The sequence below is a fragment of the Streptomyces sp. NPDC020747 genome, from assembly GCF_044334695.1.
In the GTDB taxonomy this organism is placed as follows: Bacteria; Actinomycetota; Actinomycetes; order Streptomycetales; family Streptomycetaceae; genus Streptomyces.
On record NZ_JBIRTJ010000013.1, the window covers coordinates 113,990 to 169,063 of the forward strand.

Below are 55,074 nucleotides of genomic sequence, written 5' to 3' on the forward strand. Positions count from 1 at the left end.
CGACAGGCGGGCCTGGCACGATGTCGGTGTGACCGCACCGCTGACTCCGCCTCCACAGCCGAACCACCAGCCTCCGCACCACGTCTGGCAGGCGCCGCCCCCCGGGTACGCGCCCGGTCATGAGGAGGACGGCCCCGGGATGAAGGCCGAACTGCGCGAGGCCGCCCTCATCACGGTCGCGACGGCGATCGGCGGCGTGCTGCTCGGACTGCTGTGGTGCTGGCTGGCGCCGCGGGTGCCGCTGGTCTCGGACGGCGCGGCGGTCTACCCCAAGGACATCGAGGGGGAGCAGGTCATCGGCGTGGACGGCACCTTCTCCCTGCTCGCGGTCGGCTTCGGCCTGGTCACCGCGGTGGTCGTCTTCCTGCTGCGGCGCCGTGGCGGCATCCCGCAGATCGTCGCGCTCACCGTCGGAGGCATCCTCGCCTCCCTGCTCGCCTGGCGCCTGGGGATCTGGCTCGGCCCCACCCAGGACGTGATCGCCCACGCCAAGGAGGCGGGCAAGGGCGTCACCTTCGACGCCCCCCTCGTCCTCAACGCCAAGGGCGCCCTGCTCGCCTGGTCCGTCTCGGCCCTCCTGGTCCACCTGGGCCTGACGGCTCTGTTCGCCCCGAGGGATCCGGACCCGTACGACCAGCCCCAGTTCCCTCCGCAGGCCTGACGGCCCCGGGCGACGAACGGTCCTACGCCGGCCGATGCCCGTGGTTGGAGCGACCCTTCTTGACCCGCCACTTCCGCTTACGCGTCTTCTTCGACATGTCCTCGGTACTTAACCGAGGACAGGCCGCCCGTGAAGGGGTCACGCACGCCCGACGGCGGCAACCACCGCATCCGTGAGCTTGGCGAGGTCCCCCGGAGCAAGCTCCACTTCGAGCCCCCGCCGCCCCGCCGACACACAGACGGTGGCGTGGGCGGTGGCCGACGCGTCCAGCACCGTACGCAGCCGCTTGCGCTGCCCGAGCGGTGAGATGCCCCCGCGCACGTACCCGCTGGAACGCTCCGCGGCGGCCGGATCGGCCATCGCGGCCCGCTTGCCGCCCACCGCCGAGGCCAGCGCCTTCAGGTCGAGCGAGCCGGCCACCGGCACGACGGCGACCGTGAGCTCCCCGTCGACGTCCGCGACCAGCGTCTTGAAGACCCGGTCGGGGGAGACGCCCATCGCCTCGGCCGCCTCCTCCCCGTACGAGGGGTGCGAGGGGTCGTGCTCGTAGGCGTGGACCGTGAACTCGACGCCCGCCGCGGTGAGCGCCACGGTCGCGGGCGTCCCTCCCGGCTGCTGCTGCTTCTTCGACTTCTTGGCCACGACCCGTGCCCTTCGCCCTTACTGGTCCGCTTGCCCTTGATGGTCCAGGTCAGTTGAGGCTCGTCGGGCCCCGCGTCAGCTCCGACGCGGGCAGCGACGGCAGGTTGCGGATGATCGCGGTCTCCGCCCGCAGCAGCGTCAGCTCCTCCCGGAGCCGGGACGCCGTGTCCGGGGCCGCGAGCAGCCGCTGCTTCGCCGGTACGTCGAGCATCGCCGCGGCGGCGACCAGGTACGAGACGACGGCCGGCTCGTCCGGAAGCTCGGCCCCGGTCGCCAGGGACCGCTCCCGGGCCCCCGCGAGCCGCTTCTGATACTGCCTGAAGGCCCGCAGTACCCCTTGAGCCAGCGCGCCGGCCTCGTCGCCGAGGTCTTCCTCCAGCTCCTCCAGTTCGGCCGTCAGAAAGGCACCGGAGGCGTCCACGGAGAGCAGCCGCACCCGGGTCGTACCGGTGGCCAGCACCTCGAAGCTGCCGTCGGCCCGTTCCCGGATGGTCGCCGCGTCCGCGACGCAGCCCACCTCGTGGAAGGCCTTCGCCGGGTCGTCGCCGAAGCCCGCCGCGGGCCCGCGCTGGGGTACGGCGGTCTGGTCCGGCATGCCGGGCGCGGTGGACGCGACCTCGTGGCCGTCGCGGATGGCGACGACGACGAACCGGCGCGGATCGTCCTCGGGGGTCTTCAGGAGCTCGCGCATCATCGCGCGATACCGCTCCTCGAAGACGTTCAGGGGCAGCACGAGCCCGGGGAACAGCACCGAGTTCAGGGGGAAGAGGGGGAGCCGGACGGTGGTCACGACGGGAAAGCCTAATGGTCACCGGAGCGCGCACGTCCGCCGTGCTCACTCCGTGGATACGGAAGATCCCCGTTGCGTAGTTTCAGAGGCATGCCCGAGGCCACCTCGATCCGTATTCCGTCGCGCAGTTCGAGGAACTGGCCGAGCGGGTCGTCCGAGACGCGGTCCCAGGGGAACGAGGTGGCGTACGGCCCGATCCGGTGCAGCTCCGCCAGCGCGTCCTGCCAGCGTTCCAGGCGGATCAGCACGTAGACGAGCAGGTTGCGGACCTCCGCGGGCCAGGGGTCGGCGGCCGCGTACTCCCCGGAGACGGCGATCGCGAGGTCGGCCGCCTTGTCGAGACGCGCACGCGGCACGGCCGCCCCGCCGCCCTCGGTCAGATACGCGAAGGCCGCGCGCACCGGCAGGGCCTGGACGAGGGAGCCGGGCAGTGCGTCCTGCGCGGCCCGCTCGGCGAAGTCGAAGCACTCGCGGTGCGAGCCGTACCAGGCCGCGGACAGGTACTGGAGGGCGGCCGCATGGCAGCCGTAGTGGTGTGGGGAGCGGCGTACGGCCTCTCCCCACAGCCGCTCGAACGCGGTGTGCGGGGTGTTCGTGCCCCGGGCGTGGTCGAGTGCGATGCGCCACGGCACCGGGTCGCGCGGGTCGCCCTCGGCGGCAGCGGTGATCAGCGGCGCTACCTGGCGCAGCAGCTCGGCGCGGGCAGGCGACTCCCAGCTCCGGCACACCGCGAGCTCGGCCTTGACCAGCAGTGCGTCCGGGTCGTGCGGGGCGTCGGAGCACCAGTCGTCGAACCACTCCGGCCGGGAGCGCGCGAAGGCGGCGAGCCGTGTCGCGTACCGGTCCCGGTTCTCCCACTCGGCGGCCTCCCGGGTGGTGGACATCAGCTTCGCCGCGGTCCCGTACTCGCCGCGGCCCGCGGCGACGAGCGCGGGTCCGAGCCGCTCGTCGGGCGCGTCGAGCAGTACCTCGTCGTCGGCGGGCAGGCCGGCGGCGAGGCGCGAAGTGTTCCGCGCCATCCGTGCCGTACGGAGGAGCGCGCGCAGCAGTGCCATGGTGGTGCCCATTGAAAACCCGCAGGTCGGACGGGTGCCAGGGGGTGCGCGGTGACGCTTTTGTAACCGTATTTTGGTTGCGTGCGGAATGGTCAAGGCCAGGTAAAAGGTGACTGTTGTTCATGTGTCCGACGGCTGTGCGCGACCAGGGAGAGAAACCTGTTCAGCCCCTGCTCAGCCCCTGCGCAGCAGCCGTGTCGCGCCCGCGGCCACCGTCGTGGCGAGGACCCAGCCCAGCAGGATCACCACCGCGGACAGCCACTGCCAGCCGCCGCGCAGCTGCCAGTAGCCGACCTGGCCGAGATCGATGACCGGCAGCAGCAGGTCCAGCGCGAACAGCGAGGGGTTCCACGGCGGATGTTCGCCGCCTTTGAGCGGTGGATGGTCGGCGTGTGCGAAGGCTATGGAGGTCGCCGCCCACAGCACGGCCATCCACAGGGCCGCCCGCCCCGGCCGGTACCCGTAGGCGACCGTCCAGTCCTGCACGTACCCCCAGAGCTTGGCGGCGATCGGCAGGTTCTCGCGTCGGTGGCGCTGCTTGGCGAGCAGCACCTCGCGGGCGTCCTGGTCCTCGCCGCCGTTGCGCAGCACGGTCGCCAGCCGCTCGTACGGCTCCGGGTTGTACTCCGGAGTCGCCGCGGCCACCCACTCCAGACGCCGGGCCAGCGGGAACGGGCCGCGCGGCACGAGGTACTCGTACTGGAAGCCGCCCATCTGCAGCTGGCCCGCGCCCGGCCAGCTGGTCGCCCGGTCCATCAGGTTGACCACCTTCGCGCCGTTCAGCACGACCCGACCGCGTTGTGGCCGCTCGCCGAGGAAGCGCAGCTCGGGTACCTGGACGCGGCGCAGCGAGACCTCCTGGCCGTCCCGCAGGATCAGGCGGGCCTGCTCGAAGTCGACAGCGTCCCCGAACCGGCCGTCGTCGAGCCGGATCCCGCCCTCGCACTCGAACCGCTGGACGCGGGTGCCGCGCGCCGGGGTGCGGCCACTGGTGTGGAGGGGGTCGCCGACGCTCGCCGGGGTCAGGTACAGCGTGCGCTCGACGGTCAGCTGCGGTGCGTTCAGCGCGCGGCGGCTCCCGTACGGGTTGGCCAGCCGGCTGCCGCGCAGACTGAGCGAGACGCCGACCTTCGCGCCGCGCAGGCTCAGCTCGCCGTGCGACTCCAGCATCTCGGCCTGGAGGTCCTGCCCGACGGTCATCCCGTCGCCCGTGAGGGAGCGCCCGCGCCGGTCCCGGTAGACGATCGCCTGGTTGAGCAGCAGGTCCGTGCCGATGTGCGCGTCGGTGAGGCGTACGCCGTTGTGGAAACGGCAGCGCGGCAGATGCAGATCGCCCTCGGTGTGCACCCGGGCCGCCTCCAGCCGGGGCACCGCGCAGTCCACCAGGCGCACGGTCGTGAACCGGGCCTCCGGCAGCAGGACCTCCTTCTCGAACCGGCAGCCCTTGATCTCGACGTACGGCTCGACCGTGCCGCCCGCGAGGTCGAGGACGTCGACGATCTGGACGCCGGTCAGCTTGAGGGAGGCGACGCGGCCGTCGAGCGCGGGCGGTCCGTCCAGCAGCAGCCAGGCCACTATCCGGGCCCGCACACAGCGCTCGGGGCCCCATGGATGGCCGCCGTGCGGATCGTCCACGGTTGGGTCCCCGGCGCGCAGGTCGTACACGCTGCCGTTGCGGAACGCCTGCCACATCCCGGCTTCGGCGGCGGTCAGGTCATCGGGCAGTTCTCCGGCGCGGACGCCGGCCCCCTGGGTCACGGTCTTCCCTTTCTCCCCCGCTACTCGCGGGTTTCGTACAGTCGTTCCTGTGATGCCCGCTGGGTGACTGCCTGAACGCCGCTAGTGAAGGTGATCTTCCGGAACCCGTGCCAGGCACGAAATCGGGCCACGTGCCGCTCGGTGATCCACAGCCCGTATCAGCGATTGATACAGCAGTCCGGCGCCGGATCCCCGTCTGAGAGAATTGACCCCGTGATCTCCCGAATCGATCTGCGCGGCGACGCCCTCCCCGAGGGCTCCGCCCTGCGCGACCTGCTGCCCCGAGCCGACTTCGACGTTTCGGCCGCACTGGAGAAGGTGCGTCCGATCTGCGAGGCCGTGCATCATCGGGGAGACGCGGCGCTGATCGACTACGCGGAGAAGTTCGACGGCGTACGCCTGGAGTCCGTCCGCGTCCCGGCGCGGGCGCTCGCGGAGGCGCTGGAGCAGCTCGATCCGGCCGTCCGCGCGGCCCTGGAGGAGTCGATCCGCCGCACCCGTGCCGTCCACCGCGAGCAGCGCCGCACCACCCACACCACCCAGGTCGTGCCCGGCGGCTCGGTCACCGAGAAGTGGGTGCCGGTCGACCGGGTCGGGCTGTACGCGCCCGGCGGCAGGTCCGTCTACCCGTCGTCCGTGATCATGAACGTGGTCCCGGCCCAGGAGGCGGGCGTCGAGTCGATCGCCCTCGCGTCGCCCGCCCAGTCCGAGTTCGGCGGCCTGCCGCACCCGACGATCCTGGCCGCCTGCGCGCTGCTCGGGATCGACGAGGTGTACGCGGCCGGTGGCGCTACCGCCGTCGCGATGTTCGCGTACGGCACCGAGTCCTGCCCGCCCGCCAACATGGTCACGGGCCCGGGCAACATCTGGGTCGTCGCCGCCAAGCGGTACTTCACGGGGAAGATCGGCATCGACTCCGAGGCCGGTCCGACCGAGATCGCGATCCTCGCCGACGAGAGCGCCGACCCGGTGCACGTCGCGTCCGACCTGATCAGCCAGGCCGAGCACGACCCGCTGGCCGCCGCCGTCCTCGTCACAGACTCGGTCGCGCTGGCCGACGCGGTGGCCAAGGAGCTGGAGCCGCAGGTCGCGGCCACCAAGCACATCGAGGACCGGATCCTCCCGGCGCTCGCCGGCCGCCAGTCCGCGATCGTGCTGGTCGACGGCGTGGACGAGGGCCTGCGGGTCGTCAACGCGTACGGCGCCGAGCACCTGGAGATCCAGACGGCGGACGCGGCTGCCGTCGCCGACCGGGTCCGCAACGCCGGTGCGGTCTTCGTCGGACCCTGGGCGCCCGTCTCGTTGGGCGACTACGCGGCCGGCTCCAACCACGTCCTGCCGACCGGCGGCTGCGCCTGCCACTCCTCGGGTCTGTCGGTCCAGTCCTTCCTGCGCGGGATCCACATCGTCGACTACACGCGCGACGCCCTCGCGGAGGTGGCGCACCACGTGGTGGCGCTCGCCGAGGCCGAGGACCTCCCTGCCCACGGTGCCGCCGTCAAGGCAAGGTTCGACTGGAAGGTACCCAGCAAGTGACCGGCATCGACGACCTCCCCGTACGCGACGAGCTGCGCGGCAAGTCCCCGTACGGGGCGCCCCAACTCGATGTCCCCGTACGGCTGAACACGAACGAGAATCCTTACCCGCTGCCCGAGCCGCTCGTCGAGCGGATCGCCGAGCGGGTGCGGGAGGCCGCGCGGAACCTCAACCGCTATCCCGACCGGGACGCGGTCGAGCTGCGCACCGAGCTGGCCAAGTACCTGACGAAGACCGGCAAGCACGCGGTCGGCGTCCAGAACGTCTGGGCGGCCAACGGCTCGAACGAGGTCATCCAGCAGCTGCTGCAGACCTTCGGCGGGCCCGGCCGCACGGCGATCGGCTTCGAGCCCTCGTACTCGATGCACGGCCTGATCTCGCGCGGCACCGGCACCGGATGGATCTCGGGCCCTCGCAACGAGGACTTCACGATCGACGTCGCGGCTGCCGTACAGGCGATCGCCGAGAACAAGCCCGACGTCGTCTTCATCACCACCCCCAACAACCCCACGGGCAACGCGGTTCCGCCCGAGACGGTCCTCGCGCTGTACGAGGCGGCGCAGGCGGCGAAGCCGTCCATGGTGGTGGTCGACGAGGCGTACATCGAGTTCAGCCACGGCGACTCGCTGCTGCCGCTGCTCGAAGATCGGCCGAATCTCGTCGTCTCGCGGACCATGTCGAAGGCGTTCGGCGCGGCCGGGCTGCGCCTCGGCTATCTCGCCGCGCACCCGGCGGTCGTGGACGCCGTCCAGCTCGTACGGCTGCCGTACCACCTGTCGGCCGTCACACAGGCGACCGCGCTGGCCGCCCTGGAGCACACCGACACCCTGCTCGGATACGTCGAGCAGCTGAAGAGCGAGCGGGACCGGCTGGTCCTCGAACTGCGGGCGATCGGCTTCGACGTGACCGAGTCCGACGCGAACTTCGTGCAGTTCGGGCGGTTCGACGGCGAGAACGGGTCGCACATCGCCTGGCAGAAGATCCTCGACCGGGGCGTCCTGGTCCGGGACAACGGCGTACCCGGATGGCTGCGGGTCTCTGCCGGAACCCCCGCCGAAAACGACGCGTTCCTCGACGCGGTACGTGAACTGAAGAAGGAGCAGAGCGCATGAGCCGCGACGGGCGTGTTGGAAGAGTCGAGCGAGTGACGAAGGAGACGTCGGTCCTCGTCGAGATCGATCTCGACGGATCCGGCAAGGTCGATGTGTCGACAGGCGTCGGCTTCTACGACCACATGCTCGACCAGCTCGGCCGCCACGGTCTGTTCGACCTGACCGTGAAGACCGAGGGCGACCTGCACATCGACTCGCACCACACCATCGAGGACTCCGCCCTCGCGCTCGGCGCCGCCTTCAAGCAGGCGCTCGGCGACAAGGTGGGCATCTACCGCTTCGGCAACTGCACGGTCCCGCTGGACGAGTCGCTCGCCCAGGTGACCGTCGACCTCTCCGGCCGCCCGTACCTCGTGCACACCGAGCCCGAGAAGATGGCGCCGATGATCGGCGAGTACGACACGACGATGACCCGGCACATCTTCGAGTCGTTCGTCGCGCAGGCCCAGATCGCCCTGCACGTCCACGTGCCGTACGGGCGCAACGCGCACCACATCGTGGAGTGCCAGTTCAAGGCGCTCGCCCGGGCCCTGCGGTACGCCTCCGAGCGCGACCCGCGCGCCGCCGGAATCCTTCCCTCCACGAAGGGCGCGCTGTAAAGCCATGACAGGCCTCAACACCATCCTCATCGTCGTCGGGCTCTTCCTGCTCGGCGGTGTCTACTCCTTCGTCAAGCAGCAGATGCCGAAGGGTCTCATCGTGCTGCTGTCGATCGGCGCCGGCATGTGTCTGGTCGCGGGCGTCCTGAGGCTGGAGGTGTGGAATTGAGCTCCCCTTCCAAACGAGTAGTCGTCTTTGACTACGGCTTCGGGAACGTGCGCTCGGCGGAACGCGCCCTCGCGCGCGCGGGTGCCGAGGTCGAGATAACGCGTGACTTCGACAAGGCCATGAACGCGGACGGCCTGCTGGTGCCGGGCGTCGGCGCCTTCGCCGCCTGTATGCAGGGGCTGAAGGAGGCGCGCGGCGACTGGATCGTCGGCCGCCGTCTCGCCGGTGGCCGGCCGGTCATGGGCATCTGCGTCGGTATGCAGATCCTCTTCGCGCGCGGCATCGAGCACGGCGTCGAGACCGAGGGCCTCGACGAGTGGCCCGGCTCGGTCGAGCCGCTGCAGGCCGACATCGTGCCCCACATGGGCTGGAACACCGTCGAGGCACCGGCGGGCTCCCGGCTCTTCGCCGGCCTGGACACGGACGCGCGCTTCTACTTCGTGCACTCGTACGCCGTCCACGACTGGAACCTCGAAGTCGCCAACCCGGCGATGCGCGCACCGCTCGTCACCTGGTCGACGCACGGCAAGCCCTTCGTCGCGGCCGTCGAGAACGGCGCTCTGTGGGCCACGCAGTTCCACCCCGAGAAGTCCGGCGACGCCGGAGCGCAGCTGCTCACCAACTGGATCGGAACCCTGTAGACCATGGCCAAGCTCGAACTCCTCCCCGCCGTCGACGTCCGCGACGGCCAGGCGGTCCGCCTCGTCCACGGCGAGTCCGGTACGGAGACCTCGTACGGCTCGCCCCTGGAGGCGGCCCTCGCCTGGCAGCGGGCGGGCGCCGAGTGGCTGCATCTCGTGGACCTGGACGCCGCGTTCGGCACGGGCGACAACCGTGCCCTGATCGGCGAGGTCGCGGAACGCATGAAGGAACTGCACATCAAGGTGGAGCTGTCCGGCGGCATCCGCGACGACGCCACGCTCGCCGCGGCCCTCGCCACCGGCTGTACCCGGGTGAACCTCGGCACGGCGGCCCTGGAGACCCCCGAGTGGGTCGCCAAGGTCATCGCCGAGCACGGCGACAAGATCGCGGTCGGCCTCGACGTACGCGGCACGACCCTGCGTGGCCGCGGCTGGACCCGGGACGGCGGTGACCTCTACGAGACGCTGGAGCGGCTCGACAAGGAGGGCTGCGCGCGGTACGTCGTCACGGACATCGCGAAGGACGGCACGCTCCAGGGCCCGAACCTGGAGCTCCTGAAGAACGTGTGCGCGGCGACCGACCGCCCGGTGGTGGCGTCCGGCGGGGTCTCGTCGCTGGACGACCTGCGTGCCATCGCCGAGCTCGTACCCCTCGGTGTCGAGGGCTCGATCGTCGGCAAGGCCCTGTACGCGAAGGCGTTCACCCTGGAAGAGGCCCTGGAGGCGGTGGCCAAGTGAGTGATCTACGACGCGTCTCGACCGGAGCCCCCTGGGAGGACGCCTTCGGGTACTCCCGCGCGGTGGAGCTGCCGAACGGGCTGGTGCTGGTCTCCGGCTGCACGTCGATAGTGGACGGCGAGATCGCCGGAGGCGGTCCGTACGAGCAGGCGGTCAACGCGTTCAACGTCGCGCTGGCGGCGCTGAAGCAGCTGGATCTGGGCCGCGAGGACGTCGTACGGACGCGCATGTACCTGACCCACGCCCGCGACGTGGAGGACGTCGGACGCGCCCACAAGGAGCTGTTCGACTCCGTCCGGCCCGCCGCATCCATGATCATCGTCTCCGGTCTCGTGGACCCCAGTCTGGTGGTCGAGGTCGAGGTGGAGGCGTACCGAGAGGCGCCCGCGTCATGACCCTGGCCGTACGAGTCATCCCCTGCCTGGACGTCGACAACGGCCGGGTCGTCAAGGGCGTCAACTTCCAGAACCTGCGCGACGCGGGCGACCCCGTCGAGATGGCCAAGGTGTACGACGCCGAGGGCGCCGACGAGTTGACCTTCCTGGACATCACCGCGTCCTCGGGCAACCGCGAGACCACGTACGACGTGGTGCGGCGCACCGCCGAGCAGGTCTTCATCCCGCTCACCGTGGGCGGCGGTGTCCGCACCGCGGAGGACGTGGACAAGCTGCTGCGGGCGGGCGCGGACAAGGTCGGCGTCAACACGGCCGCCATCGCCCGCCCCGACCTGATCCGGGAGATCGCCGAGCGGTTCGGGCGGCAGGTGCTGGTCCTGTCGGTGGACGCGCGCCGGACCCCCGAGGGCACCTTCGAGGTCACCACCCACGGCGGACGCAAGGGCACCGGCCTTGACGCCGTCGAGTGGGCGCACCGGGCCGCCGAGCTGGGCGCGGGCGAGATCCTGCTCAACTCGATGGACGCCGACGGCACGAAGGACGGCTACGACATCGAGATGATCGAGGCCGTACGGAAGCACGTCACGGTGCCGGTGATCGCCTCCGGCGGCGCGGGCCGGCTGGCCGACTTCCCGCCGGCCGTCGCCGCGGGCGCGGACGCCGTGCTCGCCGCGTCCGTCTTCCACTTCGGCGACCTGCGGATCGGCGAGGTGAAGCAGGCGTTGCGGGAGGCGGGGCATCCGGTGCGGTGACGCCCCGGAGCCTCGTTCACGCACTCGTTCACGCACAGGAGAGGTTCGGTAAGCCCCGGTCACCTGGTGGCCGGGGCTTACTCGTGGCGAGAAGAGAAAGAAAAGTTGCGCAATTTATATTGCGCAACTTTTCTTTCGTATCTACGGTGATGGCATGAGCGGTACGGAGAACCTCCCGATCACGGACCTGGGCACCCTCAAGGCCCTGGCCCACCCTCTGCGGATGCGGCTGTACCGAGGGCTGTGCGTGGCCCGCACCGCCACCGCGTCCCAGCTCGCCGAGCAGGTCGACGAAGCGGTCTCACTGGTCAGCTACCACCTGCGCAAGCTCGCCGAGCACGGGCTGATCGAGGCCGCCGAGCCGCAGAGCGGGGACGCCCGCGAGCGCTGGTGGCAGCCCTCCTCGCAGGGCGTGAGTATCCGGGACAAGGACTTTCGGGACGCACCCGAGAGGGCCTCCGCGCATCTGGCGGCCACCAGGCTCTTCCACGAGCAGCGGGCCGACATGTACCGCCGCTACCTCGACGAACGCCCCACCTGGGGCTCCGAGTGGAACTCCGCCGCGCCGGACAACGAGTCGCTGCTGCGGCTGACCTCCGCCGAACTGGCCGAGCTCAGTGAGGAGTTGCTCGCCCTCGCCAGGAAGTACGACGAGAAGGGCCGCGCCGCCGAGGTCGCCGGCGCGACCGAGGGGCGCGAGAACGTCGCGCTGCACGTGTACGGATTCCCGTTCCGCACCTGAGAGTTCGCCCGCGCCCGCGCGCCCGAGAGAGGCCGTCGTCGTGACCGTCACCCCCGCGATATCCGCACCGCTCGCCGCCGAGCGCCCCGCCCATCGCGACCCGAACGTCCTGCGCTGGCTCGGCGCCTACACCGCGTCCATGGTCGGCGACAACATCTACTACCTCGCGCTGACCTGGGCCGCCGTCCAGGCGGGCACGCCCGCGCAGGCGGGGCTCGTGGCGGCCGTGAGCGCCGTGCCGCGCGCCCTGCTGATGCTCGGCGGGGGAGTGCTGGCCGACCGGTTCGGGCCCCGGAAGGTCGTCATCGGCAGTGACGCCGTGCGGTGCGCGGCCGTGCTCGCGGTGGCAGCGCTGCTCTTCGCCACGACCCCCGGGCTGTGGCCGCTGGCGCTGCTCGCCCTCGTCTTCGGCACGGTCGACGCCGTCTTCCTGCCCGCGGTGGGCGCCCTGCCGGCCCGTATCACCGGCCGCGACCAGCTCACCCGCGTCCAGGGCATGCGCGGCCTCTCCATCCGCTTCGCCAACGTCGTGGGCGCACCGCTCGGCGGCCTGGGCATCGCACTCGGCGGGCCGGCCGCGGCCTTCGGACTGGCCGGGCTGCTGATCGCCGTGTCGGTGCCCCTGCTGGTCACCCTGCGGGTCGCCGACCTCCCCGGGGACGACAGGGCCACCGAGCGCCCCACCGCCTGGAGCGACCTCCGCGACGGGCTGCGCTACATCCGCCGCCACCGTGTCCTCGCCCCGCTGCTCGTCGCCATCGCCCTCGGGGACCTCGGCTTCGTCGGCCCGCTCAACGTGGGGCTGACCCTGCTCGCCGACGAGCGCGGCTGGGGAGCCGCGGGGGTGGGCTGGGTGCTCGCCGGGTTCGGCGTCGGCGCGGGCGCCGCCGCGCTGCTGCTCGCCGTACGCGGGGGGCTTCCGCACGCCGGACGCGTCATGGCGGTGACGATCCTGGCGGGCTCGGTCGCGATCGGCGCCCTGGCCCACGTGCCGAACGTCTTCGCGGCCGCGGGCGTCGCCGTCCTCATCGGCCTGCTCACGGGCCTCAGCGGCGCCCTGTGCGGCGCGCTGCTGCAGACCCGGACCGACCCCGCCTACCTGGGCAGGGTCAGCTCGGTGTCCGGCATCGTCAGCCTCGGCCTCGCCCCGCTCAGCATGCCGGTGTCCGCCGCCGCGATCGGCGCGTGGGGCACGGGCCCGGTCTTCGTCGTCAGCGCGGCCGTGTGCGGCCTCGGCGGGGTGCTCGCGCTGTGCGTACGCGACCTCCGCCGGGCCGAACTCCCGAAGTAGCCGGACCCCCGAAGCGGATGTTCAGATGCCCAGCTGCTTCGCCTCGTGCAGCTTGGCGATCGCGTCCTTGTCGCCCTCCAGTTCCACGTCCGCGGCGTTCTGGCGGCCGTGCACGAACATGACGAGTTCGGACGGCTCGCCCGTGACCGTGACGACCGGCGTGCCCCGGTGGGCGACCGCCGTCTGGCCGTCCGGGCGGCGGAGCACCAGGCCGGTGGGGGCGCCGCGGCCCATGAGGCGGGCCCCGCGCTCCAGACGGGACCACAGGGCGTCCTGGAAGACGGAGTCGAGCTCGCGCGGAACCCAGTCGGGCTGGGCACGGCGTACGTCCTCGGTGTGGACGTAGAACTCGATCGCGTTGGACGCCTCGTCGATCTGCTTGAGGGAGAAGGGCGAGAAGCGCGGCGGCCCCGTACGGATGAGCTGGATCAGCTCCTCGTACGGCTTCTCGGTGAACTCGGCCATCACCCGGTCGAGGCGTGCGGCGAGCTGCTTGATCAGGATGCCGCCCGCGGCATCCGGGCGGCGCTCGCGCACGACCACGTGCGCGGCGAGATCACGGGTGTTCCAGCCCTCGCACAGAGTGGGGGCGTCCGGGCCCTCCGTCTCCAACAGATCGGCGAGGAGAAGTCGTTCACGCTTGGCATGGGTCGACATGTCAGCAAGCCTACGACTGCCCGCGGGGTCCGCCCAGTGGACAAGGGCACAGGAGTGTCGGACCGGCGCGGCACAATGGTCGTCATGACCAGCACGCCCCAGTCCAGCAGGCCCAGCAGCCTGGATCCCGAGATCGCCGCACGCCTCAGGCGCAGCGCCGACGGGCTCGTCCCCGCCATCGCCCAGCAGTACGACACCGGAGAGGTGCTGATGCTCGGCTGGATGGACGACGAGGCACTGCATCGCACGCTGACGACCGGCCGGTGCACCTACTGGTCGCGCAGCCGCCGGGAGTACTGGGTCAAGGGCGACACCTCCGGTCACTTCCAGTGGGTCAGGTCCGTCGCCCTCGACTGCGACGCGGACACCGTGCTCGTCAAGGTCGACCAGGTGGGCGCCGCCTGCCACACCGGCGACCGCACCTGCTTCGACGCCGACGTGCTCCTCAAGGACGCCGAGGACGCCATCGGCACCGAGGGCGCTGCCGACACCGAGGGCGCCGATTCCGGCGTACCGGCCGTGGATCAGTAAGGTCAGCCGCCATGGACCTCGAGACCTTCCGCAAGCTGGCCACCGACCGGCGTGTCATCCCCGTCAGCCGCAAGCTCCTCGCGGACGGCGACACGCCCGTCGCGCTCTACCGCAAGCTCGCCGCCGAGCGCCCCGGCACCTTCCTCCTGGAGTCCGCGGAGAACGGCCGCTCGTGGTCCCGCTACTCCTTCGTGGGCGTCCGCTCCGCCGCCACCCTCACCGAGCGCGACGGTCAGGCCCACTGGCTGGGCACGCCGCCCGTGGGCGTCCCGGCCGACGGCGACCCCCTCGCCGCCCTGCGCGCCACCATCGAGGCCCTCCACACGCCCCACGACCTCGCCCACGACCAGGGACTGCCGCCCTTCACCGGCGGCATGGTCGGCTACCTCGGGTACGACATCGTCCGCCGCCTGGAGAAGATCGGCCCCGGCGAGCGCGACGACCTGAAACTGCCCGAGCTCACCATGCTGCTCACCAGCGACCTCGCGGTCATGGACCACTGGGACGGCTCGGTCCTGCTGATCGCCAACGCGATCAACCACAACGACCTCGACACGGGCGTCGACGAGGCGTACGTGGACGCGGTGGCCCGTCTCGACGCCATGGAGGCCGACCTCTCGCGGTTCGTCTCACAGCCGCCGGCCGCGCTCCCGCCGTCCGAGCTTCCCGAGTACACCGCGCTGTGGGGCGGCCCCGACTACCAGGTCGCCGTCGAGGACATCAAGGAGCGCATCCGGGCCGGCGAGGCCTTCCAGGTCGTCCCCTCCCAGCGCTTCGAAACACCGTGCACGGCAAGCGCGTTGGACGTGTACCGGGTGCTGCGGGCCACCAACCCGTCCCCGTACATGTATCTCTTCCGCTTCGACGGCTTCGACGTCGTGGGCTCCTCCCCGGAGGCCCTGGTCAAGGTCGAGGACGGGCAGGCGATGGTGCACCCCATCGCGGGCACCCGGCCGCGCGGCGCCACCGTCCAGGAGGACCAGGCCCTCGCCGACGAGCTGATCGCCGACCCCAAGGAGCGCGCCGAGCACCTGATGCTCGTCGACCTGGGGCGCAACGACCTGGGGCGGGTCTGCGAGCCCGGCTCCGTCGAGGTCGTCGACTTCATGTCCATCGAGCGGTACTCGCACGTCATGCACATCGTGTCCACGGTCACGGGCCGGGTGGCCGAGGGGCGTACGGCCTTCGACGTACTCACCGCCTGCTTCCCCGCGGGCACCCTCTCCGGAGCCCCCAAGCCCCGCGCGATGCAGATCATCGACGAACTGGAGCCCTCGCGGCGCGGGCTGTACGGCGGCTGCGTCGGCTACCTCGACTTCGCGGGCGACTCCGACACCGCCATCGCCATCCGGACGGCCCTGCTCCGCGAAGGCACGGCGTATGTGCAGGCCGGCGCCGGAGTCGTCGCCGACTCGGACCCCGTCGCCGAGGACACCGAGTGCCGCAACAAGGCGGCGGCGGTCCTGCGCGCGGTCCACACGGCGAACCGGCTCGGACGACCGTAGGGCGCACATCGTCCCGGACCGCGGGAAACGGCCGTACAGCCGGACGTACGCGGACGACGTACGCGGACAGTGGGACGTGAGTCACGTGAACCCCGGGTGACGGTTCGCCCGGGGTTCAGGCGATAGTGGAGTACGTGACTGCTGTTCCGCACCCCCGATCCGAAGCCCCCGGACCCGCCAGGTCCGGCCGCCGAAGCCTCGCCCTCGCCCTGCTGTTCGGCGCGCTCGGCGCGGTCGTCGCGCTGCTCGCCTCACGGCAGGGCTGGTCGGAGGGCACCGCGACGGTGGCCGGCGGCGACTTCCCGCTGAGCGCCAAGGGCGGCGATGTGACGGGCGTGCCCGCGTCCCTCGCCATAGTGGGCCTCGCCGCTCTCGTCGCCGTCTTCGCCGTCCGCCGCGCCGGCCGTTTCCTGGTCGCCGGGCTCCTCGCGCTCTCCGGCGCGGGCACCGTCGTCTCGGCGCTCCTCGGCGCCTCCGACACGTCCGCGCTCGACGAGAAGGCGGCGCAGGCCTCCGGCGACAGCGGGGCGACCGTGGACGCCATGACCCACACCGCCTGGCCGTACGTGGCCGCGGCGGGAGGCCTACTGCTGCTGCTCGCCGGGCTCCTCGCCCTGCGGTACGGGCGGCTGTGGCCGGCCATGTCGGGGCGGTACGAGCGTGACGGCACCCCCCGGCCGCGCAAGACCCGGGTCCCGGCCGCCCCCGACCGGCCCGAGGAGATCTGGAAGGCGCTGGACCGGGGCGAGGACCCCACGGGCGCCTAGTACTCCGTGGGTCAACGGGCGCGGCACCCCCGCGCAGGCCGCACGCGCGCGTGCGGGACAATGGTCGGTGAGCGTCCGACTCACACACGCACAGAGCAACACAGATCATGAGGAGCTAAGTCATGGCGGGCACCAACCACGGTCACACTCCGGCCGCCTGGACCGGCGTCATCATCGCCGTCATCGGTTTCTGCGTCTCCGGTGCCTTCATGGTGATGGCCAACCCGCTGGGCTTCTGGGCCGGCATGGTCGTCGTGGCCCTCGGTGGCGTGGTCGGTATGGCCATGCGCGCGGCGGGCCTGGGCAAGCAGAAGGCCGCCCCCCGGACCCACCAGGTGGCGTCCGCGTCCGCCGAGAGCTGATCCTTCACGTGTGCTGAGAGGCGGGGCCGGCCTCGATCGCCGGGCCCGCCTCTTTCACGTACGGACGCGCTCCCTCGCGTACGGGCATATGTGCGGTGTGCGCCCCGGCGCGGCAGAATGCGTGGGGTGAACGCCGAAACCCAGAGGGTGACGCCCGCTCCCGGATCCGTACCGCAGGGGTCCGTGGCGCGGCGGCTCCTCGTGCCCGGCGGGATCCTCGCGGCCGTGGCCGGCGCCTTCGCGTACGTGGGGGCCGTCGATCCGAACGAACCGGGGCACTACCCCGCCTGTCCGCTGCTCCAGTACGCCGGCGTGTACTGCCCCGGCTGCGGCGGACTGCGCAGCGCGCACGCCGTCGCGCACGGGGACCTCGTGGCGGCGCTCGGGGCCAACGCGGTCGCCGTCGTGGGGTATCTGGTGTTCGCCGTCGTGTGGACCGTCTGGGTGATCCGTACGGTCCGGGGGCGGCCGCTGCGCATCGATCCCAGGCCGTCCGTCCTGTGGGGCCTGGGCGCGTTGCTGCTGGTCTTCACGGTTGTCCGGAACCTGCCGTTCGGTGGCTGGCTGCACCCTTGATCAATCGGGGAACGTCCAGGTAGTGGGACCGGCGTCAACCGGATGTGAGGCCTAAGCCCTCCTCCGGATACCATCGCAGTGACCACCGGTTTCATCCGCTGCGACGAAACCCGGGTCAACCGCAGAACCGCTTCAACCGTTCACCGTCAGGGAAGGGGGCCGCTCGCGTGAGTGTGCTCGACGAGATCATCGACGGAGTCCGTGCCGACCTCGCGGAGCGGCAGGCGCGCGTCAGCCTCGACGAGCTCAAGGAGCGCGCCGCGACGGCCCCGGCTGCCAAGGACGGTGTCGCGGCCCTGCGCGGTGACGGCGTCAAGGTCATCTGCGAGGTCAAGCGCTCCAGCCCGTCCAAGGGCGCGCTCGCCGCGATCGCCGACCCCGCCGCACTCGCCGCCGACTACGAGGCGGGCGGCGCGGCCGTCATCTCCGTCCTCACGGAGCAGCGCCGCTTCGGCGGTTCGCTGGCCGACCTGGAGGCCGTCCGCGCCCGGGTCGACATCCCGGTGCTGCGCAAGGACTTCATCGTCACCTCCTACCAGCTGTGGGAGGCCCGGGCGTACGGCGCGGACCTCGCGCTGCTCATCGTGGCCGCCCTCGACCAGCCCGCCCTGGAGTCCCTCATCGAGCGCGCCGAGTCCATCGGGCTCACCCCGCTCGTCGAGGTGCACGACGAGGACGAGGTCGAGCGGGCGGTGGACGCCGGAGCGAAGGTCATCGGCGTCAACGCGCGCAACCTCAAGGACCTCAAGGTCGACCGCGGCACCTTCGAGCGCGTCGCACCCGAGATCCCCGCGCACATCGTGAAGATCGCCGAGTCCGGCGTCCGCGGCCCGCACGACCTCATCGCGTACGCCAACGCGGGCGCCGACGCCGTGCTGGTCGGCGAGTCCCTGGTCACCGGCCGGGACCCGAAGACGGCCGTCTCCGACCTGGTTGCCGCGGGAGCCCATCCCGCGCTGCGGCACGGACGGGGCTGACGCTCCCGATGTACGCCGGCCGTTCCCTCGCCGCCACGACCACCCGTCCGGGCCCCGGCCCCGACGGCGGTCCGGCGAGCGTACGGTCGGCCGCCGCGGGCCCTTCGGTGGCCCGTGGCCCCTACGCCCGGCTTGCCCGCGGCTGCCGTCCGCGCGGCTGCCGGGCGCCCGCACGCCGCGTGCACGGACGCCGGGTCCGGTACGTCATCGGTGACGAGCCCGGCCAGGTCAACGGCATGCGATGGCGCCGGCGCGCACGCGCCACCGCCGACAGTGGGCTCCGCCCCGTCTCCTGACGGGGGCACGGCCCGGTCCGGCACCGCCGATCACCACCGATGACCGACGTGGGGCCTCGCGCCGTCGCGGCGGGGGGTGGTACGCCTCCACATGAGCGAACCGTCGGCGGCCGTGGCGCACACGGGACCGTCCATCCGACCTGTTGACCGGGGCTTTCGCCCCTGCGAGGTAACCGCATGCCCAGTGAGTTCTTCATTCCCGACCCCGAGGGTCAAATCCCCAGCGCCGAGGGGTACTTCGGCGCCTTCGGCGGGAAATTCATCCCGGAGGCGCTGGTCGCCGCCGTGGACGAGGTCGCCGTGGAGTACGACAAGGCGAAGTCCGACCCCGAGTTCGCCCGGGAACTGGACGACCTGCTCGTCCACTACACCGGCCGCCCCAGCTCCCTCACCGAGGTGCGGCGCTTCGCCGAACACGCCGGTGGCGCCCGGGTGTTCCTCAAGCGCGAGGACCTGAACCACACCGGCTCCCACAAGATCAACAACGTGCTCGGGCAGGCCCTGCTCACCCGGCGCATGGGCAAGACCCGGGTCATCGCCGAGACCGGCGCGGGCCAGCACGGCGTCGCCACGGCCACCGCCTGCGCGCTGTTCGGCCTCGAATGCACCATCTACATGGGCGAGATCGACACCCAGCGCCAGGCCCTGAACGTGGCCCGGATGCGCATGCTCGGCGCCGAGGTCATCGCCGTGAAGTCCGGCAGCCGCACGCTGAAGGACGCCATCAACGAGGCCTTCCGCGACTGGGTCGCCAACGTCGACCGCACCCACTACCTCTTCGGGACCGTCGCCGGACCCCACCCCTTCCCGGCCATGGTCCGCGACTTCCACCGCGTCATCGGCGTCGAGGCCAGGCGGCAGATCCTGGAGCGCGCGGGCCGTCTCCCCGACGCGGCCGTCGCCTGTGTCGGCGGCGGCTCGAACGCCATCGGCCTCTTCCACGCCTTCATCCCGGACGCGGACGTACGCCTCATCGGCTGCGAGCCCGCCGGACACGGCATCGAGAGCGGCGAGCACGCGGCCACCCTCACCGCGGGCGAGCCCGGCATCCTGCACGGCTCGCGCTCGTACGTCCTCCAGGACGAGGAGGGCCAGATCACCGAGCCGTACTCGATCTCGGCCGGACTCGACTACCCGGGTATCGGCCCCGAGCACGCGTACCTCAAGGACAGCGGCCGTGGCGAGTACCGCGCCGTCACCGACGACGCGGCGATGCAGGCCCTGCGCCTGCTCTCCCGTACCGAGGGCATCATCCCGGCCATCGAGAGCGCGCACGCGCTGGCGGGCGCCCTGGAGGTCGGCAAGGAGCTCGGGCCCGACGGGCTGATCGTCGTCAACCTCTCCGGGCGCGGCGACAAGGACATGGACACGGCCGCGCGTTACTTCGGCCTGTACGACGAGGGCGCCGACGCCGTCGTCGAGGCGGACGCCGACAGCGACGGCGCGGAGATCGAGGGGGACGCCAAGTGAGCGGCAACATCCAGCTGTTGAGCGACACCCTCGCCGGTGCGAAGGCGGAGGGGCGGTCCGCGCTCATCGCGTACCTGCCGGCCGGCTTCCCGACCGTCGACGGCGGGATCGCGGCCATCAAGGCCGTCTTCGAGGGCGGCGCGGACATCGTCGAGGTCGGGCTGCCGCACAGCGACCCCGTCCTCGACGGACCGGTCATCCAGACCGCCGACGACATCGCCCTGCGCGGCGGCGTCAAGATCGCGGACGTCATGCGCACGGTCCGCGAGGCGTACGAGGCGACCGGCAGGCCCGTCCTCGTGATGACGTACTGGAACCCCATCGACCGCTACGGCGTCGAGCGCTTCACCGCGGAACTGGCCGAGGCGGGCGGGGCGGGCTGCATCCTGCCCGACCTGCCCGTGCAGGAGTCCGCGCTGTGGAGGGAGCACGCCGAGAAGCACGGCCTCGCGACCGTCTTCGTCGTCGCGCCCAGCAGCAAGGACGCCCGGCTCGCCGAGATCACGAAGGCGGGCTCCGGCTTCGTCTACGCGGCCTCGCTGATGGGCGTCACCGGGACGCGTGAGTCCGTGGGCGCGCAGGCCCAGGACCTGGTGCGGCGCACCAAGGCCACCACCGACATCCCCGTCTGTGTCGGCCTCGGCGTCTCGAACGCCGTGCAGGCCTCCGAGGTCGCCGGCTTCGCCGACGGCGTCATCGTCGGCTCGGCCTTCGTGAAGCGGATGCTGGACGCCCCGGACGAGGCCGCGGGCCTGGACGCCGTACGCGCCCTCGCCGCCGACCTCGCGAAGGGTGTGCGCGGCACGGCCTGACGAGCGGCACCGCGTGACGAACAGCCGTTCACGTACCAGTCGTGCATGTACCAGCCCTACGTGTACGTAACGGACAATCCGCTCACTCGAACGGGTGGACCTGGGGCCGGGGAGGCGCGGTGCGCCTCCCCGGTTCGTTCTGCGGGATGTGAGCGAGAAGAACCGTGACGGAAAGCGCACCGCCCGCGAGCGGCTGGCGGAAGAGCGAGCGAAGCAGAAGACGGCGGAGAAGCGCCGGCGCGTGCTGATCGTGGGCGGTGCCGTCGTCTGCGTGCTGGCACTGGCCGCGGTCGGCGGTGTCCTGGCCGCGAACGCGGGCAACGACAAGACCGACACGGCGGGCCCGGTGACGGCCCCGTCGGGGGCGAACGGCGACGACAGCCTCGCCATCCCCGTCGGCAAGGAGAGCGCCAAGTCCACTCTCACCGTGTGGGAGGACTTCCGCTGCCCGGCCTGCAAGAGCTTCGAGGACGCCTACCGCTCGACGATCCACGAGCTGACGGACGCCGGACAGCTCAAGGTCGAGTACCACCTCGCGACCCTGATCGACGGCAACATGGGCGGCAGCGGTTCCCTGCGCGCGGCCAACGCCGCGGCGTGTGCCCAGGACGCCGGGAAGTTCCCCGCGTACCACGACGTGCTCTTCGAGAACCAGCCCGCCGAAACGGACGACGCGTACGCGAAGAACAGCAAGCTGACCGAGCTGGCCGGCAAGGTCGACGGGCTGGACACCGGCCCGTTCAAGAAGTGCGTCGACGACGGCGCGCACGACAGCTGGGTCGCCAAGTCCCACCAGGCGTTCCAGGGCGGCGGCTTCAGCGGCACGCCGACGGTGCTGCTGAACGGCAAGAACATCTACCAGGACCAGTCGATGACCCCGGCGAAGCTGAAGCAGCTGGTGCGGCAGGCCGACAAGGCGTGAGTCGCAGATCATGAGGCCGGTGGGCCGTGCGGCGCTTCGCGGGTGTCACATTCGCCCCGGGGGCCCCGCGGGTTCCGTCGGTCTCGTTATGGAGCCGTAGCCCGGGCGGGTTGCCGTACGTGCCGCCCGGCAAGGTAGCGTCGACCCTGCCATGGAATTTGCCTATATCCCCAGCCCGTCGCGCGGTGTGCTGCACCTCGGCCCCATTCCGCTGCGCGGCTACGCGTTCTGCATCATCATCGGCGTCTTCGTAGCCGTCTGGCTCGGCAACAGGCGATGGATCGCGCGCGGGGGCCGACCAGGCACCGTGGCGGACATCGCCGTGTGGGCCGTGCCGTTCGGCCTCGTCGGCGGGCGGCTGTACCACGTCATCACCGACTACCAGCTGTACTTCAGCGAGGGTCAGGACTGGGTAGACGCCTTCAAGATCTGGGAGGGCGGCCTCGGTATCTGGGGCGCCATCGCGTTCGGCGCGGTGGGTGCCTGGATCGGCTGCCGCAGCCGTGGGGTCCCACTGCCCGCGTGGGCCGACGCCCTCGCGCCCGGCATCGCCCTCGCGCAGGCCATCGGCCGCTGGGGCAACTGGTTCAACCAGGAGCTGTACGGGCGGGAGACGGACCTCCCCTGGGCGCTGCACATCACGTCCTCGACGGACGGCCGGGTGCCGGGCTACTACCACCCGACCTTCCTGTACGAGTCGCTGTGGTGCATCGGTGTCGCGGTTCTCGTCATCTGGGCCGACCGACGCTTCAAGCTCGGCCACGGCCGCGCCTTCGCCCTGTACGTGGCCGCGTACTGCGCGGGCCGCTTCTGGATCGAGGCCATGCGGGTCGACGAGGCCCACCACTTCCTGGGGATGCGCCTCAACGAGTGGACCTCGATCGTGGTCTTCCTCCTCGCCGTCCTCTACATCGTGCTGTCGGCCCGGCTCCGTCCGGGACGCGAAGAGGTCGTCGAACCGGGTGCCTCCGACGGGGACACCGACGACGACGGCGCCGCGGTGAAGCTGGACAAGGACTCCGAGGACACGGACTCCAAGGACAAGGACTCCGAGGGCAAGAAGTCCGAGGGCAAGAAGTCCGACGGCGACTCCGAGTCCAAGAAGTCCGACGCTGAGAAGGCCGAGGCCGAGAACAAGGACGAGAACAAGGACAAGGACGAGAACAAGGACGAGAAGGAGACGGCCGAGGCCGAGGCGAAGGACGAAGCCGGGTCGGCGAACAAGGCCTGACGTCAGTTCGTACGTGGAGGGGGCGCACCGAGTGATCGGGGCGCCCCCTCCACGCGTGTGCGCACGACTAGCGGCGGCGGGCCAGTGCCAGGGTGCGGTGGGCCGCCGCCACCACCGCCGCGTCGATGAAGCGGCCGTCCGGGAGGGCCTGGGCGCCGGGGTGGGTGGCCGCGGCCTTGACGACCGACTCGGCCGATTCGATGTCCTCCGGGGTCGGGAGGTAGGCCGTCTCGATCACCGGGAGCTGGCGGGGATGGATGGCGGCGCGGCCGAGGAAGCCCAGCTCGCGGCCGTGGGCACAGGACGCGGCCAGACCGGTGAGGTCGCGCACGTCGGGGTGGACGGACTGGGGCGGCGGGGCAAGGTTCGCCGCCCGGGCGGCCAGGACCACTCGGGAGCGGGGCCAGTCGAGGCCCGTGTCGTCGCGTACGCCGAGGTCGGCCCGGAGGTCGGCCTCACCGAGCGAGATGCCGCGCAGGGCGGGGTGGGCGGTGGCGATCGCGTAGGCGTGCTCGACGGCGAGGGCCGATTCCAGGAGGGCGTACAGGGGGATGTGCGGGGCCCTGTCCGCCGTACGTACGACCTGGGCGGGGGCCGTGACCTTGGGCAGGCGGATGCCCGAGAGGTTCGACAGGGCCGGGAGCGTGGCGAGGGTCCGGAGGTCGGTGGCGGACTCCGGGCTGTCCGGGGCGTTGACACGGACGTGCACCGGAACGGGGAGCGGGGACCGCTCGGACAGGAGGTCGGCGGTGGCGGCGCGGGCGTACTCCTTGCGGTCGGGGGCGACCGCGTCCTCCAGGTCGACGACGACCACGTCGGCGCCGGCGACCAGGGCCTTCGCCACCACTTCCGGGCGGTCGCCGGGGACGTACAGCCAGGTGAGAGGGAACGCGTCGGTTGCTCCTGGGACTCCGGTGGCCTCCGTGGTCACAGGGCGCCCTCCGCTCTCAGTGTGGTGATCTCGGCCTCCGTCAGGCCGAGTTCGGCGAGGACGGTGTCCGTGTCGGCGCCGTGCGGGCGGCCCGCCCAGCGGATTCCGCCGGGGGTGTCGGTGAGGCGGAAGAGGACGTTCTGCATGCGCAGCGGGCCCAGTTCGGGGTCGTCGACGGTGGTTACCGTGTCGAGGGCGGCGTACTGAGGGTCCGTCATGACGTCGCGTACGTCCTGGATGGGGGCCACCGCCGCCTCCGCCTTCTCGAACTCCGCGATGACCTCCTCGCGGGTGTGGCGGGCGATCCACGATCCGACCGCCTCGTCGAGGACGTCCGTGTGGCGGGCCCGTTCCGCGCCGGTGGTGAACCACGGTTCGGCGGTCAGGTCCGGGCGGCCGACCAGGCGCATCACGCGTTCGGCGACCGACTGGGCCGAGGTCGATACGGCGACCCAACTGCCGTCCGCGGTGCGGTAGGTGTTGCGGGGCGCGTTGTTCTGGGAGCGGTTGCCCGTGCGGGGCTGTACGTGGCCCAACTGGTCGTACCAGAGCGGCTGCGGGCCCAGCACCGTGAGGATCGGCTCGATGATCGCCATGTCGACGACCTGCCCGCGGCCCGTGCGGTCGCGGGCGGCGAGGGCCGTCATCACCGCGTACGCCGTGGCCAGGCCCGCGATCGAGTCGGCGAGGCCGAAGGGCGGGAGGGTCGGCGGGGCGTCCGGTTCGCCGGTGATCGCGGCGAAACCGCTCATCGCCTCGGCGAGCGTGCCGAAGCCGGGGCGGTGCGCGTACGGGCCGAACTGGCCGAAGCCGGTGACGCGGGCCAGGACCAGACGGGGGTTCACCGCCGACAGTTCCTCCCAGCCGAGGTCCCACTTCTCCAGGGTTCCGGGGCGGAAGTTCTCGACGATCACGTCGGTGGAGGCGGCCAGGCGGAGGAGGGTGTCCCGGCCGCCGTTCGTGGAGAGGTCCAGCGTCATCGTGCGTTTGTTGCGGCCGAGGAGTTTCCACCACAGGCCGATGCCGTTCTTCGACGGGCCGTGGCCGCGGGACGGGTCCGGTCTGCGGGGGTGCTCGACCTTGATGACCTCCGCGCCGAAGTCGCCGAGCATCGTGGCGGCGAGGGGGCCGGCGAAGAGGGTGGCGAGGTCGAGGACGTGGAGGCCGGTGAGGGGTGCCGGTGCGGTCACGGCGGTGTGGGTCATGGGTGGGGGGACTCCTGGTGGGGGTGGGGACGATCGGGAGGGGTTTGGCTAGGTGGTCGGCCTGGTCGCCAGTTGGGCTGTCAGGTCGGCGAGGGTGTCGAAGCCCGTGCCGTTGAAGTCGCCGATGGATGTGGCCAGTCGGTTCTTGAGCGGGGTCGTCCAGCGGGACGGGATCGCTTCGGGGGCGCCCGCGAGCAGGCCTGTGATCGAGCCGGTCGTCGCGCCGTTCGAGTCCGTGTCCCAACCGCCCGACACGGCACGGCAGATGGACGCCGAGAAGTCGCCGTCCGCGTGGGTGAGGGCGGCGGCGAGCAGGGCCGTGTTGGGGACGGCGTGGACCCAGTGGTACTCGGCGTGGGTGGTGTGCAGTTCGTCGACGATCGTGTCGAAGTCCCGGTGTTCCGTGGCCAGTTGGATCCCGTGGCGGACGGCTTCGGCGAGGCGGGACTCGGGGGGTACGACGGTGAGGCCCATGCGGAGGCAGGCGTGGATGTCGCTCGTGCCGGTGGCCGCCTCGGCGATGGCCGCCGCCGTGAACATCGCCGCGTAGACGCCGTTGGCGGTGTGGGTGAGGGTGGCGTCCCTGTGGGCCTGTTCCGCCGCCGTCGCCGGGGCGCCTGGGTTCGTCCAGCCGTGGGCGTCCGCGCGGATCAGGGCGCCGATCCACTCGCGGAACGGGTTGCGGTGTCGGGCCGTGTGCGGGGGTTCGATGCCGTCGAGGAGGTTGCGGTAGGCGACTCGCTCCGCGGTGAACGTGCGGCCCGCGGGGAGTTCGTCCAGCCAGAGGCGGGCCACGTCCGCGGTGGTGAAGTGCCTGCCGTGGCGTTGGAGGAGCAGGAGGTTCAGGAGGGGGTAGTTGAGGTCGTCGTCCTCCGGCATGCCGTCGATGTTCTCGGCGAGGGAGGTGGGGGCGGAGCGGCGGTTCCAGGGGTGGGTGGCCTTGAGGTCCGGTGGGAGGCCTCGTTCTGTGAACCAGGTGGTGAGGGGCCAGTTGCCGGTGGCTCTGGCGAGTTGGCGGATGCCGTCCAGGGGGAGTTTCTCCACTGGTTTGCCGAGGAGGCAGCCTGCGGCTCTGCCCAGCCAGGCTGCTTCCAGGCGGGGGTGGAGTGTGGTGGGGGGCAGGGATGTTTCTTCTTCCCCAGACCCACCCCTTCCCGAAACTGGGGGCGCTGCCCCCAGGCCCCCGGCTGTGCTGCTGAGGTCCGCTGTGCCCACCCTCCCCCACTCTCGGCTTCGCTCAAGTGGGGGGACCCCCATCGCCCCAGCGGAACGATTGCCCACAGCGGTAAGCGTGGTGCCGCCGACCGTTGTGGGCCAGTTGGGGCAGAGAGCTCGGATCCTGGGCAGGGCTGTTGGCTCCTTGTCCTTCAACCTGCTTGGTAGGTCTGCCAGTTCGTCCAGGAGGTCTTGGGCCAGGGCCCGTAGGTAAGGGGAGGCCGGTTGGGAGGAGGCGCCTGCTCGTTGGGGGGACTGGGGGCCGCCCGCCCTGTGCCAGCGGGCGGCGATGGCCGATGGTTCGCGGCCGTCCTGGCTTGCCTGGTGGAGTTCGTGGCCCAGGAGGTCCTCCGGCTGGACCCAGGTCAGGCGGAGGGGGGTCATGACAGCTCCGCGTAGGCCGTCTCGTGGGTACGGCGGCGGGTGGTGTCGCGGGTGAAGATCTCGCGGGTCACCTCTGTGAGCGTCGTCGCGGGGGCCTCCAGGTCCAGGCGACTGGACTCCGCCACCGTCTTGGCCCAGTCGGGCGGGATCTCCGCACCGAGGGCGCCCGCGAGGGCGCCGGACATCGTGGCGATCGAGTCGCAGTCGCGGCCGTAGTTCACCGAGCCGAGGACCGCGTGCCGGTAGTCGCTGCGGGAGATGAGCAACATGGCGAGGGCGACCGGGAGTTCCTCGATGGAGTGGATGCGGGAGGGGCGGCGGGCGCCCAGGGACGGGGTGCGGTAGTCGGGGCCGACCGTGTCGTAGGGCGCCACCGCCTCGCGCAGGGGGCGTAGTGCCGACTCGAAGTCCGAGTAGCGCGACGCCGTGTCGCAGACCGTTTCGATGGCCGCCCGTGTGCCGTCCTTCGCCAGGGAGAGGCACGCTTCGACCACCGAGTCCGGGGTCGCGCCGGGTGTGCAGGCTGCCGCCACCCCCGCCGCGAACACGCCCGCGGCCTCTCGTCCGTACGACGACTGGTGGGCGCCCGCGATGTCGAGGGCCTCGGCGTACGCGCCCGCCGGGTTGGCCGCGTTGACCAGGCCGACCGGGGCCATGTACATCGCCGCACCGCAGTTGACGATGTTGCCGGTGCCGGCTTCGCGGGGGTCCGCGTGGCCGTAGTGGATCCTTGTCACCAGCCACTTCTCCGCCAGGAAGATCCGGTGGAGGGGTAGCGCCTCGGCCTCCAGTTCCGGGATCCAGCGCGGTGTCGTCATCAGGTCGGGGACCAGGTGGTCGGCGACGGCGTACGCGTCCAGGTGGTCGCGGACCTTCGCGTACACCCGTACCAGCGCGTGGGTCATCAAGGTGTCGTCGGTGACGTGGCCGTCGCCCTTGTGGTACGGGGCGATGGGGCGGGCCGTGCGCCAGTCGTCGCCGTTCCAGGGGCCGACGATGCCGTGGACCCGGCCGCCGTGGCGTTCGGCGATCTGCTCGGGGGAGTAGCCCTCGACGGGGCCGCCGAGCGCGTCGCCGACGGCGGCTCCCACGAGGCTGCGGGTGATCCGTTCTTCCAGAGTTGCGGGTGCGGTGGGCGTCATGTCCGAATCATCCCCCTGAGAGGGCCAGTTCCGTGGCTGCCAGGAGTTCGGCGAGTTCCACCAGGTCCGTGCCGGTCAGGCGGGGGAGCGCGCAGCCCGAGAGCGTCCGGCACGCGTCGCGCCAGGAGGCGGGGATCGCCGCTCCGCCGCCGATCGCGCCGGTCAGCGCGCCGGCGAGAGCGGGGGCCGAGTCCGCGACCCGGGACAGACACGCGGCGGCGGGTACCGCCTCGGCGATCCGGCCGTGCGAGGCGGTCGCGAGGGCCAGGGCCACCGGGACGGTCTCGGCGGCGGCGATTCCGTAGCTGTAGACGTGGTCGACGATCTGGTGCTCCAGGAGGGGTACGAGGCTGAAGGCGCTGTCGGCCTCGCGGGCGAGCGCCAGCGCGTGGCGGGCGTTGCGGCCGATCTCCGTGGACTCCGGGAGTTCGGCGAGCGCGGCTGCCACGCAGGTGTCGGCGTCCTCGCCGGCCAGCGCGAGCGCGAGTGCCGCCGCCATCGCGCGGGCGCCGTGCACCCCGTCGCCGTCCTGGGTGTAGCGGGCGTCGAACTCGGCGAGTTCCGCTGCGAGTCGGGGGTCCCCGGCGTGGGCCACGGCCAGCACGCAGGCCCGTACGCAGGCCGCGTCGTCGAAGTAGTGGGGGTTGTCGTGGCCGGTGGCGGGCGGGCGCAGGCCGGTGGCCAGGTTGCCGAGACCGGCCCGTACGGAGATGCGGGCGCGCAGGGGGAGTACGGCCGACTCGACCTCGGGGGCGCGGTCGGCCGCCGCGGCGACTTCGCTGGCGACGGCGTTCCAGGACAGGTCGATGGCCGCGCGCATGCGGCGTTCTCGGCTCAGGTCGCCGAGTGCGCCGGGGTCGGTGGCGCGTAGGACCGCCTCCGCCGCGAAGGCCGCCCACTCGGCGTCGTCCGAGGGGCCGAGGCGTAGGGGTTCCGGGGGTTGGTTCAGGGCGATGGGGACGGGGAGGGTGGTGGTCGCGTTCTGTTCGGCGAAGGTGTCCAGTTCGCGGGTGAGGCGCCTGGTCCACTCCGGCATGCGGGCGGCTCGGTGTCTGGCGGCGGGCCAGCCTGCGGCGTCGCCTGCGGCCAGGCCCAGCAGGAGGCCTTCGATTCGCCTCGGGGTGTCGGTCCGGATTGCGATGTGCGGGTCCGTTGCGGCTGGGTGCGCAGTTCCCCGCGCCCCTGAGGGGGTGGGGGGCCGGGGTGTGAGGTGCGGGTCGGTGGGGGCTGAGTGCGCAGTTCCCCGCGCCCCTGAATCGGCTGGGGTCCGGAGTGTGATGTGCGGGTTCGTCGGGGCTGGGTGCGCAGTTCCCCGCGCCCCTGAAGGGGCGGCTGGGTGTGCCGTTCCTTGCGCGCCTGACGGGGCGCCCTCGTTCGGGTCGTTCAGCAGTTCTGGTTTCACTGGGGTACCTCGTCCTCGTCCGGGGTCAGGAGGTCCGCCACGTCCAGGATGTGGTGGCCGCGCATGGATGGGAGGCAGCTGCCTTTTGCCGGGCCGATCGCCGCGGACCAGGTGGGAGGGATCGACGAGACGCCCTTCGTCGCGCCGGCCAGGGCGCCCGCCACCGCTGCCGTGGTGTCGGCGTCGCGGCCCATGTTCACGGCGGTCAGTACCGCTTCCGTGAAGTCGCCGTCGGCGGCGGCGTACGCGCCGAAGGCCAGGGCGACGGCCTCGGGGGCGAGGTCGGTCCAGGGGTAGCCGCCGATGACGACGGCGGAGCGGACGGCGCGTTCGCCGCGGTGGGCGCAGGCGACGGCGCGGCGCAGCGAACGGGCCGTCCAGGAGTCGTCGGGGATCACCGCCAGGGCCGAGGCGACCACCACCATCGTCGGGGCGCCCGCCATCGCCGCGGCCACTCCCGCCGCGACCGCCTGGCCGCCGTAGATGCCCTCACCGTCGTGGCTCACCGAACCGTCGATGGCCACCAGGCGGGCGGCCTCCGCGGGGCGGCCCGCCGCGAAGACGCCGAAGGGGGCCGCGCGCATGGCGAGGCCGTCGCTCCAGGCGTGCCGGTGCTGGGCGGAGATCGGGGCGGCCAGGCCCCGCCGCAGGTTCTCCAGCGTGCCCCGCTCGCTGAAGCCCGCGCCCCGGAAGGGACCCTCGTCCAGGTCGGCGATCCAGTGGTGCCAGGCCGCCTCCACATGCCGGGGTGTGAGCGCCGAACCGTGCCGGGCCAGGAGCAGCCCCGAGAAGATCGCGTACTCCGTGTCGTCCGTGCCGGCCGGAGTCTCGGTCACGTACCCCGTGATGCGGCCCCAGCGTGCGCGGATCTCGGACGGCTTCATGTTCTCGGCGGGCGCCCCCAGCGCGTCACCGACGGCGAGTCCCAGCAGCGCGCCGCGCGCCCGGTCGCGGAGACCGGCGGCGTCCCCGGGGGCCGGGACCGAGGGAACGCAGGCAATCGAAGCCATGACGGTGCCTCTCCATCACGGGGTCCCGGAAGGACTGAGGGACCCTTTGCGGATCTGTCCCCACCAAGTGGTTCGGCGGAGCCTCGCGCGGCTCAGCGTCACCCGGTCGACATTTGTGCGCAGGTCCCTACGGATGAGCGAAGGGCGGCGAAAGCCCAGGTAAGTACGGCCTTCCTTGCTGGCGGGCGGGAAATTCCGAGCGTAGCTTGGGTGTTGTCCAAGAATAGAAATAGTCCAATTAGCACTCCGGGCAACACGGTCCGAGCAGCACTTCGGGAGACCCTGGCATGGCCATCATCGAGACCGAGGCGGCGCTTCACGAGGCGCACCGCGACAACCACACCCACCGGGACGTGAGCGGCGGCTGGCTGCGGCCCGCCGTCTTCGGCGCGATGGACGGTCTGGTCTCCAACCTGGCGTTGATGACGGGTGTGGCGGGCGGTGCCGTGTCCCATCGGACGATCGTCATCACCGGGCTCGCGGGGCTGGCCGCCGGTGCCTTCTCCATGGCGGCCGGCGAGTACACCTCCGTCGCCTCGCAGCGCGAACTCGTCGAGGCCGAACTCGACGTCGAGCGGCGGGAGTTGAGGAAGTACCCCAAGGACGAGGAGCGGGAGCTCGCCGAGCTGTACCAGGCGCGGGGCGTCGAGTCCGGTCTCGCCCGTGAGGTCGCCCGGCAGCTGTCGAAGGACCCCGAGCAGGCCCTGGAGATACACGCCCGCGAGGAGCTGGGCATCGATCCCGGCGACCTGCCCTCGCCGACCGTCGCCGCCGTGTCGAGCTTCGGCTCGTTCGCCCTGGGCGCCCTGCTCCCCGTACTCCCTTATCTGCTGGGCGCGACCGCCCTGTGGCCCGCTCTGCTGCTCGCGTTCCTCGGGCTCTTCGCGTGCGGTGCGATCGTGGCCAGGGTGACCGCGAAGTCCTGGTGGTACAGCGGACTGCGCCAGCTCGCGCTGGGCGGTGCCGCGGCCGGTGTGACGTACGCCCTGGGCACTCTGTTCGGTACGGCCGTAGGATGACCCGCGCACCGTTGGGTCGAGCAGCTATGCACGGGACTGCATAAGTAGTCGTTACTCAACGGTTTCGAATCCTTAACCACTGGGCATGAGCCGTAAGCGCTGCGGGCAATGAGGCCTGCACGGCAATTGAAGCGTTGGGCGACGTTGCCTGCCGCGATCGGGCCGACGGTCACTGATCTGTCCGAAAAGGTCCCCTTGTTCAGCCGCCACGAGCGGCCCCCGCCGCGACCCGCGGCGTCCGCATGCTGGAACGCCGTATCCGGTTCCCGAGAACGGCTCCATCATGTAACCTGCACGAAATTTTGCACTTTTCGCAGAGGGCCAACGTCGTCCCTCGGCACTCGCATATGCCACGACGACGACGGGAGAGCCGATGCGTACGCCGCGCCAGCCGTCCCAGCACTCCGCGAATGGCCAGAACTGGTCCTTCATGGATGCTCGCCCTGCCGCGCAGGGGATGTACGACCCGCGCAACGAGCACGACGCCTGTGGCGTCGGCTTTGTGGCCACCCTCACCGGTGAGGCGAGCCACGCGCTGGTCGAACAGGCGCTGACCGTGCTCCGCAATCTGGAGCACCGCGGCGCGACCGGCTCGGAGCCCGACTCCGGCGACGGGGCCGGCATCCTCTCCCAGGTGCCCGACACCTTCTTCCGGGAGGTGGCCGAATTCGAGCTGCCCGAGGCGGGCTCGTACGCGGTCGGTATCGCCTTCCTTCCGGAGGACGGCACCGCCGAGGCCGTCTCACGGATCGAGACGATCGCCGCCGACGAGGGCCTGACGGTCCTCGGCTGGCGCGAGGTCCCGACCGCCCCCGAACTCCTCGGCGCCACCGCCCGCTCGACGATGCCCCTCTTCCGTCAGATCTTCGTGACGGACGGAATCAGCCAGGGCATCGATCTCGACCGCAGGGCGTTCGTGCTGCGCAAGCGCGCCGAGCGCGAGGCCGGCGTGTACTTCCCGTCGCTCTCCGCCCGGACGATCGTCTACAAGGGCATGCTGACCACCGGCCAGCTGGAGCCCTTCTTCCCGGACCTGTCCGACCGCCGCTTCGCCTCCGCGATCGCGCTCGTGCACTCCCGGTTCTCCACGAACACCTTCCCGAGCTGGCCGCTCGCCCACCCGTACCGCTTCGTCGCGCACAACGGCGAGATCAACACGGTCAAGGGCAACCGCAACTGGATGGTGGCCCGCGAGTCCCAGCTCGTCTCCGACCTCTTCGGCGACCAGGACAAGCTCGACCGCGTCTTCCCGATCTGCACGCCCGAGGCGTCCGACTCCGCGTCCTTCGACGAGGTGCTCGAACTCCTGCACCTGGGCGGCCGTTCGCTCCCGCACTCCGTGCTGATGATGATCCCGGAGGCGTGGGAGAACCACGACTCCATGGACCCGGCCCGCCGCGCCTTCTACCAGTTCCACTCCACGATGATGGAGCCCTGGGACGGCCCGGCCTGTGTCACCTTCACCGACGGCAAGCAGGTCGGCGCCGTACTGGACCGCAACGGTCTGCGCCCCGGCCGCTACTGGGTCACCGACGACGGCCTCGTCGTCCTCGGCTCCGAGGTCGGTGTCCTCGACATCGACCCCGCGAAGGTCGTCCGCAAGGGCCGCCTGCAGCCCGGCCGCATGTTCCTCGTCGACACCGTCGAGCACCGCATCATCGAGGACGACGAGATCAAGGCCGGCCTCGCCGCCGAGAACCCGTACGCGGAGTGGCTGGAGGCCGGCGAGATCGAGCTCTCCGACCTGCCCGAGCGTGAGCACATCGTGCACACGCACGCCTCGGTCACCCGTCGCCAGCAGACCTTCGGCTACACCGAGGAAGAGCTGCGCGTCATCCTCGCGCCGATGGCCAAGTCCGGCGGCGAGCCGCTCGGCTCCATGGGCACGGACTCGCCGATCGCGGCCCTGTCCGAGCGCCCGCGGCTGCTCTTCGACTACTTCACCCAGCTGTTCGCGCAGGTCACCAACCCGCCGCTGGACGCCATCCGCGAGGAGCTCGTCACCTCGCTGCGCTCCTCCCTCGGCCCGGCCGGCAACCTGCTCGAACCGACCGCCGCGTCCTGTCGCAGCGTCACCCTGCCCTTCCCGGTGATCGACAACGACGAGCTGGCCAAGCTCATCCACATCAACGCCGACGGCGACATGCCGGGCATGAAGGCCGCGACGCTGTCCGGCCTGTACCGGGTCTCCGGCGGGGGCGACTCGCTCGCCGCGCGCATCGAGGAGATCTGCACCGAGGCCGACGCCGCCATAGAGAACGGCGCCCGGCTGATCGTCCTCTCGGACCGTCACTCCGACGCCGAGCACGCGCCGATCCCCTCGCTGCTGCTCACCGCGGCCGTCCACCACCACCTCATCCGCACCAAGCAGCGCACCCAGGTGGGCCTGCTGGTCGAGGCCGGCGACGTCCGCGAGGTCCACCACGTGGCCCTCCTCATCGGCTTCGGCGCCGCGGCCGTCAACCCGTACCTCGCGATGGAGTCCGTCGAGGACCTCGTCCGGGCGGGCACGTTCCTCCCCGGCATGGAGTCCGAGCAGGCCATCCGCAACCTGATCTACGCGCTCGGCAAGGGCGTCCTCAAGGTCATGTCCAAGATGGGCATCTCGACCGTCGCCTCCTACCGCGGCGCCCAGGTCTTCGAGGCCGTCGGTCTCGACACGGCCTTCGTGCAGAAGTACTTCATCGGCACGGCCACCAAGATCGGCGGCGTCGGCATCGACGTCATCGCCAAGGAGGTCGCCGCCCGCCACGCGAAGGCGTACCCGGCCAGCGGCATCGCGCCCGCGCACCGCGCCCTCGACATAGGCGGCGAGTATCAGTGGCGCCGCGAGGGCGAGCCGCACCTGTTCGACCCGGAGACGGTCTTCCGCCTCCAGCACTCCACGCGCACCCGCCGCTACGACATCTTCAAGAAGTACACGGACCGGGTGAACGAGCAGTCCGAGCGCCTGATGACGCTCCGCGGCCTGTTCGGCTTCAAGTCCGGCCGCGAGCCGATCTCCATCGACGAGGTCGAGCCGGCCAGCGAGATCGTCAAGCGCTTCTCCACCGGCGCCATGTCCTACGGCTCCATCTCCAAGGAAGCCCACGAGACGCTCGCCATCGCCATGAACCAGCTGGGCGGCAAGTCCAACACCGGTGAGGGCGGCGAGGACGCGGACCGTCTGTACGACCCGGCACGCCGCTCGTCCATCAAGCAGGTCGCCTCCGGCCGCTTCGGTGTGACCTCCGAGTACCTGGTCAACGCGGACGACATCCAGATCAAGATGGCCCAGGGCGCCAAGCCCGGCGAGGGCGGCCAGCTGCCCGGCCACAAGGTCTACCCCTGGGTCGCCAAGACCCGGCACTCCACCCCGGGTGTCGGTCTGATCTCCCCGCCGCCGCACCACGACATCTACTCCATCGAAGACCTCGCCCAGCTGATCCACGACCTGAAGAACGCGAACCCGCAGGCGCGGATCCACGTGAAGCTGGTCTCCGAGGTCGGCGTCGGCACGGTCGCCGCGGGTGTGTCCAAGGCGCACGCGGACGTCGTCCTCATCTCCGGCCACGACGGCGGTACGGGCGCCTCCCCGCTCACCTCCCTCAAGCACGCCGGTGGACCCTGGGAGCTGGGCCTCGCCGAGACCCAGCAGACCCTGCTGCTCAACGGCCTGCGCGACCGCATCGTCGTACAGACCGACGGCCAGCTGAAGACCGGCCGTGACGTCGTCATCGCCGCGATGCTCGGCGCCGAGGAGTTCGGTTTCGCGACCGCGCCGCTCGTCGTCTCCGGCTGCGTCATGATGCGCGTCTGCCACCTGGACACCTGCCCGGTCGGCATCGCCACGCAGAACCCGGTGCTGCGCGACCGGTACGCCGGCAAGGCCGAGTACGTCGTGAACTTCTTCGAGTTCATCGCCGAGGAGGTCCGCGAGATCCTCGCCGAGCTGGGCTTCCGCACGATCGAGGAGGCCGTCGGCCACGCCGAGCACCTCGACGTGGAGCGGGCGGTCACCCACTGGAAGGCGCAGGGCCTGGACCTGTCCCCGCTCTTCTACGTGCCGGAGCTGCCCGAGGGCACCCCGCGCCACCAGGTCATCGAGCAGGACCACGGCCTGGAGAAGGCGCTCGACAACGAGCTGATCAAGCTCGCCGCCGACGCACTGGCCGCGGACTCCGTGACCGGTGCCCAGCCGGTGCGCGCCCAGGTCGCGATCCGCAACATCAACCGCACGGTCGGCACCATGCTCGGCCACGAGGTGACGAAGAAGTTCGGTGGCGCGGGCCTGCCCGACGACACCATCGACATCACCTTCACCGGGTCGGCCGGCCAGTCCTTCGGCGCCTTCCTGCCGCGCGGTGTGACGCTGCGCCTGGAGGGCGACGCCAACGACTACGTCGGCAAGGGCCTCTCCGGCGGCCGGGTGATCGTCCGTCCCGACCGGGGCGCCGACCACCTCGCCGAGTTCTCGACGATCGCGGGCAACACCATCGCGTACGGCGCGACCGGCGGCGAGCTGTTCCTCCGGGGCCGTACCGGCGAGCGCTTCTGCGTCCGCAACTCCGGCGCGACGGTGGTCTCCGAGGGCGTGGGCGACCACGGCTGCGAGTACATGACCGGCGGTCACGCGGTCGTCCTCGGCGAGACGGGCCGCAACTTCGCGGCCGGCATGTCGGGCGGCATCGCGTACGTCATCGACCTGAACCGCGACAACGTCAACGTCGGCAACCTCGGCGCGGTCGAGGAGCTCGACGACACCGACAAGCAGTGGCTGCACGACGTCGTGCGCCGCCACGCCGAGGAGACCGGCTCCACGGTCGCCGAGAAGCTCCTCGCCGAGTGGCCCGCGTCGGTGGACCGCTTCAGCAGGATCATCCCCAGCACGTACAAGGCAGTGCTCGCCGCCAAGGACGCCGCCGAGCGAGCCGGTCTCACCGAGACCGAGATCACCGAGAAGATGATGGAGGCGGCGACCAATGGCTGATCCCAAGGGCTTTCTCAACCACGGCCGCGAGGTCGCCAGGACCCGTCCGGTGGACGTGCGTCTCAAGGACTGGAACGAGGTCTACGTTCCGGGCTCGCTGCTCCCCATCATCCCCACGCAGGCCTCGCGCTGCATGGACTGCGGCATCCCGTTCTGCCACAACGGCTGTCCGCTCGGGAACCTCATCCCCGAGTGGAACGACTACGCGTACCGCGAGGACTGGTCCGCCGCCTCCGAGCGCCTGCACGCCACGAACAACTTCCCGGAGTTCACGGGCCGGCTGTGCCCCGCCCCGTGCGAGTCGGCGTGCGTCCTCGGCATCAACCAGCCCGCCGTGACCATCAAGAACGTCGAGGTCTCGATCATCGACAAGGCGTGGGACACCGGCGACGTCGCGCCCCAGGCCCCCGAGCGGCTCTCCGGCAAGACGGTCGCGGTCATCGGCTCCGGCCCGGCCGGCCTCGCCGCCGCGCAGCAGCTCACCCGGGCGGGCCACACCGTGGCGGTCTACGAGCGCGCGGACCGCGTCGGCGGCCTCCTGCGCTACGGCATCCCCGAGTTCAAGATGGAGAAGCGGCACATCAACCGCCGCATCGAGCAGATGCGCGCGGAGGGCACCCGCTTCCGTACGGGCATCGAGATCGGCCGCGACCTCAAGGCGACGGACCTGCGCAAGCGGTACGACGCCGTGGTCATCGCGGCCGGCGCGACCGTCTCCCGCGACCTGCCGGCCCCCGGGCGCGAGCTGAACGGCATCCACTTCGCCATGGAGTACCTGCCGCTCGCCAACAAGGTGCAGGAGGGCGACTTCGTGGCGCCCCCGATCACCGCCGAGGGCAAGCATGTCGTCGTCATCGGCGGCGGCGACACGGGCGCGGACTGCGTGGGCACCGCCCACCGCCAGGGCGCGGCCTCGGTCACGCAGCTGGAGATCATGCCCCAGCCGGGCGAGGACCGTGCTCCGAACCAGCCCTGGCCGACGTTCCCCATGCTCTACAAGGTCACCTCCGCGCACGAGGAGGGCGGCGAGCGGGTCTACTCCGTCTCCACCACCCACTTCGAGGGCGACGAGGACGGCAACGTGCAGTGGCTGCACCTCGTCGAGGTCGAGTTCATCGACGGCAAGCTGACGCAGAAGTCGGGCACGGAGCGCAAGATCCCCGCCCAGCTCGTCACCCTCGCCATGGGCTTCACGGGAACCGACCAGGAGAACGGCCTGGTCTCCCAGTTCGGCCTCGGCCTCGACGAGCGCGGCAACATCGCGCGCGACGCCGACTTCGCGACCAACGTGCCCGGCGTGTACGTCGCCGGTGACGCCGGCCGGGGTCAGTCCCTCATCGTCTGGGCCATCGCGGAGGGCCGCTCGGCCGCCCGTGGGGTCGACCGCTTCCTGACCGGGGAGAGCGACCTGCCGGCCCCGATCCGCCCGACGGACCGTTCCCTGATGGTCTGACGGTTCGCCTCGAAAGACGTCCCGTACAACGGTGTACGGAACTGAGCACGGCGCCTGCCCTTTGTCCCCGACCGGACGACGGTGGGCGCCGTGGTGCGTCCGGGGCCTTTTCTCGCGGGCGGAGCCCCTGAGCAGGTGACGGGCGTCAGTCGATCTTGTACGACAGGCCGTACACCTTCCACTCCAGCGGTGTGCGGAGGCCCAGGTTTCCCTCGTACAGGAACCTCCGCTGGGCCGTGTCCACGCGGGTCGTGTCGCGCTTCTCGGACTTCATGGTCGCGCGGCGGGTGTCCAGGAAGATGTCGAGGTAGCTCTGCTCGTCGCCGCCCTCCGTGGGGGTGTCGGCCTCGGCCATGGCGCGCTCGCGGATGCCGTGGAAGCCGGGGTCGCCGGGGCCGTGCATGACCATGGCGTCGTAGTAGATGAACTGGCCGAGCGCGCCCAGGCCGTCACGCTTGGCGAGGCGGACCGCCGGGCCGAAGTAGACGCGGTCGCGCTGGGAGTCCTGGACGCGCTTGAAGGCGTCCTTCTGCGCCTCCTCCTTCCAGGCGGCGGTGAAACCGGGGTCCAGGCCCTCGTGGGAGTCCGAGCCGTCGACGGAGCGCAGGGCCGGGAGGTACGGCTCCAGGGCGTTGTCCGGATGGGACTCGGTGTACAGCTCCACCAGCTTGAGCAGGTCGTGCGTGCCGGTGGTGAAGCCGATGATCCCGGCGGTGTAGCCGCGGCCGTCGCCTATGTCCTCGACGTAGTCGTACTGGTCACGCCAGTCGAGGCTGGAGTTCTCGGCGCTCGACACGATCCGCTGGGCCAGCTCCTTCTTCTCCGGGGAGTCCAGGTCGGCCGATCCGGAGGAGCCCGACCCGGAGGAAGCCGACGGGGAGGAGTTCCGGGCGTCGGAAGGCCCGTCGTCGCCCTTCTGGTCGGGCACCGCGACGTACACCGTCACCGCGACGAGAGGGACGGCGACGAACATCAGACGGCCAGCGCGTTTCATGGGCAAAGAGTACGATCGGCTCCCAGTGCCGTGCCGCATCGGGTGGAGATTCTGTGATCGTCGGGGGAGGATCTGTGAGCGCGGAGGAACTGGCGCTGCTGCGGACGGAGTTGAGCGCTCCACCGCCGGAGAGCTTCGCAACGCTGGACGACACACAGGTCCGGACACTCACACAGACACTGCGCCGGGCACGGGAACGCCGGGCTTCCGGGCTGAACGAGGCCGTCGAGGACGCCCTGACCCTCGTACCGGCCCTGACCAGGGAACCCCTCCGCCGGATGCTCTTCCGTTAGCCAGGAGACCCCTCCCGCATGGACACACTGCGCAGCAGGGCCGAGATCCTGAAGCTCGCCCGCCTGCTGGATGTCGAACCACGGCAGCTGGCGTTCCTCGAAGAGCTGCCCGTCCACGATGTGCGCGCCTTCCGCGAGAGATCCGTCGCCGCGCTCTTCGACGACGCCCCCCGGATCCTCGACCGCATCGCCGCGAAGACGAGGCTGCTGCCCGCGGGTGTCGCCGCGGCCATCTCGCAGAAGGCACTCGGGCCGCGCCTGGCCGCCGCCCTCGCCGGACGCCTCGAACCGGTCCGCGCCGCCGACATCATCGAGCGGCTCCCGCCCGAGTTCACGGCCCGCTGCTGCCACCACGTCGACCCGCGCCGGATCGCCGGGATCATGGGCAGACTGGACGACGACATCGTCGTACGGATCGCCCTCGTCCTCGCCGACCGCCGCGACCACCTCACGATGGGCCGGTTCGTCGGGCATCTGCGGGACTCCGCGCTGCTGCGGATCCTGCCGCGGCTCGACGACGCGACCCTGCTGCTCACCGGCTTCGTCATTGACCACCCGGAACGGCTCGGCCACATCGTCGAGCTGCTGGGCGAGGAGCGGGTGTCGTCGGTCATCGCGTCCGCCGCCGACGACGGACTGTGGCCGGAGGCCATGGCCGTCGCGAGCATGGCCTCCGGCGAACAGCGGGCCAGGATCGCCTCCCTCACCGCCGCCCAGCCCGAGGCCCGGCTCGACTCCCTCGTCCGCACCACCGCCGAGCAGGACCTGTGGGAGTCGCTCCTGCCGATCGTGACCGCGCTCGACGAGGACGAGCTGCGGGCCGTCGCCGCGCTGCCCGCGCTGCGGGACCGCGCGGTGCTCGACGGGCTCGTCCGCGGGGTGGTGGCGACCGGGCTGTGGGCGGAGTTCCTCCCGATGGTGGCGGCGATGCCGCCGACCGCCCGGCGGATCGTCGCGAAGGCCGCGGGAGCGCTCTCCGATCCCGACATCGAGGCGCTGGCCGTCGGCGTCGAGAAGGAGGACCTGTGGGAACTGGTATTCCCGCTGGTCGAGTTGATGGGTGACGGGGCCCGGCGGCGGCTCTTCGAGCTGCCGGCGTTCCGGGAGCGGGCGGCCGGTTAGGCTCACCCGGTCGGATCATGGCCGGAAGGAGCCCGCATGGCCGGGATCAGCCTCACCAAGGTGGAGGAGACCGCGCCCGCGCTGGTCAGCCTCTACAAGAGCGCGGGGGTCTCCCTCACCAAACACGGACTGAGCGGACAGCGGGCCGCCGTCTATCTCGTCGTCGACTACTCGGGGTCGATGAAGCCGTACTACGCCGACGGCAGCGTGCAGGCGCTCGCCGACCGTGTGCTCGGTCTGAGCGCGCACTTCGACGACGACGGGACCGTGCCTGTCGTCTTCTTCTCCACGGACATCGACGCCGTCACCGACATCGCGCTCGACAGCCACGCGGGGCGGGTGGAGCGGATCGTCGCCGGGCTCGGGCACATGGGCAAGACCAGCTACCACCTGGCGATGGACGCCGTCATCGACCACTACCTCGACAGCGGCTCCAAGGACCCCGCCCTGGTCGTCTTCCAGACCGACGGCGGACCGATCAACAAGCTTGCCGCGGAGCGGTACCTCTGCAAGGCCGCGAAGCTGCCCCTGTTCTGGCAGTTCATCGGCTTCGGGGACCCGTCCAGCAAGCAGTTCGACTTCCTGCGCAGGCTCGACGACCTGGCCGTTCCGGGGAAGCGGGCCGTCGACAACGCCGGCTTCTTCCACGCCGGTTCGGACCCCCGCCGGGGCGTCTCCGACGGTGAGCTGTACGACCGGCTGCTGGGCGAGTTCCCACGGTGGCTGTCGGCGGCCCGGGCCGCGGGGATCGTCGAGTGACACGGGGTGCCTGAGCCGGTGGGGGTTGTTCGCGCGGTGACCAACCCCTTTGGCTTCGCAGAACCCCGTGACACTCTGAACCGAGCCTATGGGGAGGGCCACGAATGGACGCGCGGAGCAACGGGAGAGCGGCACAGCCGGGCAAGGGCGAGAAGGTGGCGGACTGGGCCGACGGGCGGCTCGGGATCTACACACTGGCCAAGACCCAGCTGCGCAAGGTGTTCCCGGACCACTGGTCCTTCATGCTGGGCGAGGTCTGCCTCTACAGCTTCCTCATCCTGATCCTCACCGGTGTCTACCTCACCCTCTTCTTCGAGCCCAGCGCCGCCGAGGTCGTCTACAACGGCTCGTACGAACCCCTCAACGGCATCATCATGACCAGGGCGTACGAGTCCACCCTCGACATCAGCTTCGACGTGCGCGGCGGACTGCTGATCCGGCAGATCCACCACTGGGCCGCGATCGTCTTCGTCGCCGGAATGCTCGTGCACATGATGCGCGTGTTCTTCACGGGCGCCTTCCGCAAGCCGCGCGAGCTGAACTGGCTGTTCGGCTGGACCCTGCTGTTCCTCGGCATCATCACCGGCCTGACCGGCTACTCGCTCCCCGACGACCTGCTCTCCGGCACCGGCCTCCGCTTCGCGCAGGGCGCGATCCTGTCCGTGCCGATCGTGGGCACGTATCTCGCGTTCTTCCTCTTCGGAGGGGAGTTCCCGGGACACGACATCATCTCCAGGCTGTACCCGATCCATGTCCTCCTGCTGCCCGGGATCATGCTCGGCCTGGTCGTCGCCCATCTGATCCTGGTCTTCTACCACAAGCACACCCAGTACCCCGGGCCCGGCCGCGAGCAGAAGTCCGTGGTGGGCATGCCGTTCATGCCGGTCTACATGGCCAAGGCCGGCGGCTTCTTCTTCCTGGTCTTCGGCGTGCTGTCGATGATGGGCGCGATCGCGACGATCAACCCCGTGTGGGCCTTCGGGCCCTATCGTTCCGATCTGGTCACCACCGGCGCCCAGCCCGACTGGTACCTCGGCTTCTCCGAGGGGCTGATCCGGGTGATGCCGGGATGGGAGATCAACGCCTGGGGGCACACCCTGCAGTTGGGCGTCTTCATCCCCTTCTCCCTCTTCCCGCTGATCATGGTGGCGATCGGCGTCTACCCGTTCATCGAGGCATGGATCACCGGGGACAAACGCGAGCACCACATCCTGGACCGGCCCCGCAACGTCCCCACGCGCACGGGGCTCGGCGTGGCCTGGCTGAGTCTGTACGGGGTGCTGCTGATCGGCGGCGGCAACGACATCGTGGCCACGCATCTGCATCTGTCGATCAACTCGATCACCTGGTTCGTCCGGATCGGCTTCTTCGTGGTCCCGGTGATCGCCTTCGTCGTCACGAGACGCGTCTGCATGGCGCTCCAACGCGGCGACCGCGACAAGGTGTTGCACGGCAGGGAGTCCGGCGTCATCAGGCGGCTGCCGCACGGCGAGTTCGTCGAGGTGCACGAACCCCTCACCCCGGCCCAGCGGTTCACCCTCACCCAGCACGAGCAGGACGTGCCCTACGACGTGGGCCCGCTCGTCGACGCGAACGGCGTCGAGCGGAAGGTCAAGCCGTCCCAGCGGCTGAGGGCGCGGCTCGCCCGGGCCATGTACGGGCAGAACGCGCAGATCCCCAAGCCGACCGTCGAGGAGTACCGCGAACTCACGAGCAGCGACGACCATCACCACTGAGCGCACAGCTGCTGGGGGCACGGCTACTTCGGGGCTCAGCTGTTGAGGACCAGCTCGCGGCATTCGCCGGGCGTGCCCCAAGCCGTGCGCAGTGCGCGGGCCTTGGTCAGCCAGAGGGAGAGGTCGTACTCCGCGGTGTAGCCGATCGCGCCGTGCAGTTGCAGGGCGGTACGGGCGGTCGTGTACGCCGCCTCGCAGGCCGTGACCTTGGCGGCGGCCACGTCGGCCGGGTCCATGGTCAGGGCCGCGCCGAAGAGGAGCGGGCGCGCGAACTCCAACGCGACCTTGGCGTCGGCCAGTCGGTGCTTCACCGCCTGGAACGAGCCTATGGGGACGCCGAACTGGCTGCGCTGCTTCACGTACGCCACGGTCCTGTCGAGCAGGGTCAGTCCCACACCGAGTGCCTGCGCGGCGGTCGCGAGCCGGGCCCAGGTCAGGGCGTGGGCGGTGGCGGCGGTGACTTGGGGGCCGGTGGCGAGGAGTTCGCCGCCCGTTTCCTCCAGCCGGGTGAGACGCCGGGCCGGATCCATGGACGTACGGACCGGCCCGTGCCCCTGGGTCAGCCTCAACTCGCCGCCTGCACTGCCCTCGTCACCCTTGCCGCTGTCGACCGCGAGGTGGATGGTGGCCGCGTCCCCGTCCAGCGCGTACGAGCCGCACGAACCGTCCAAGGCGGCCACCGTCGCGATCGTCTCCCCGGATGCCAGCCCCGGCAGGAACCTCTTCGCCAGGCCCGGTTCCGACAGCAGGGCGGCCGCCGCCACCGTCTCCACCAGCGGGCCCGGTACCGCGTGCCGCCCCAACTCCACTAAGGCGACGGCCAGTTCGACGGGGAGCGGCCCGACACCCTCGTACGTCTCGGGGACCGCCAGCGCGAACACTCCCGCGTCGGCGACACGGGACCACAGGGCCAGCCCGGCCGTATGGTCACCGGCGCCCCACGACCGTACGACCGACGGGGTGTCCGCCGCCGTCAGCAGGGCGTCCAACGAGTGGGCGAAGGCACGCTGTTCGTCGTCCAGGAGGAAACGCATCAGCGGCGTCCCTTCGGCAGGCCCAGGAGGCGTTCGGCGATGATGTCGCGCTGGATCTCGTTCGTGCCCGCGTAGATGGGACCGGCGAGGGAGAAGACGTACCCCTCGGCCCAGCCGCTGTCCTCGTCGTCAGTGGCATCCGTCAACTCCCCCTCCCCGCCCAGGAGATCGAGTGCCGTCTCGTGCAGCGCTATGTCGTACTCGGACCAGAAGACCTTGTTCAGGCTGGACTCCGGGCCGATGGGCTCGCCGTCGAGGAAACGGGAGGCGCCCGCGTACGTGAAGAGCTGGTACGCGCGGGCGCCGATCACCGCGTCGGCCACCCGGTCGCGGGTGAACGGGTCCCGGCCGCGCGCCCGCCAGAGCGCGGCCAGGCGGTCGGCCGAGGCCAGGAAGCGGCCGGGGGAGCGGAGGGTCAGCCCGCGCTCGTTGCCCGCCGTCGACATGGCGACCCGCCAGCCCTGGCCGGGCTCGCCGATCACGTCCTCGTCCGGCACGAACACGTCGTCCAGGAAGAGTTCGGCGAAGGCCGGCTTGCCGTCCAGGCGGCCGATCGGGCGGACGGTCACGCCCGGCGCGCGCAGGTCGAACATCAGGTACGTGAGGCCCTGGTGGGGCTTCGGAGTGTCGGGCTCGCTGCGGAACGGGCCGAACGCGCGGTCGGCGAACGCGGCCCGCGACGACCACGTCTTCTGCCCGCTCAACAGCCAGCCGCCGTCCGTGCGCACCGCCCTGGACCTGAGGGAGGCGAGGTCGGACCCGGCCTCGGGCTCGGACCAGGCCTGCGCCCAGACGACCTCGCCGGAGGCCATCGGCGGCAGGATCCGGGCCCGCTGCTCCTCGGTGCCGTGGTCGAAGAGGGTCGGCGCGAGGAGGTTGATGCCGTTCTGGCCGACCCGGCCCGGCGCGCTCGCCGCGTAGTACTCCTCCTCGAAGACCAGCCACCGTACGAGTCCCGCGTCCCGCCCGCCGTACGCGGCCGGCCAGGACACCACCGACCAGCGGTCCGCGGCGAGTTCGGCCTCCCACGCGCGGTGGGCGGCGAAGCCCTCCTCGGTCTCCAGGGAGGGCAGCGGCGGCGACGGGACGTGCGTGTGCAGCCAGGCGCGCGCCTCGGCGCGGAAGGCGTCCTGGTCGGCCGTGAAGTCGAGGTCCATCAGCGGCGATCCTTCCCTAACAAGTGTTTGGTAGGTTAGCGTGGCGTCATGACAGACGTCGAGAGTCCGGAGTACGTGCCTGGGCACGGGCTGCTGAAAGGACGTACGGCCGTCGTCACCGCCGCCGCGGGCGCGGGCATCGGCGGCGCCACCGCGCGCCGCTTCCTGGAAGAGGGCGCGCGCGTGCTGATCAGCGACGCGCACGCGCGACGGCTCAAGGAGTACGAGGCCGAGCTGGCCGGGGAGTTCGAGGGCGTCTCGGCGCTTGCGTGCGACGTCACCGACGAGGCCCAGGTGCAGGCGCTCTTCGATACGGCCGTGCGGCAGCACGGGCGGCTCGACATCGTCGTCAACAACGCCGGTCTCGGCGGGACTTCGGACCTCGTCGACATGGCCGACGAGCAGTGGTCGAAGGTGCTCGACGTGACACTGAACGGCACCTTTCGGTGCACGCGGGCTGCCCTTCGTGCTTTCCGGGAGGGCGGGCACGGCGGCGTGATCGTCAACAACGCCTCCGTCGTCGGCTGGCGCGCTCAGGCGGGGCAGGCGCACTACGCGGCGGCGAAGGCAGGGGTCATGGCGCTGACCCGGTGCGCGGCGATCGAGGCGGCGGAGCACGGCGTGCGGGTCAACGCCGTCTCGCCGAGCCTCGCCATGCACCCGCACCTGGTGAAGGTGACGACCCCCGAACTCCTGGAGGAACTGACGTCCCGCGAGGCCTTCGGGCGGTACGCCGAGCCGTGGGAGGTGGCCAACGTGATCGTGTTCCTGGCGTCCGGCTACTCCTCGTACATGACCGGCGAGATCGTCTCGGTGAGCAGCCAGCATGCGTAGGCGGTCGGTGGCCGGAGCCCCCGGGACGAGGACCGGGACCGGGACCGGGACTGGGACCGGGACTGGGACCGGGACCACAATGGAAACGTGCCTACCAAGAAGAAGCCCCAGGTGACCGCCGCGCCCGCCCGCCGTCGCGAACTTCTCGACACCGCCGCCGAGGTCTTCGCCGAGCAGGGCTACAACGCCACCACCGTCCGCAAGATCGCGGACCACGCGGGCATGCTCGCGGGCAGCCTCTACTACCACTTCGACTCCAAGGAATCGATGCTGGAGGAGATCCTGCGGACCTTCATGGACGAGCTGTGGGACGGGTACGACACCGTCCTGGAGGCCGAGCTCGGCCCGCGCGAGACGCTGGAGGCCCTGGTCACCGAGTCCTTCCGGGAGATCGACCGGCACCGCGCGGCCGTCGCGATCTACCAGCGGGAGTCCAGGCACCTCGTCGCGCAGGAACGGTTCGCGTTCCTCGCCGAGTCGCAGCGCAAGTTCGAGAAGACATGGCTGGCCACGCTGGAGCGGGGCGTGGCCGGCGAGGTCTTCCGGGACGACCTCGACATCCGGCTCACCTACCGGTTCGTGCGCGACACGGTGTGGGTCGCCGCGTCCTGGTACCGGCCCGGCGGACAGCACAGCCCGGAGGAGATCGCCCGGCAGTACCTGTCGATGGTCCTCGACGGAATCGCCGTACGTACGTAACTCGCTGGGCCACTGGGCCCACTGAACCCGTTGATCTCGCTGAACCCACCGAGGAGCCCGAGGAGTTGTCATGGCCGAGGCCTACATAGTCGAAGCGGTCCGTACGCCCGTGGGGCGCCGGAAGGGCGGCCTCGGCGGGGTCCATCCCGCCGATCTGGGCGCGCATGTGCTGAAGGCACTGGTCGAGCGGTCCGGGGTCGACCCGGCCGCCGTCGAGGACGTCGTCTTCGGGTGTCTGGACACCGTCGGGCCGCAGGCCGGGGACATCGCGCGGACGGCCTGGCTGGCGGCCGGGCTGCCCGAGGAGGTGCCCGGGGTGACGATCGACCGGCAGTGCGGGTCCTCGCAGCAGGCCGTGCACTTCGCCGCGCAGGGTGTCCTGTCCGGCACGCAGGACCTGGTGGTCGCGGGCGGCGTCCAGAACATGACGCAGATCCCCATCGCCTTCGCCTCCCGCCAGGCCGCGGAGCCGCTGGGGCTCACGGAGGGGCCGTTCGCGGGGAGCGAGGGGTGGCGGGCGCGGTACGGGGACCGGCCCGTCAACCAGTTCCACGGCGCCGAGCTGATCGCCGAGAAGTGGGGGATCAGTCGGCGGGACCAGGAGGAGTTCGCCCTGAGGTCGCATCAGCGGGCGCTCCGGGCGATCGACGAGGGGCGTTTCGAGCGGGAGGTCGTGCCGTTCGGGGACGTCGCCGTGGACGAGGGGCCGCGGCGGGACACCTCGCTGGAGAAGATGGCCGGGCTGAAGCCGGTGGTGGACGGCGGCACCATCACCGCCGCCTGCTCCTCCCAGGTCTCCGACGGCGCGGCCGCGATGCTCCTCGCGTCCGAGCGGGCCGTGCGCGAGCACGGGCTCACGCCTCGGGCGCGGGTTCACCATCTGTCGGTGCGGGGGGAGGACCCGATACGGATGCTTTCGGCGCCGATTCCGGCCACCGCGTACGCCCTGAAGAAGTCCGGGATGTCCATCGGCGACATCGACCTCGTCGAGATCAACGAGGCGTTCGCGCCTGTGGTCCTTGCCTGGCTGAAGGAGACCGGGGCGGATCCCGACCGGGTCAATGTCAACGGGGGTGCGATTGCCCTCGGGCATCCACTGGGGGCGACCGGGGTGAAGCTGATGACCACGTTGCTCCATGAACTGGAGCGGACGGGCGGGCGGTTCGGGCTGCAGACGATGTGTGAGGGCGGAGGTCAGGCGAACGTGACGATCGTCGAGCGGCTCTAGGCTGTTCGGTTGCGTGCGGGTCCGTCGTCGCTTGTCGCGCAGTTCCCCGCGCCCCTGAAAAGAGGGGGCGCCTCCGACGGGGCGCCCCATAACACCATCCTCGTGTCAGCGGCCCAGTGAGAAGCCCAGCACCACTCCCGCCGAGACCTCCACCATCCCCGGTGCCAGGTTTCCCGCAGAGTTGCCGCCCCCGCCGCCGTGGCCGCGGTGGTTGCTGAACTCCCAGGACTCGGCGTCCACGTCCTGGATGTGTATCACCGGGCCGAGCGCGACGCCGGCCGCCTCCGAGTAGACCTCGGCCTTGCGACGGGCGGCGGCCACCGCTCTGCGCCGGGCCTCGTCCCGCAGGGCCGGCTTGTCGTGCACGTCGAAGTCGACGCTGTCGATGTGGTGCGCGCCCGCGTCGACCGCGTCCACGATGAGCTGCTGCAGATCGTCCAGCGCCTCCGTCTCCACGGAGTACGAGGCCCTGCAGCGATAGCCACTGAACTTCCGGTCGCTGCCGTAGCCGTCGTAGTCCGAACTGAGCTTGAGCCGGGAACCGGAGACCGAAGCGTCCGGTATCCCGTGCCGGCGCAGGGCCTCGCGCAGCCGGGTCACCGCGGTGCCCGCCTCCTGGAACGCCCGGTCGGGAGAGGGCTCCAGGACATCCACCGCCAGTTTCACCCGCACCAGCTGGGGTTCGACGCGCACGCTTCCGGCCCCGAACACACTGAGGCCCCAGGGGTCTTTGATCGACTCGGTCATCCCGGCATTGAAGCACCCGGCACCGGCAGTGCGCCCAGGGTTTCCCGGGCCTCTGTCATCACCCGAGCCACCAGCTCCGCGCACGACGGCAAGTCCTCGATCAGGCCCGCCACCTGGCCCGAGGCCATCACTCCCAGGTCCGTGCGGCCCTCGACCATCGACGCGCGCAGCAGCATCGGGGTGTTGGCGGCGAGGAGGACCTGGCTCCAGGTCAGGTCCTTGCCGTGTTTCATCGCCAGGCCGTCGCGGACCAGCTGGGGCCAGGTGAGGCCCGAGAGCTTTCGGAAGTGGGCAGCCCGGCGTATCGCCCGGGTCAGCGTTCTCGTACGGCCCGCCTCCTCAAGGGAGTTGACCAGGTCCGTGCGGAGCATGCGGTGGGGGAGGCCGTCCACGGCTGTCGTCACCGTCACGTCCTTCACCGTGGCCGCGAGGTACTGGGCCTTCACCGCGTCCGGGACCGTGGAGTCGGAGGTCAGGAGGAAGCGGGTGCCCATGGCGACGCCCGCCGCCCCGTACGCCAGTGCCGCGACCAGGCCCCGGCCGTCGAAGAAACCGCCCGCCGCGATCACCGGTATGCCGACGGCGTCCACGACCTGGGGGAGGAGGACGGTGGTCGCCACCTCGCCGGTGTGGCCGCCGCCCTCGCCGCCCTGCACGATCACCGCGTCAGCGCCCCAGGCCGCGACCTTCTCGGCGTGCCGGCGGGCCCCGATCGACGGGATGACGACGACCCCCGCGTCCTTGAGCTCGGCGATCAGCTCCCGGGAGGGCGCGAGCGCGAAGGAGGCGACCTTCACCCCCTCCTCGACGATCAGCCGGACGCGGTCCCGGGCGTCCCCCGCGTCCGCGCGCAGGTTCACCCCGAACGGCGCGTCCGTACGGGACCTGACCTCCCGGACCGCCTCCCGCAGCTGGTCGAGGGTCATCGTCGCGGAGGCCAGGATGCCCAGCGCTCCCGCGTTCGCCGAGGCGGAGACCAGTCGCGGCCCCGCCACCCAGCCCATCCCGGTCTGCACGATCGGGTGCCGGACGCCGACCAGTTTCGTGAGCGCGGTCTCCATCAGCCCGGGACCTCCCGGTCGCGCAGCCCCTTGGGGTCGATGACCTCGCGGATCAACTCCAGCTCCGCCGGGGTCGGTTCACGGGTGTACGGGACCTCGTCGGGGACCGCCGGCTCGAACCCGGTCGCCGCCAGGACCTCCTCGACCGTCACCCCCGGATGCAGCGAGGCGAGCCGCATCGAGTGGTCCGGAGTCGCGAAGTCGAACACTCCCAGGTTCGACACGACCCGGGGGATGCGGTGGAAGCGGGTCGCCGTGGGACCGGCCGCCGCCGCACTGTCGTACCCCACCCCGCTGATCATGTCGACCTTCTCCACGAAGACCCGCGTCGAGTGCTTGGGCACCCAGTAACTCACCGGGTTGTTCAGGGTGTTGACGGGCGCGCCCCGCACCCCGAGCAGCTGCCGGGCGGGCCGCTCCCAGTCGCCGATGCAGGAGATGTTCTGGTTGCCGAAGCGGTCTATCTGGCTCGCGCCCATCATCACGTGCCGACGCCCGCCGGTGACCATCGTGAGATGCCTGCGGTAGGGCAGCCAGCCCTCGGGCGTGCCGTCCGGGCCGACCAGCATCGCCTCGCCGTCGGTGAGCAGGAGCTCCGGGGCGAAGGTCCGCCGGGCGAGCCGGGCACCGACGGAGGGGACGGCACCCATCGGGCTCGCGAGCACCTCGCCGTCGTCCCGCCAGGCCTCGGCACAGGCGATCACGCAGTACTCGGCGCGGGTGGGCCGGAGAGGAGGCGTGTGGGTGGGCGGGAGCAGAGGGGCGTGGGTGGGCGGGACCGCCGGGGTGGGGGTCGCGTCGGTCATCGCCGCTCCTCGTGCCAGGCCTGCGCGGCCGACTGGTAGGCCTTCTCGTCCCCGTACAGGAACCGCTCGGTGAACTCGGGCCACGGCGTCGTCGCGTACAGCTTCTGGAAGGGCTCGTCGCGGTCGTGGTCGGGGACGCAGGAGGTGGGGTGTGCGCCACCGGGCGTCTCGACGACTCCCGTGACCGAGTGCCGGTTGACGAGGAGGGTCTGCGGCACCGCGTCGTCGAAGCGGTCCACGAGCCGCTCGCAGGAGACGTACGCAACGTCCGCCGCCTCGCAGAAGAGGTCGTCGAAGTACGGGTCCGGGCCCAGATACTGGCCGTTGCCCGACCGGTCCGCGCGGTTGACGTGGACGAGGGCCGCGTCCATGCGCAGGGCCGGCATGGCGACGAACGTCTCCCGGATCCCGGTCGACGGGTCCTCGTACGGTGAAGTGACCGTCCGCAGGCCGGGGTTGACCCGCATGACGTCCGAGCCGATGCCCGCCCGGACCGGCATGAAGGGCAGCCGGTTCGCGGCGGCGTGCAGCCCCCACATGAACATCGCCTCGTCGACCTCCGTCAGCTCGAAGGCCCCGCTCTGCCGGGCGGCCCGGTAGTGCGGCTCCAGAGGGATCGAGTCGAGCGTCACGAAGGCCGCGACGAGCTTGCGGATCCTGCCCGCGGCGGCGAGCATCCCGACGTCCGGGCCGCCGTACGACACGATCGTGAGGTCGGTGACCTGGGAGCGGAGCAGCGCTCTCACCAGGGCCATCGGTTTGCGGCGCGAGCCCCAGCCGCCGATGCCGAGGGTCATCCCGCTGCGGAGCCGGGAGACGACCTCGTCGGCCGTCATCGTCTTGTCGCTCATTCCGTACCCCCTCCTTCCCGGTCCTTCCCGAACGTGTCCCTGACCCGGTCGCCGACCCCCGCGAGGTTCGCCTCGAACGTGAAGCCCTGTTCGAAGCGGTAGCTGCGGCGCACGTCCACGGGGTCGATGCCGTTGATCGCGGCCTTGGCCAGCCGGATCAGCTGCCCGTCCTTGCTCGCGATCGAACGGGCCAACTCCAGGACAGCGGCACGCAGTTCACCGCGCGGCACGACCCGCCACACCGACCCGTGCCGGTGCAGCTCGGCCGCGGTCGCCTTGCGCGAGGTGTAGTACAGCGCGCGCATCAGATGCTGTGGCACCAGCCGGGCCAGATGGGTGGCCGCGCCCAGGGCGCCCCGGTCCAGCTCGGGCAGACCGAAGGTGGCGTCCTCGCTGGCCACGATCGCGTCCGCGTTGCCCACCAGGCCTATTCCGCCGCCCAGGCAGAAGCCGTGCACCTCCGCCACCACGGGCACCTCGCACTCGTACACCGCGGCGAAGGCGTCGGCGCAGCCGCGGTTGGCGCCGAGCAGGGCGCTGCCGCCCTGCGCCTGTATCTCCTTGATGTCCACGCCCGCGTTGAACCCCCGCCCCTCGGCGGCCAGCACCACACAGCGGACCTCGGCGTCGCGGCCCGCCGCGCGCAGGGCGTCGGCCAGCTCGAACCAGCCGCGCACCGGCAGCGCGTTCACGGGCGGGAAGTCGACCGTGACAACGGAAATCCCCTTTTCCGGGGACGAGGTGGAGACACCCATCAGCTCATCAGCTACCTTTCGACCAAACATTTGTTAGGTGCGCCGGTTGTGAAGGTAACAGCGATCGCCGACGAGTGGGAGGCCCTGTGGACAAGCCGTCAGGCACGCCGTCGGACAAGCCGTCCGGCAAACGGCTCGTGGTGGTCACGGGCGGCACCCGGGGCGTGGGCGCCGGCATCGCCCGCGCGTTCGTCGAGGCGGGCGCCGAGGTCGTGGTCTGTGCGCGCAGACCGCCCGAAGTTCCGGTCGACGGCGTCGAGTTCGTCCCCCTCGATCTGCGGGACCCACCGGCCGTACGCGCCTTCTTCGACGGGCTGCCCCGTGTCGACGTCCTGGTCAACAACGCGGGCGGTGCCCCCTACCGGCTGCTCGCGGAGTCGGACGTCGAGCGGCACGCGCGCGTGATCGAGCTCAACCTCACCGTGCCGCTGACGGCGTCCATGGCGGCGTACGAGCAGCTCAAGCGCGCGCGTGGGTCCGTCGTGATGATCGGCAGTGTCAGCGGGACACGGCCCTCGCCCGGCACGGCGGCCTACGGGGCGGCCAAGGCGGGCCTGGAGAATCTCGCGCGCTCGATGGCCGTGGAGTGGGCGCCGGAGGTGCGGGTGAACACCCTCGTCGTGGGGATGGTCCGCACCGAGCTGTCCCACCTCCACTACGGGGGCGAGGACGCCATCGCGGCCGTCGCCCGCACCGTTCCCATGGGGCGGCTGGCCGATCCCCTCGACGTCGGCCGGGCCGCCGTCTTCCTCGCGTCGGACGCCGCCGCGTACATCACCGGGGCCGGCCTCCTCGTGCACGGCGGGGGCGAGTTGCCCGCCTTCCTGGACGCGGCGACCGCCAACAAGGAGAAGTGAGAACCGCCTTCAAGGACGAGTGGGAGGAGAAACGGGATGACTGCAGGCACCGGAATCAGCGACGGGCGGGTCGTGATCGTCACGGGCGCGGGACGTGGGCTCGGGCGGGCGCACGCGCTCGCCTTCGCGGCGGAGGGGGCCCGCGTCGTCGTCAACGACCTGGGCGTCGGGCTCGACGGTTCGCCCGGCCCCGACAGCCCCTCCAGGCAGGTCGTCGAGGAGATCACGGCGGCGGGCGGCGAGGCGGTGGCGCACGGCGGGGACATCGCCACGACCGAGGGCGCCGTGTCCCTCGTACGCACGGCCGTGGACGCCTTCGGGCGGCTCGACACGCTCGTCAACAACGCCGGGTTCCTGCGCGACCGGATGCTCGTGAACCTCGACGAGGACGACTGGGACGCCGTCATGCGCGTCCACCTGAAGGGCCACTTCCTGCCGTTGAAGCACGCCGCCGCGTACTGGCGGGTGGAGGCGAAGGCGGGGCGCGTGCCGCAGGCGCGGATCGTCAACACCAGTTCCGGAGCGGGGTTGTTGGGGTCCGTCGGGCAGGGCAACTACAGCGCGGCCAAGGCCGGGATCGTGGGGCTCACACTGGTGGCCGCCGCCGAGATGGGACGCTACGGAGTACAGGTGAACGCCATCGCGCCGGCCGCGCGCACCCGGATGACCGAGGGCACCTTCGCCGGGACGATGACGGCACCCGACAGCGGCTTCGACGCGATGGCGCCCGGGAACGTGTCGCCGCTCGTCGTCTGGCTCGGCTCCGCCGCGAGCGCCGGCGTCACCGGCCGCGTCTTCGAGACCGAGGGCGGCCGCATCACCGTCATGGAGGGCTGGCGGCCCGGCCCGAGCACCGACAAGGGGGCGCGGTGGACCCCCGCCGAGGCCGGGGACACGGCGCTCAAACTGCTCGCCGAGGCGGAGGCGCCCCAGCCGGTCTACGGAGCGCAGTAGCGCGATCGGCGTACGACACCCAGGAGGGAGACGCGCGGGGAACCCTTTGACCCCGCACCCCGCACTCCGCACCCCGCACCCGTGCTCGCGAGGATGCCCGGCAGGGCAGGGTGGGGTGGGCGGAGGCGGCTCAGGTGGAGTTCGTCGGGAGAGCGGACAGCCTCGGGCTGCGCCACCGGGCGCTCGCCGCGGCCGGCCCCATCCGGAACTCGCCGCCGAACTCGCTGCCCTGGGACGCGGGTTCGCCGTCGAAGGCGCCTGGGCGAACGCGGCCGGACAGTGAGGTGTACGACCCGCCGCGCCGCTCCCACTGCTTCGGCCTCGACGAGGGCGCTACGTATCGCACTCCAGAACAGTCCGACACAACCCACACCGAGCCCGAACCCGCCCCCGCACCGGCACCCGAATCCGCTGATGACAGGTCGGACAGGGGAACGACACACGCAGTGGTCCGGGCCCGTCGGGCGTGAAGGCATACGACGCGTCGGCGGGCGGCGCCGCGACCACGTGGTCCTGCGCATGGCGGCGGGCCTTCGCGTAACGCCGCCGCCCCGCCCACCCCGCCGCGGTCAGCGGCGGCTGCCGCTCGTCGTGACGGGCCCGGATCATGCCCTTCGTGTACGCGGTGTACGCCTGCGGGCTGGTGAACCAGGTCGCCGGGTCCTCACCGAACGCCAGCGACCGCTTGGCCAGCACGTACCCGAACTCCTCCGGCGTCAGATAGCCCAGCTTCTGTGAGGACGCCGCGTCCTCGCGGTACGCGTCGAGCAGCAGCCAGCCCGCGCCGAGATACGTCGTCGCCGTGTCCGTGAGGATCTCGTTGTCGCGCGTGCCCGGGAACGACAGGTCCAGGCGGTGCAGGTAGACGTGCATCACCTCGTGCGCGAGCGCCGCGCCGATGTCCCTGCGGTGGGTGCGGAACCGGTCGTTCAGCTCGATGAAGTACTCGGGGCCCGCGGTGAGCTCGACGTTCGCCGCGTGCTCCATCTCGCGGAAGCCCACGATCATGCGGGCATCCGGGAGACGGAAGTGCCGCACCAGCTCGCGGGCGACCCGCTGGGCGCCCAGATGGAGATCGTCCGTGTCGCAGAACGCCACGTCGACGGGGGCCACGCTGGTGTCGAAGGTGTGGATGGTGTCGTACGAGAGCCGTTTGTACAGTGCGGTGACCGCCGCCCGCACCGTGTCCAGGTGCGGGTAGCCGTGCTCGACCGGACCGCCGTTCGTCACGTCCGTACCCCCAAAGAGGACCCGAACCCCCATTCCACTCTAAGGGGACGCGAGCGAGGTCTCCCGGGTTGGGTTGCTCGGAGGGGGAGTGAGATCCGGCCTTGCCGCCCATGCGTCATGATCCTCATACTTCTGTGCGCTCTTCCGCGCACTCAACCACCCATGAAAGGGATCATGTTGACGAACAGGGCAGTCGGTCTCCTCAAGAGATCCGCCTTCAAGCGGGCCGCGGCCATCGGT

56 protein-coding genes (1 of these 56 running past the window's edge) are annotated in these 55,074 nt (G+C 71.2%); 35 read left to right on the forward strand and 21 right to left on the reverse strand.

The window, feature by feature from the left end:
* Nucleotides 1-28: 28 nt before the first annotated feature.
* Nucleotides 29-661 (forward strand): AAA family ATPase, encoded by a 633-nt coding sequence (locus tag ACH4YP_RS31070; protein WP_398493930.1) that lies wholly within the window; start codon nucleotides 29-31, stop codon nucleotides 659-661.
* Between the two features lie 138 nt (nucleotides 662-799).
* Here ACH4YP_RS31070 and ybaK read toward each other — a convergent pair whose 3' ends face one another.
* The 4 genes from ybaK to ACH4YP_RS31090 form a co-directional block, all read right to left on the reverse strand.
* The gene (ybaK, locus tag ACH4YP_RS31075; RefSeq protein ID WP_398493931.1) at nucleotides 800-1,303 is read right to left on the reverse strand and encodes a Cys-tRNA(Pro) deacylase; all 504 of its coding nucleotides are present in this window, start codon (nucleotides 1,301-1,303) and stop codon (nucleotides 800-802) included.
* Nucleotides 1,304-1,352: 49 nt separating this feature from the next.
* Nucleotides 1,353-2,093: an LON peptidase substrate-binding domain-containing protein gene (locus ACH4YP_RS31080; protein ID WP_361062689.1), complete on the reverse strand. Its 741-nt coding sequence runs from the start codon at nucleotides 2,091-2,093 to the stop codon at nucleotides 1,353-1,355.
* 11 nt (nucleotides 2,094-2,104) lie between these two features.
* Complete coding sequence (locus ACH4YP_RS31085) at nucleotides 2,105-3,160, reverse strand: hypothetical protein (protein WP_398493933.1); 1,056 nt, start codon at nucleotides 3,158-3,160, stop codon at nucleotides 2,105-2,107.
* 162 nt (nucleotides 3,161-3,322) lie between these two features.
* Nucleotides 3,323-4,906 (reverse strand): oxidoreductase, encoded by a 1,584-nt coding sequence (locus ACH4YP_RS31090; protein WP_361062683.1) that lies wholly within the window; start codon nucleotides 4,904-4,906, stop codon nucleotides 3,323-3,325.
* A gap of 213 nt (nucleotides 4,907-5,119) precedes the next feature.
* On the opposite strand from ACH4YP_RS31090, the gene hisD reads away from it, so the two are divergent.
* The 10 genes from hisD to ACH4YP_RS31140 all read left to right on the forward strand — a co-directional run bounded on the left by hisD (nucleotide 5,120) and on the right by ACH4YP_RS31140 (nucleotide 12,881).
* Nucleotides 5,120-6,442 carry a histidinol dehydrogenase gene (hisD, locus tag ACH4YP_RS31095; protein WP_398493935.1) on the forward strand — a complete coding sequence of 441 codons (1,323 nt, stop codon included), beginning with the start codon at nucleotides 5,120-5,122 and terminating at the stop codon, nucleotides 6,440-6,442.
* Nucleotides 6,439-7,554 (forward strand): histidinol-phosphate transaminase, encoded by a 1,116-nt coding sequence (locus ACH4YP_RS31100; RefSeq protein ID WP_398493936.1) that lies wholly within the window; start codon nucleotides 6,439-6,441, stop codon nucleotides 7,552-7,554. The genes hisD and ACH4YP_RS31100 overlap by 4 nt, the downstream gene beginning before the upstream one ends.
* A complete protein-coding gene (gene hisB / locus ACH4YP_RS31105; protein WP_200398856.1) occupies nucleotides 7,551-8,153 on the forward strand; it encodes an imidazoleglycerol-phosphate dehydratase HisB in 603 nt (200 codons plus the stop codon). Before ACH4YP_RS31100 ends, hisB begins: the two co-directional genes overlap by 4 nt.
* A 4-nt stretch (nucleotides 8,154-8,157) precedes the next feature.
* Complete coding sequence (locus ACH4YP_RS31110) at nucleotides 8,158-8,322, forward strand: hypothetical protein (RefSeq protein ID WP_361062674.1); 165 nt, start codon at nucleotides 8,158-8,160, stop codon at nucleotides 8,320-8,322.
* Nucleotides 8,313-8,963: an imidazole glycerol phosphate synthase subunit HisH gene (gene hisH, locus ACH4YP_RS31115; protein ID WP_361062671.1), complete on the forward strand. Its 651-nt coding sequence runs from the start codon at nucleotides 8,313-8,315 to the stop codon at nucleotides 8,961-8,963. Before ACH4YP_RS31110 ends, hisH begins: the two co-directional genes overlap by 10 nt.
* Nucleotides 8,964-8,966: 3 nt before the next feature.
* Nucleotides 8,967-9,701 (forward strand): bifunctional 1-(5-phosphoribosyl)-5-((5-phosphoribosylamino)methylideneamino)imidazole-4-carboxamide isomerase/phosphoribosylanthranilate isomerase PriA, encoded by a 735-nt coding sequence (gene priA, locus ACH4YP_RS31120; protein ID WP_398493939.1) that lies wholly within the window; start codon nucleotides 8,967-8,969, stop codon nucleotides 9,699-9,701.
* Nucleotides 9,698-10,096, forward strand: a complete 399-nt coding sequence (locus ACH4YP_RS31125; protein WP_398493940.1) for a RidA family protein — start codon at nucleotides 9,698-9,700, stop codon at nucleotides 10,094-10,096. The genes priA and ACH4YP_RS31125 overlap by 4 nt, the downstream gene beginning before the upstream one ends.
* Nucleotides 10,093-10,848, forward strand: coding sequence for an imidazole glycerol phosphate synthase subunit HisF (hisF, locus tag ACH4YP_RS31130; protein ID WP_189840332.1), 756 nt, complete (start codon nucleotides 10,093-10,095; stop codon nucleotides 10,846-10,848). Before ACH4YP_RS31125 ends, hisF begins: the two co-directional genes overlap by 4 nt.
* 154 nt (nucleotides 10,849-11,002) lie before the next feature.
* Entirely contained in the window at nucleotides 11,003-11,590 is a 588-nt protein-coding gene (locus ACH4YP_RS31135) for an ArsR/SmtB family transcription factor (protein WP_398493941.1), read from the forward strand.
* Nucleotides 11,591-11,630: 40 nt separating this feature from the next.
* Complete coding sequence (locus tag ACH4YP_RS31140) at nucleotides 11,631-12,881, forward strand: MFS transporter (RefSeq protein WP_398493942.1); 1,251 nt, start codon at nucleotides 11,631-11,633, stop codon at nucleotides 12,879-12,881.
* A 21-nt stretch (nucleotides 12,882-12,902) separates the two neighbouring features.
* Here ACH4YP_RS31140 and ACH4YP_RS31145 read toward each other — a convergent pair whose 3' ends face one another.
* Nucleotides 12,903-13,538 (reverse strand): TIGR03085 family metal-binding protein, encoded by a 636-nt coding sequence (locus tag ACH4YP_RS31145; RefSeq protein ID WP_359852816.1) that lies wholly within the window; start codon nucleotides 13,536-13,538, stop codon nucleotides 12,903-12,905.
* A gap of 84 nt (nucleotides 13,539-13,622) precedes the next feature.
* On the opposite strand from ACH4YP_RS31145, the gene hisI reads away from it, so the two are divergent.
* From hisI to lgt, 11 genes are all read left to right on the forward strand, one after another.
* The gene (gene hisI / locus ACH4YP_RS31150; protein WP_361062657.1) at nucleotides 13,623-14,069 is read left to right on the forward strand and encodes a phosphoribosyl-AMP cyclohydrolase; all 447 of its coding nucleotides are present in this window, start codon (nucleotides 13,623-13,625) and stop codon (nucleotides 14,067-14,069) included.
* An 11-nt stretch (nucleotides 14,070-14,080) separates the two neighbouring features.
* Complete coding sequence (locus ACH4YP_RS31155; RefSeq protein WP_398493944.1) at nucleotides 14,081-15,574, forward strand: anthranilate synthase component I; 1,494 nt, start codon at nucleotides 14,081-14,083, stop codon at nucleotides 15,572-15,574.
* 125 nt (nucleotides 15,575-15,699) lie between these two features.
* Entirely contained in the window at nucleotides 15,700-16,341 is a 642-nt protein-coding gene (locus ACH4YP_RS31160; protein WP_398493945.1) for a TIGR02234 family membrane protein, read from the forward strand.
* 122 nt (nucleotides 16,342-16,463) lie between these two features.
* Complete coding sequence (locus tag ACH4YP_RS31165; RefSeq protein ID WP_361062647.1) at nucleotides 16,464-16,703, forward strand: HGxxPAAW family protein; 240 nt, start codon at nucleotides 16,464-16,466, stop codon at nucleotides 16,701-16,703.
* Between the two features lie 117 nt (nucleotides 16,704-16,820).
* Nucleotides 16,821-17,279, forward strand: a complete 459-nt coding sequence (locus tag ACH4YP_RS31170; protein WP_398493946.1) for a DUF2752 domain-containing protein — start codon at nucleotides 16,821-16,823, stop codon at nucleotides 17,277-17,279.
* A 167-nt stretch (nucleotides 17,280-17,446) separates the two neighbouring features.
* Nucleotides 17,447-18,256 (forward strand): indole-3-glycerol phosphate synthase TrpC, encoded by an 810-nt coding sequence (gene trpC / locus ACH4YP_RS31175; protein ID WP_361062641.1) that lies wholly within the window; start codon nucleotides 17,447-17,449, stop codon nucleotides 18,254-18,256.
* Nucleotides 18,257-18,264: 8 nt separating this feature from the next.
* A complete protein-coding gene (gene trpM / locus ACH4YP_RS31180; protein ID WP_361062638.1) occupies nucleotides 18,265-18,552 on the forward strand; it encodes a tryptophan biosynthesis modulator TrpM in 288 nt (95 codons plus the stop codon).
* Between the two features lie 177 nt (nucleotides 18,553-18,729).
* On the forward strand, nucleotides 18,730-20,022 hold the full coding sequence (trpB, locus tag ACH4YP_RS31185) for a tryptophan synthase subunit beta (RefSeq protein WP_361062636.1): 1,293 nt from the start codon (nucleotides 18,730-18,732) through the stop codon (nucleotides 20,020-20,022).
* A complete protein-coding gene (trpA, locus tag ACH4YP_RS31190; RefSeq protein WP_398493948.1) occupies nucleotides 20,019-20,834 on the forward strand; it encodes a tryptophan synthase subunit alpha in 816 nt (271 codons plus the stop codon). The genes trpB and trpA overlap by 4 nt, the downstream gene beginning before the upstream one ends.
* 148 nt (nucleotides 20,835-20,982) lie before the next feature.
* Nucleotides 20,983-21,756, forward strand: a complete 774-nt coding sequence (locus ACH4YP_RS31195) for a DsbA family protein (protein WP_398493950.1) — start codon at nucleotides 20,983-20,985, stop codon at nucleotides 21,754-21,756.
* A gap of 151 nt (nucleotides 21,757-21,907) precedes the next feature.
* Nucleotides 21,908-22,987, forward strand: a complete 1,080-nt coding sequence (gene lgt / locus ACH4YP_RS31200) for a prolipoprotein diacylglyceryl transferase (RefSeq protein WP_398493952.1) — start codon at nucleotides 21,908-21,910, stop codon at nucleotides 22,985-22,987.
* Between the two features lie 67 nt (nucleotides 22,988-23,054).
* On the opposite strand, the gene ACH4YP_RS31205 is transcribed toward lgt, so the two are convergent.
* Genes ACH4YP_RS31205 through ACH4YP_RS31230 form a run of 6 tightly spaced genes read right to left on the reverse strand, consistent with a single transcriptional unit; the run spans nucleotide 23,055 to nucleotide 30,276 of the window.
* Nucleotides 23,055-23,918 carry an HpcH/HpaI aldolase/citrate lyase family protein gene (locus ACH4YP_RS31205; protein WP_398493954.1) on the reverse strand — a complete coding sequence of 288 codons (864 nt, stop codon included), beginning with the start codon at nucleotides 23,916-23,918 and terminating at the stop codon, nucleotides 23,055-23,057.
* The gene (locus tag ACH4YP_RS31210) at nucleotides 23,915-25,123 is read right to left on the reverse strand and encodes a CoA transferase (RefSeq protein ID WP_361062621.1); all 1,209 of its coding nucleotides are present in this window, start codon (nucleotides 25,121-25,123) and stop codon (nucleotides 23,915-23,917) included. Before ACH4YP_RS31210 ends, ACH4YP_RS31205 begins: the two co-directional genes overlap by 4 nt.
* A gap of 48 nt (nucleotides 25,124-25,171) precedes the next feature.
* Nucleotides 25,172-26,722: an ADP-ribosylglycohydrolase family protein gene (locus ACH4YP_RS31215; protein WP_398493956.1), complete on the reverse strand. Its 1,551-nt coding sequence runs from the start codon at nucleotides 26,720-26,722 to the stop codon at nucleotides 25,172-25,174.
* On the reverse strand, nucleotides 26,719-27,864 hold the full coding sequence (locus tag ACH4YP_RS31220; RefSeq protein WP_398493958.1) for an ADP-ribosylglycohydrolase family protein: 1,146 nt from the start codon (nucleotides 27,862-27,864) through the stop codon (nucleotides 26,719-26,721). The genes ACH4YP_RS31215 and ACH4YP_RS31220 overlap by 4 nt, the downstream gene beginning before the upstream one ends.
* Nucleotides 27,865-27,871: 7 nt before the next feature.
* Complete coding sequence (locus ACH4YP_RS31225; RefSeq protein ID WP_398494300.1) at nucleotides 27,872-29,344, reverse strand: ADP-ribosylglycohydrolase family protein; 1,473 nt, start codon at nucleotides 29,342-29,344, stop codon at nucleotides 27,872-27,874.
* Complete coding sequence (locus ACH4YP_RS31230) at nucleotides 29,263-30,276, reverse strand: ADP-ribosylglycohydrolase family protein (protein ID WP_361058580.1); 1,014 nt, start codon at nucleotides 30,274-30,276, stop codon at nucleotides 29,263-29,265. Before ACH4YP_RS31230 ends, ACH4YP_RS31225 begins: the two co-directional genes overlap by 82 nt.
* Before the next feature lie 287 nt (nucleotides 30,277-30,563).
* Here ACH4YP_RS31230 and ACH4YP_RS31235 point away from each other — a divergent pair, with 287 nt between their 5' ends.
* The 3 genes from ACH4YP_RS31235 (at nucleotide 30,564) to ACH4YP_RS31245 (ending at nucleotide 37,717) form a co-directional block, all read left to right on the forward strand.
* Nucleotides 30,564-31,295 carry a VIT1/CCC1 transporter family protein gene (locus ACH4YP_RS31235; protein ID WP_361058578.1) on the forward strand — a complete coding sequence of 244 codons (732 nt, stop codon included), beginning with the start codon at nucleotides 30,564-30,566 and terminating at the stop codon, nucleotides 31,293-31,295.
* Nucleotides 31,296-31,668: 373 nt separating this feature from the next.
* Nucleotides 31,669-36,264 (forward strand): glutamate synthase large subunit, encoded by a 4,596-nt coding sequence (gltB, locus tag ACH4YP_RS31240; protein WP_398493959.1) that lies wholly within the window; start codon nucleotides 31,669-31,671, stop codon nucleotides 36,262-36,264.
* Nucleotides 36,257-37,717: a glutamate synthase subunit beta gene (locus ACH4YP_RS31245; RefSeq protein WP_361058574.1), complete on the forward strand. Its 1,461-nt coding sequence runs from the start codon at nucleotides 36,257-36,259 to the stop codon at nucleotides 37,715-37,717. Before gltB ends, ACH4YP_RS31245 begins: the two co-directional genes overlap by 8 nt.
* Nucleotides 37,718-37,862: 145 nt before the next feature.
* Here ACH4YP_RS31245 and ACH4YP_RS31250 read toward each other — a convergent pair whose 3' ends face one another.
* Nucleotides 37,863-38,711, reverse strand: a complete 849-nt coding sequence (locus ACH4YP_RS31250) for a chitosanase (RefSeq protein WP_398493960.1) — start codon at nucleotides 38,709-38,711, stop codon at nucleotides 37,863-37,865.
* A 74-nt stretch (nucleotides 38,712-38,785) separates the two neighbouring features.
* Here ACH4YP_RS31250 and ACH4YP_RS31255 point away from each other — a divergent pair, with 74 nt between their 5' ends.
* The 4 genes from ACH4YP_RS31255 (at nucleotide 38,786) to ACH4YP_RS31270 (ending at nucleotide 42,621) form a co-directional block, all read left to right on the forward strand.
* Nucleotides 38,786-39,004 (forward strand): hypothetical protein, encoded by a 219-nt coding sequence (locus tag ACH4YP_RS31255; protein WP_398493962.1) that lies wholly within the window; start codon nucleotides 38,786-38,788, stop codon nucleotides 39,002-39,004.
* An 18-nt stretch (nucleotides 39,005-39,022) separates the two neighbouring features.
* The gene (locus tag ACH4YP_RS31260) at nucleotides 39,023-40,126 is read left to right on the forward strand and encodes a hypothetical protein (protein WP_398493964.1); all 1,104 of its coding nucleotides are present in this window, start codon (nucleotides 39,023-39,025) and stop codon (nucleotides 40,124-40,126) included.
* A gap of 36 nt (nucleotides 40,127-40,162) precedes the next feature.
* Nucleotides 40,163-40,885: a vWA domain-containing protein gene (locus ACH4YP_RS31265; RefSeq protein ID WP_398493965.1), complete on the forward strand. Its 723-nt coding sequence runs from the start codon at nucleotides 40,163-40,165 to the stop codon at nucleotides 40,883-40,885.
* Between the two features lie 104 nt (nucleotides 40,886-40,989).
* Nucleotides 40,990-42,621 (forward strand): cytochrome bc complex cytochrome b subunit, encoded by a 1,632-nt coding sequence (locus tag ACH4YP_RS31270; protein ID WP_398493966.1) that lies wholly within the window; start codon nucleotides 40,990-40,992, stop codon nucleotides 42,619-42,621.
* A 35-nt stretch (nucleotides 42,622-42,656) separates the two neighbouring features.
* Here the strand turns inward: ACH4YP_RS31270 and ACH4YP_RS31275 are convergent, their stop codons facing one another.
* Nucleotides 42,657-43,655, reverse strand: a complete 999-nt coding sequence (locus tag ACH4YP_RS31275; RefSeq protein ID WP_398493968.1) for an acyl-CoA dehydrogenase family protein — start codon at nucleotides 43,653-43,655, stop codon at nucleotides 42,657-42,659.
* Nucleotides 43,655-44,812, reverse strand: coding sequence for an acyl-CoA dehydrogenase family protein (locus tag ACH4YP_RS31280; protein WP_398493969.1), 1,158 nt, complete (start codon nucleotides 44,810-44,812; stop codon nucleotides 43,655-43,657). Before ACH4YP_RS31280 ends, ACH4YP_RS31275 begins: the two co-directional genes overlap by 1 nt.
* A gap of 48 nt (nucleotides 44,813-44,860) precedes the next feature.
* On the opposite strand from ACH4YP_RS31280, the gene ACH4YP_RS31285 reads away from it, so the two are divergent.
* The 3 genes from ACH4YP_RS31285 to ACH4YP_RS31295 all read left to right on the forward strand — a co-directional run bounded on the left by ACH4YP_RS31285 (nucleotide 44,861) and on the right by ACH4YP_RS31295 (nucleotide 47,573).
* Entirely contained in the window at nucleotides 44,861-45,646 is a 786-nt protein-coding gene (locus ACH4YP_RS31285) for an SDR family oxidoreductase (protein ID WP_398493970.1), read from the forward strand.
* 87 nt (nucleotides 45,647-45,733) lie between these two features.
* On the forward strand, nucleotides 45,734-46,345 hold the full coding sequence (locus tag ACH4YP_RS31290; protein ID WP_361058554.1) for a TetR/AcrR family transcriptional regulator: 612 nt from the start codon (nucleotides 45,734-45,736) through the stop codon (nucleotides 46,343-46,345).
* A 70-nt stretch (nucleotides 46,346-46,415) separates the two neighbouring features.
* Entirely contained in the window at nucleotides 46,416-47,573 is a 1,158-nt protein-coding gene (locus ACH4YP_RS31295) for an acetyl-CoA C-acetyltransferase (RefSeq protein WP_398493972.1), read from the forward strand.
* A gap of 105 nt (nucleotides 47,574-47,678) precedes the next feature.
* Here ACH4YP_RS31295 and ACH4YP_RS31300 read toward each other — a convergent pair whose 3' ends face one another.
* From ACH4YP_RS31300 to ACH4YP_RS31320, 5 genes are read right to left on the reverse strand one after another with little or no spacing between them, the layout of a single operon-like run.
* Nucleotides 47,679-48,320 (reverse strand): SIMPL domain-containing protein, encoded by a 642-nt coding sequence (locus ACH4YP_RS31300; RefSeq protein ID WP_361058550.1) that lies wholly within the window; start codon nucleotides 48,318-48,320, stop codon nucleotides 47,679-47,681.
* Nucleotides 48,317-49,381 carry an NAD(P)H-dependent flavin oxidoreductase gene (locus ACH4YP_RS31305; protein WP_398493974.1) on the reverse strand — a complete coding sequence of 355 codons (1,065 nt, stop codon included), beginning with the start codon at nucleotides 49,379-49,381 and terminating at the stop codon, nucleotides 48,317-48,319. The genes ACH4YP_RS31300 and ACH4YP_RS31305 overlap by 4 nt, the downstream gene beginning before the upstream one ends.
* Nucleotides 49,381-50,187 (reverse strand): CoA-transferase, encoded by an 807-nt coding sequence (locus tag ACH4YP_RS31310; RefSeq protein WP_361058546.1) that lies wholly within the window; start codon nucleotides 50,185-50,187, stop codon nucleotides 49,381-49,383. Before ACH4YP_RS31310 ends, ACH4YP_RS31305 begins: the two co-directional genes overlap by 1 nt.
* Nucleotides 50,184-51,038: a CoA-transferase gene (locus ACH4YP_RS31315; protein WP_361058544.1), complete on the reverse strand. Its 855-nt coding sequence runs from the start codon at nucleotides 51,036-51,038 to the stop codon at nucleotides 50,184-50,186. The genes ACH4YP_RS31310 and ACH4YP_RS31315 overlap by 4 nt, the downstream gene beginning before the upstream one ends.
* Nucleotides 51,035-51,793, reverse strand: coding sequence for an enoyl-CoA hydratase family protein (locus ACH4YP_RS31320; RefSeq protein ID WP_398493976.1), 759 nt, complete (start codon nucleotides 51,791-51,793; stop codon nucleotides 51,035-51,037). Before ACH4YP_RS31320 ends, ACH4YP_RS31315 begins: the two co-directional genes overlap by 4 nt.
* A gap of 86 nt (nucleotides 51,794-51,879) precedes the next feature.
* On the opposite strand from ACH4YP_RS31320, the gene ACH4YP_RS31325 reads away from it, so the two are divergent.
* Together ACH4YP_RS31325 and ACH4YP_RS31330 are read left to right on the forward strand one after the other, a co-directional pair.
* On the forward strand, nucleotides 51,880-52,650 hold the full coding sequence (locus ACH4YP_RS31325; RefSeq protein ID WP_398493978.1) for an SDR family oxidoreductase: 771 nt from the start codon (nucleotides 51,880-51,882) through the stop codon (nucleotides 52,648-52,650).
* Between the two features lie 36 nt (nucleotides 52,651-52,686).
* Nucleotides 52,687-53,604, forward strand: coding sequence for an SDR family oxidoreductase (locus ACH4YP_RS31330; protein ID WP_398493980.1), 918 nt, complete (start codon nucleotides 52,687-52,689; stop codon nucleotides 53,602-53,604).
* A gap of 130 nt (nucleotides 53,605-53,734) precedes the next feature.
* On the opposite strand, the gene ACH4YP_RS31335 is transcribed toward ACH4YP_RS31330, so the two are convergent.
* Nucleotides 53,735-53,950, reverse strand: a complete 216-nt coding sequence (locus ACH4YP_RS31335; RefSeq protein WP_398493982.1) for a hypothetical protein — start codon at nucleotides 53,948-53,950, stop codon at nucleotides 53,735-53,737.
* Nucleotides 53,938-54,834, reverse strand: a complete 897-nt coding sequence (locus ACH4YP_RS31340; protein WP_398493983.1) for a hypothetical protein — start codon at nucleotides 54,832-54,834, stop codon at nucleotides 53,938-53,940. Before ACH4YP_RS31340 ends, ACH4YP_RS31335 begins: the two co-directional genes overlap by 13 nt.
* Nucleotides 54,835-55,008: 174 nt before the next feature.
* On the opposite strand from ACH4YP_RS31340, the gene ACH4YP_RS31345 reads away from it, so the two are divergent.
* Nucleotides 55,009-55,074: the 5' portion of a S1 family peptidase gene (locus ACH4YP_RS31345; protein WP_398493985.1), read on the forward strand. It continues 732 nt past the right edge of the window; only the first 66 of its 798 coding nucleotides appear in the window; it begins with the start codon at nucleotides 55,009-55,011; the stop codon falls past the right edge of the window.

What these genes read in the sequence shown, in the direction of transcription:
- ACH4YP_RS31085 (WP_398493933.1), bottom strand. Translation starts at nt 3,160, where the DNA reads ATGGGCACCACCATGGCACTGCTGCGCGCGCTCCTCCGTACGGCACGG.
- hisB (WP_200398856.1), top strand. Translation starts at nt 7,551, where the DNA reads ATGAGCCGCGACGGGCGTGTTGGAAGAGTCGAGCGAGTGACGAAGGAG.
- ACH4YP_RS31110 (WP_361062674.1), top strand. Translation starts at nt 8,158, where the DNA reads ATGACAGGCCTCAACACCATCCTCATCGTCGTCGGGCTCTTCCTGCTC.
- priA (WP_398493939.1), top strand. Translation starts at nt 8,967, where the DNA reads ATGGCCAAGCTCGAACTCCTCCCCGCCGTCGACGTCCGCGACGGCCAG.
- hisF (WP_189840332.1), top strand. Translation starts at nt 10,093, where the DNA reads ATGACCCTGGCCGTACGAGTCATCCCCTGCCTGGACGTCGACAACGGC.
- ACH4YP_RS31135 (WP_398493941.1), top strand. Translation starts at nt 11,003, where the DNA reads ATGAGCGGTACGGAGAACCTCCCGATCACGGACCTGGGCACCCTCAAG.
- ACH4YP_RS31145 (WP_359852816.1), bottom strand. Translation starts at nt 13,538, where the DNA reads ATGTCGACCCATGCCAAGCGTGAACGACTTCTCCTCGCCGATCTGTTG.
- hisI (WP_361062657.1), top strand. Translation starts at nt 13,623, where the DNA reads ATGACCAGCACGCCCCAGTCCAGCAGGCCCAGCAGCCTGGATCCCGAG.
- ACH4YP_RS31155 (WP_398493944.1), top strand. Translation starts at nt 14,081, where the DNA reads ATGGACCTCGAGACCTTCCGCAAGCTGGCCACCGACCGGCGTGTCATC.
- ACH4YP_RS31165 (WP_361062647.1), top strand. Translation starts at nt 16,464, where the DNA reads ATGGCGGGCACCAACCACGGTCACACTCCGGCCGCCTGGACCGGCGTC.
- ACH4YP_RS31170 (WP_398493946.1), top strand. Translation starts at nt 16,821, where the DNA reads ATGCGTGGGGTGAACGCCGAAACCCAGAGGGTGACGCCCGCTCCCGGA.
- trpM (WP_361062638.1), top strand. Translation starts at nt 18,265, where the DNA reads ATGTACGCCGGCCGTTCCCTCGCCGCCACGACCACCCGTCCGGGCCCC.
- trpB (WP_361062636.1), top strand. Translation starts at nt 18,730, where the DNA reads ATGCCCAGTGAGTTCTTCATTCCCGACCCCGAGGGTCAAATCCCCAGC.
- lgt (WP_398493952.1), top strand. Translation starts at nt 21,908, where the DNA reads ATGGAATTTGCCTATATCCCCAGCCCGTCGCGCGGTGTGCTGCACCTC.
- ACH4YP_RS31210 (WP_361062621.1), bottom strand. Translation starts at nt 25,123, where the DNA reads ATGACCCACACCGCCGTGACCGCACCGGCACCCCTCACCGGCCTCCAC.
- ACH4YP_RS31215 (WP_398493956.1), bottom strand. Translation starts at nt 26,722, where the DNA reads ATGACCCCCCTCCGCCTGACCTGGGTCCAGCCGGAGGACCTCCTGGGC.
- ACH4YP_RS31220 (WP_398493958.1), bottom strand. Translation starts at nt 27,864, where the DNA reads ATGACGCCCACCGCACCCGCAACTCTGGAAGAACGGATCACCCGCAGC.
- ACH4YP_RS31230 (WP_361058580.1), bottom strand. Translation starts at nt 30,276, where the DNA reads ATGGCTTCGATTGCCTGCGTTCCCTCGGTCCCGGCCCCCGGGGACGCC.
- ACH4YP_RS31235 (WP_361058578.1), top strand. Translation starts at nt 30,564, where the DNA reads ATGGCCATCATCGAGACCGAGGCGGCGCTTCACGAGGCGCACCGCGAC.
- gltB (WP_398493959.1), top strand. Translation starts at nt 31,669, where the DNA reads ATGCGTACGCCGCGCCAGCCGTCCCAGCACTCCGCGAATGGCCAGAAC.
- ACH4YP_RS31245 (WP_361058574.1), top strand. Translation starts at nt 36,257, where the DNA reads ATGGCTGATCCCAAGGGCTTTCTCAACCACGGCCGCGAGGTCGCCAGG.
- ACH4YP_RS31250 (WP_398493960.1), bottom strand. Translation starts at nt 38,711, where the DNA reads ATGAAACGCGCTGGCCGTCTGATGTTCGTCGCCGTCCCTCTCGTCGCG.
- ACH4YP_RS31260 (WP_398493964.1), top strand. Translation starts at nt 39,023, where the DNA reads ATGGACACACTGCGCAGCAGGGCCGAGATCCTGAAGCTCGCCCGCCTG.
- ACH4YP_RS31265 (WP_398493965.1), top strand. Translation starts at nt 40,163, where the DNA reads ATGGCCGGGATCAGCCTCACCAAGGTGGAGGAGACCGCGCCCGCGCTG.
- ACH4YP_RS31270 (WP_398493966.1), top strand. Translation starts at nt 40,990, where the DNA reads ATGGACGCGCGGAGCAACGGGAGAGCGGCACAGCCGGGCAAGGGCGAG.
- ACH4YP_RS31275 (WP_398493968.1), bottom strand. Translation starts at nt 43,655, where the DNA reads ATGCGTTTCCTCCTGGACGACGAACAGCGTGCCTTCGCCCACTCGTTG.
- ACH4YP_RS31280 (WP_398493969.1), bottom strand. Translation starts at nt 44,812, where the DNA reads ATGGACCTCGACTTCACGGCCGACCAGGACGCCTTCCGCGCCGAGGCG.
- ACH4YP_RS31285 (WP_398493970.1), top strand. Translation starts at nt 44,861, where the DNA reads ATGACAGACGTCGAGAGTCCGGAGTACGTGCCTGGGCACGGGCTGCTG.
- ACH4YP_RS31295 (WP_398493972.1), top strand. Translation starts at nt 46,416, where the DNA reads ATGGCCGAGGCCTACATAGTCGAAGCGGTCCGTACGCCCGTGGGGCGC.
- ACH4YP_RS31300 (WP_361058550.1), bottom strand. Translation starts at nt 48,320, where the DNA reads ATGACCGAGTCGATCAAAGACCCCTGGGGCCTCAGTGTGTTCGGGGCC.
- ACH4YP_RS31305 (WP_398493974.1), bottom strand. Translation starts at nt 49,381, where the DNA reads ATGGAGACCGCGCTCACGAAACTGGTCGGCGTCCGGCACCCGATCGTG.
- ACH4YP_RS31310 (WP_361058546.1), bottom strand. Translation starts at nt 50,187, where the DNA reads ATGACCGACGCGACCCCCACCCCGGCGGTCCCGCCCACCCACGCCCCT.
- ACH4YP_RS31315 (WP_361058544.1), bottom strand. Translation starts at nt 51,038, where the DNA reads ATGAGCGACAAGACGATGACGGCCGACGAGGTCGTCTCCCGGCTCCGC.
- ACH4YP_RS31320 (WP_398493976.1), bottom strand. Translation starts at nt 51,793, where the DNA reads ATGGGTGTCTCCACCTCGTCCCCGGAAAAGGGGATTTCCGTTGTCACG.
- ACH4YP_RS31330 (WP_398493980.1), top strand. Translation starts at nt 52,687, where the DNA reads ATGACTGCAGGCACCGGAATCAGCGACGGGCGGGTCGTGATCGTCACG.